Annotated in this window: 41 protein-coding genes (1 of these 41 running past the window's edge); 26 read left to right on the top strand and 15 right to left on the bottom strand. The window is 71.3% G+C overall.

Annotation, left to right across the window (positions count from 1 at the left end):
- The 4 genes from ACFVNO_RS21485 to ACFVNO_RS21470 form a co-directional block, all read left to right on the top strand.
- A protein-coding gene (locus ACFVNO_RS21485) for a hypothetical protein (protein WP_378895147.1) crosses the window boundary here: on the top strand, nucleotides 1–146 show its end. It extends 217 nt beyond the left edge of the window; the window shows 146 of its 363 coding nt (coding positions 218–363); the start codon falls outside the window, past its left edge; its stop codon occupies nucleotides 144–146.
- 363 nt (nucleotides 147–509) lie between these two features.
- The gene (locus tag ACFVNO_RS21480) at nucleotides 510–1,589 is read left to right on the top strand and encodes a protein kinase family protein (protein WP_378895144.1); all 1,080 of its coding nucleotides are present in this window, start codon (nucleotides 510–512) and stop codon (nucleotides 1,587–1,589) included.
- 101 nt (nucleotides 1,590–1,690) lie between these two features.
- On the top strand, nucleotides 1,691–2,485 hold the full coding sequence (locus ACFVNO_RS21475; protein ID WP_378895141.1) for an SAM-dependent methyltransferase: 795 nt from the start codon (nucleotides 1,691–1,693) through the stop codon (nucleotides 2,483–2,485).
- A gap of 482 nt (nucleotides 2,486–2,967) precedes the next feature.
- On the top strand, nucleotides 2,968–5,991 hold the full coding sequence (locus ACFVNO_RS21470) for a tetratricopeptide repeat protein (RefSeq protein WP_378895138.1): 3,024 nt from the start codon (nucleotides 2,968–2,970) through the stop codon (nucleotides 5,989–5,991).
- 30 nt (nucleotides 5,992–6,021) lie between these two features.
- On the opposite strand, the gene ACFVNO_RS21465 is transcribed toward ACFVNO_RS21470, so the two are convergent.
- Nucleotides 6,022–6,675 (bottom strand): TetR/AcrR family transcriptional regulator, encoded by a 654-nt coding sequence (locus tag ACFVNO_RS21465; protein ID WP_220561727.1) that lies wholly within the window; start codon nucleotides 6,673–6,675, stop codon nucleotides 6,022–6,024.
- Nucleotides 6,676–7,287: 612 nt separating this feature from the next.
- Between ACFVNO_RS21465 and ACFVNO_RS21460 the strand changes: the two genes are divergently transcribed.
- The gene (locus tag ACFVNO_RS21460) at nucleotides 7,288–9,078 is read left to right on the top strand and encodes a flavin-containing monooxygenase (RefSeq protein WP_378895134.1); all 1,791 of its coding nucleotides are present in this window, start codon (nucleotides 7,288–7,290) and stop codon (nucleotides 9,076–9,078) included.
- A 182-nt stretch (nucleotides 9,079–9,260) separates the two neighbouring features.
- Nucleotides 9,261–10,316 (top strand): SMP-30/gluconolactonase/LRE family protein, encoded by a 1,056-nt coding sequence (locus ACFVNO_RS21455; protein ID WP_378895131.1) that lies wholly within the window; start codon nucleotides 9,261–9,263, stop codon nucleotides 10,314–10,316.
- A gap of 252 nt (nucleotides 10,317–10,568) precedes the next feature.
- On the opposite strand, the gene ACFVNO_RS21450 is transcribed toward ACFVNO_RS21455, so the two are convergent.
- Nucleotides 10,569–11,477, bottom strand: coding sequence for a LysR family transcriptional regulator (locus tag ACFVNO_RS21450; protein WP_378895128.1), 909 nt, complete (start codon nucleotides 11,475–11,477; stop codon nucleotides 10,569–10,571).
- Nucleotides 11,478–11,752: 275 nt separating this feature from the next.
- Between ACFVNO_RS21450 and ACFVNO_RS21445 the strand changes: the two genes are divergently transcribed.
- The 8 genes from ACFVNO_RS21445 (at nucleotide 11,753) to ACFVNO_RS21410 (ending at nucleotide 28,646) form a co-directional block, all read left to right on the top strand.
- On the top strand, nucleotides 11,753–13,069 hold the full coding sequence (locus tag ACFVNO_RS21445; RefSeq protein WP_378895125.1) for an MFS transporter: 1,317 nt from the start codon (nucleotides 11,753–11,755) through the stop codon (nucleotides 13,067–13,069).
- 139 nt (nucleotides 13,070–13,208) lie between these two features.
- Nucleotides 13,209–14,558, top strand: a complete 1,350-nt coding sequence (locus ACFVNO_RS21440; protein WP_378895122.1) for a flavin-containing monooxygenase — start codon at nucleotides 13,209–13,211, stop codon at nucleotides 14,556–14,558.
- Between the two features lie 7 nt (nucleotides 14,559–14,565).
- Nucleotides 14,566–14,988 (top strand): RidA family protein, encoded by a 423-nt coding sequence (locus ACFVNO_RS21435; RefSeq protein ID WP_378895115.1) that lies wholly within the window; start codon nucleotides 14,566–14,568, stop codon nucleotides 14,986–14,988.
- Complete coding sequence (locus ACFVNO_RS21430; RefSeq protein WP_378895112.1) at nucleotides 14,985–15,653, top strand: DUF1028 domain-containing protein; 669 nt, start codon at nucleotides 14,985–14,987, stop codon at nucleotides 15,651–15,653. Before ACFVNO_RS21435 ends, ACFVNO_RS21430 begins: the two co-directional genes overlap by 4 nt.
- 199 nt (nucleotides 15,654–15,852) lie before the next feature.
- Complete coding sequence (locus tag ACFVNO_RS21425; protein ID WP_378895431.1) at nucleotides 15,853–17,025, top strand: M20 family metallopeptidase; 1,173 nt, start codon at nucleotides 15,853–15,855, stop codon at nucleotides 17,023–17,025.
- Between the two features lie 493 nt (nucleotides 17,026–17,518).
- A complete protein-coding gene (locus ACFVNO_RS21420) occupies nucleotides 17,519–21,112 on the top strand; it encodes a LamG-like jellyroll fold domain-containing protein (RefSeq protein WP_378895109.1) in 3,594 nt (1,197 codons plus the stop codon).
- 99 nt (nucleotides 21,113–21,211) lie between these two features.
- Nucleotides 21,212–27,991, top strand: a complete 6,780-nt coding sequence (locus tag ACFVNO_RS21415) for an RHS repeat-associated core domain-containing protein (RefSeq protein WP_378895106.1) — start codon at nucleotides 21,212–21,214, stop codon at nucleotides 27,989–27,991.
- Nucleotides 27,992–28,127: 136 nt separating this feature from the next.
- A complete protein-coding gene (locus ACFVNO_RS21410; protein WP_378895103.1) occupies nucleotides 28,128–28,646 on the top strand; it encodes a hypothetical protein in 519 nt (172 codons plus the stop codon).
- 1,867 nt (nucleotides 28,647–30,513) lie between these two features.
- On the opposite strand, the gene ACFVNO_RS21405 is transcribed toward ACFVNO_RS21410, so the two are convergent.
- Both ACFVNO_RS21405 and ACFVNO_RS21400 read right to left on the bottom strand, forming a co-directional pair.
- The gene (locus ACFVNO_RS21405) at nucleotides 30,514–32,184 is read right to left on the bottom strand and encodes an SLC13 family permease (protein ID WP_378895100.1); all 1,671 of its coding nucleotides are present in this window, start codon (nucleotides 32,182–32,184) and stop codon (nucleotides 30,514–30,516) included.
- 271 nt (nucleotides 32,185–32,455) lie between these two features.
- Nucleotides 32,456–33,622: a mandelate racemase/muconate lactonizing enzyme family protein gene (locus ACFVNO_RS21400; RefSeq protein WP_378895097.1), complete on the bottom strand. Its 1,167-nt coding sequence runs from the start codon at nucleotides 33,620–33,622 to the stop codon at nucleotides 32,456–32,458.
- A 115-nt stretch (nucleotides 33,623–33,737) separates the two neighbouring features.
- On the opposite strand from ACFVNO_RS21400, the gene ACFVNO_RS21395 reads away from it, so the two are divergent.
- Nucleotides 33,738–34,436 carry a GntR family transcriptional regulator gene (locus ACFVNO_RS21395; protein WP_220561716.1) on the top strand — a complete coding sequence of 233 codons (699 nt, stop codon included), beginning with the start codon at nucleotides 33,738–33,740 and terminating at the stop codon, nucleotides 34,434–34,436.
- A 51-nt stretch (nucleotides 34,437–34,487) separates the two neighbouring features.
- On the opposite strand, the gene ACFVNO_RS21390 is transcribed toward ACFVNO_RS21395, so the two are convergent.
- Together ACFVNO_RS21390 and ACFVNO_RS21385 are read right to left on the bottom strand one after the other, a co-directional pair.
- A complete protein-coding gene (locus ACFVNO_RS21390) occupies nucleotides 34,488–34,964 on the bottom strand; it encodes a hypothetical protein (RefSeq protein ID WP_378895093.1) in 477 nt (158 codons plus the stop codon).
- Between the two features lie 57 nt (nucleotides 34,965–35,021).
- Nucleotides 35,022–35,705, bottom strand: coding sequence for an HAD-IA family hydrolase (locus tag ACFVNO_RS21385; RefSeq protein WP_378895090.1), 684 nt, complete (start codon nucleotides 35,703–35,705; stop codon nucleotides 35,022–35,024).
- Nucleotides 35,706–35,771: 66 nt separating this feature from the next.
- On the opposite strand from ACFVNO_RS21385, the gene ACFVNO_RS21380 reads away from it, so the two are divergent.
- Entirely contained in the window at nucleotides 35,772–36,965 is a 1,194-nt protein-coding gene (locus ACFVNO_RS21380) for an ROK family protein (protein WP_378895087.1), read from the top strand.
- 298 nt (nucleotides 36,966–37,263) lie between these two features.
- Here ACFVNO_RS21380 and ACFVNO_RS21375 read toward each other — a convergent pair whose 3' ends face one another.
- From ACFVNO_RS21375 to ACFVNO_RS21340, 8 genes are all read right to left on the bottom strand, one after another.
- Nucleotides 37,264–38,481: a glycosyltransferase gene (locus ACFVNO_RS21375; RefSeq protein ID WP_378895084.1), complete on the bottom strand. Its 1,218-nt coding sequence runs from the start codon at nucleotides 38,479–38,481 to the stop codon at nucleotides 37,264–37,266.
- Entirely contained in the window at nucleotides 38,478–38,948 is a 471-nt protein-coding gene (locus tag ACFVNO_RS21370; RefSeq protein WP_355259058.1) for a MarR family transcriptional regulator, read from the bottom strand. Before ACFVNO_RS21370 ends, ACFVNO_RS21375 begins: the two co-directional genes overlap by 4 nt.
- A 156-nt stretch (nucleotides 38,949–39,104) precedes the next feature.
- The gene (locus ACFVNO_RS21365) at nucleotides 39,105–40,607 is read right to left on the bottom strand and encodes a hypothetical protein (protein ID WP_378895081.1); all 1,503 of its coding nucleotides are present in this window, start codon (nucleotides 40,605–40,607) and stop codon (nucleotides 39,105–39,107) included.
- Nucleotides 40,604–41,458, bottom strand: a complete 855-nt coding sequence (locus ACFVNO_RS21360; RefSeq protein WP_378895078.1) for an ABC transporter ATP-binding protein — start codon at nucleotides 41,456–41,458, stop codon at nucleotides 40,604–40,606. Before ACFVNO_RS21360 ends, ACFVNO_RS21365 begins: the two co-directional genes overlap by 4 nt.
- On the bottom strand, nucleotides 41,455–42,045 hold the full coding sequence (locus ACFVNO_RS21355; protein ID WP_378895075.1) for a TetR/AcrR family transcriptional regulator: 591 nt from the start codon (nucleotides 42,043–42,045) through the stop codon (nucleotides 41,455–41,457). Before ACFVNO_RS21355 ends, ACFVNO_RS21360 begins: the two co-directional genes overlap by 4 nt.
- Nucleotides 42,046–42,130: 85 nt before the next feature.
- On the bottom strand, nucleotides 42,131–43,750 hold the full coding sequence (locus ACFVNO_RS21350; RefSeq protein ID WP_378895072.1) for an antibiotic ABC transporter: 1,620 nt from the start codon (nucleotides 43,748–43,750) through the stop codon (nucleotides 42,131–42,133).
- On the bottom strand, nucleotides 43,747–44,652 hold the full coding sequence (locus ACFVNO_RS21345; RefSeq protein ID WP_220561707.1) for an ABC transporter ATP-binding protein: 906 nt from the start codon (nucleotides 44,650–44,652) through the stop codon (nucleotides 43,747–43,749). The genes ACFVNO_RS21350 and ACFVNO_RS21345 overlap by 4 nt, the downstream gene beginning before the upstream one ends.
- Nucleotides 44,649–45,314 carry a TetR/AcrR family transcriptional regulator gene (locus ACFVNO_RS21340; protein ID WP_220561706.1) on the bottom strand — a complete coding sequence of 222 codons (666 nt, stop codon included), beginning with the start codon at nucleotides 45,312–45,314 and terminating at the stop codon, nucleotides 44,649–44,651. Before ACFVNO_RS21340 ends, ACFVNO_RS21345 begins: the two co-directional genes overlap by 4 nt.
- Nucleotides 45,315–45,453: 139 nt before the next feature.
- On the opposite strand from ACFVNO_RS21340, the gene ACFVNO_RS21335 reads away from it, so the two are divergent.
- From ACFVNO_RS21335 to ACFVNO_RS21325, 3 genes are read left to right on the top strand one after another with little or no spacing between them, the layout of a single operon-like run.
- Nucleotides 45,454–46,008, top strand: coding sequence for a hypothetical protein (locus ACFVNO_RS21335; RefSeq protein WP_378895067.1), 555 nt, complete (start codon nucleotides 45,454–45,456; stop codon nucleotides 46,006–46,008).
- A 32-nt stretch (nucleotides 46,009–46,040) separates the two neighbouring features.
- Nucleotides 46,041–46,655, top strand: a complete 615-nt coding sequence (locus ACFVNO_RS21330) for a TetR/AcrR family transcriptional regulator (RefSeq protein ID WP_220561704.1) — start codon at nucleotides 46,041–46,043, stop codon at nucleotides 46,653–46,655.
- Nucleotides 46,656–46,657: 2 nt separating this feature from the next.
- Nucleotides 46,658–47,926 (top strand): glycosyltransferase, encoded by a 1,269-nt coding sequence (locus ACFVNO_RS21325; protein WP_378895064.1) that lies wholly within the window; start codon nucleotides 46,658–46,660, stop codon nucleotides 47,924–47,926.
- Here ACFVNO_RS21325 and ACFVNO_RS21320 read toward each other — a convergent pair.
- On the bottom strand, nucleotides 47,923–50,517 hold the full coding sequence (locus ACFVNO_RS21320) for an ATP-binding protein (RefSeq protein WP_378895061.1): 2,595 nt from the start codon (nucleotides 50,515–50,517) through the stop codon (nucleotides 47,923–47,925). The two genes, ACFVNO_RS21325 and ACFVNO_RS21320, sit on opposite strands and share 4 nt — an antisense overlap.
- Nucleotides 50,518–50,738: 221 nt before the next feature.
- On the opposite strand from ACFVNO_RS21320, the gene ACFVNO_RS21315 reads away from it, so the two are divergent.
- From ACFVNO_RS21315 to ACFVNO_RS21285, 7 genes are all read left to right on the top strand, one after another.
- Nucleotides 50,739–50,903, top strand: coding sequence for a hypothetical protein (locus tag ACFVNO_RS21315; protein WP_355259086.1), 165 nt, complete (start codon nucleotides 50,739–50,741; stop codon nucleotides 50,901–50,903).
- Entirely contained in the window at nucleotides 50,900–50,989 is a 90-nt protein-coding gene (locus ACFVNO_RS21310; RefSeq protein WP_355259089.1) for a potassium-transporting ATPase subunit F, read from the top strand. The genes ACFVNO_RS21315 and ACFVNO_RS21310 overlap by 4 nt, the downstream gene beginning before the upstream one ends.
- Nucleotides 50,989–52,689 carry a potassium-transporting ATPase subunit KdpA gene (gene kdpA, locus ACFVNO_RS21305; RefSeq protein ID WP_355259092.1) on the top strand — a complete coding sequence of 567 codons (1,701 nt, stop codon included), beginning with the start codon at nucleotides 50,989–50,991 and terminating at the stop codon, nucleotides 52,687–52,689. Before ACFVNO_RS21310 ends, kdpA begins: the two co-directional genes overlap by 1 nt.
- 8 nt (nucleotides 52,690–52,697) lie before the next feature.
- Entirely contained in the window at nucleotides 52,698–54,845 is a 2,148-nt protein-coding gene (kdpB, locus tag ACFVNO_RS21300) for a potassium-transporting ATPase subunit KdpB (RefSeq protein ID WP_355259095.1), read from the top strand.
- A 1-nt stretch (nucleotide 54,846) separates the two neighbouring features.
- The gene (gene kdpC, locus ACFVNO_RS21295) at nucleotides 54,847–55,416 is read left to right on the top strand and encodes a K(+)-transporting ATPase subunit C (RefSeq protein WP_355259098.1); all 570 of its coding nucleotides are present in this window, start codon (nucleotides 54,847–54,849) and stop codon (nucleotides 55,414–55,416) included.
- Nucleotides 55,417–55,517: 101 nt separating this feature from the next.
- On the top strand, nucleotides 55,518–56,237 hold the full coding sequence (locus tag ACFVNO_RS21290; RefSeq protein ID WP_220561697.1) for a response regulator: 720 nt from the start codon (nucleotides 55,518–55,520) through the stop codon (nucleotides 56,235–56,237).
- 92 nt (nucleotides 56,238–56,329) lie between these two features.
- Nucleotides 56,330–57,631, top strand: coding sequence for a TrkH family potassium uptake protein (locus ACFVNO_RS21285; RefSeq protein WP_378895429.1), 1,302 nt, complete (start codon nucleotides 56,330–56,332; stop codon nucleotides 57,629–57,631).
- Nucleotides 57,632–57,671: the final 40 nt, after the last annotated feature.

Below are 57,671 nucleotides of genomic sequence, written 5' to 3'. Positions count from 1 at the left end.
GTCAGGCGGCGCGGGTGGAGTTGTCGTATTTCCCCGAGGGGTGCGACGGGCGCCAGGAGGACGAGGTGCTCCGGCTGGCGCGGCGGATGGGGACGCCCGCCGACTGGGAGGGGGCGCTGTTCGTGACCGAGAAGCGGTTCGGATAGGTGGCCTACCGGGTGGTGTCGATCCCTCGGGCGATGGGGGAGAGGGAGGGCCCGACCGGCTGGTGAGGGAACAGAGGAAGGTGTGCTCTGGGCCGTGTACGGTCCGGGGCGTTCCGGTTCCGGGGCACTCGGGCGAGGATCATCGGGAAACCGCTGAGGGGAGGGATGGCCGCCGACGGTGGGCCGATGCCGCCCGGTCGGCGGCGGGCAGAGGCCGCGGGTTCCCTCGTGGGCTCTCACGGGAGCCGCTCCGGGGCGCCTTCGGCGGCATACCGCCGCCCGGGAGGCCGAACGGTCACCGCGGGTAGAGTCGGCGGCGTTCGAGGGATCACCGATGCCGAGGGTTCGGGAGATGAGGATTCGTTGTCGGAGCACCCGGACCCGCGGTACGCCGCACGCATGGCCGCCTACGGGACCGTGTCCACACACCTGGCGCTGCTGAGCGACCGCAGGCTCGGTGAAGCCGTGGCCGCGGCCGCGCCCCTCGGGTCCGGGATCGGGGGCAGGTCGGCGGAGCTGGAGGTCGCCGGGTCCCGCGTCTTCGTCAAGCGCGTCCCCCTGACGGACCTGGAGCTGCGGCCGGAGAACGCGCGGTCCACGGCGAACCTCTTCGGGCTGCCACTGTTCTACCAGTACGGAGTGGGCTCGGCCGGATTCGGGGCCTGGCGCGAGCTGGCCGTCCACACGATGACCACCGGCTGGGTCCTGGGGAACGAGTACGGAGGCTTCCCGCTGATGTACCACTGGCGGGTCCTGCCGGACTCCCCGCCGCAGGGGTTCGCCGACGAGTTCGGGGGCATCGACGGGGCGGTCGCGCACTGGGAGGGCTCGCCGGCCGTGCGCGGGCGCCTGGAGGCCGTCGGCCGGTCCTCCTCCAGCCTGGTGCTGTTCCTGGAACACGTGCCGCGAACACTCGCCGCGTGGCTGGGCGAGCGCCGCCAGGACGCGCCGGAGGGCGGGGACGGCTCGCCGTACGCGTGGGCGGAGGAGGAGCTGGCCCGCGGAGCGGACTTCATGGGCTCCCGCGGACTCGTCCACTTCGACGCCCACTTCGACAACCTCCTGACCGACGGCCGGGCGGTCTACTTCGCGGACTTCGGCCTCGCCCTGAGCTCAGGGTTCGAGCTCTCGCGGGAGGAGGCCGGGTTCCTCGCCGACCACCTCTCCTACGACCGCTGCTACACGGTGGGCCACCTGCTCCGCCATCACCTGCCCGACGGTGTGCGCGGCGGCGCGGAGCACGGGGCGTTCCTGCGCGACTGGATCGCGGGGGCGAGGCCCGAGGGGGTCCCGCCCGCGATCGCCGGGGTCATCGACCGGAACGCCCGGGCCGCCCTCGTGCTCGACGGGTTCCACCGCAGGCTGCTCACGGTGAGCAAGCGGACGCCCTATCCGGCCGCCGACATCGAGCGGGTCAGGCCGGGTCCCCGTCCGGCGGGGTAGGGCCGGGCGCGCGCCCGGGAGCCGTGGCGGCCGCCGGAGGGAACGCCCCGAAATCCCCTAGGCTGGGCGGCGCCCCCGCCCCCTTTGCGAAACACGGTGCCATGAACACCCCGCCCCCCATCGACACCTCACAGGCCCACTCCGCCAGGATCTGGAACTACTGGCTGGGCGGCAAGGACAACTACCCGGCCGACCGCGAGGCCGGGGACCGGATCGTCGCGGTCCTGCCCGAGATCGTCGACATCGCCGTCGCCACCCGTGCCGTCCTGGTCCGCATGGTCACCCACCTGGTCCGGGAGGCGGGCATCGGCCAGTTCCTGGACATCGGGACCGGGCTGCCCACCGCGAACAACACCCACGAGGTCGCCCAGCGGGAGGACCCGGCCGCCCGGGTCGTCTACGTCGACAACGACCCCCTGGTCCTGACCCACGCGCGCGCCCTGCTCACCGGCACCCCCGAGGGGGCCACCGACTACATCCACGCCGACCTGCGCGACCCGGACACGATCCTGGACCGGGCGGCCCGCACCCTGGACCTGAAGCGCCCGGTCGCGATCACCCTGTTCGGGGTGCTGCCGTTCGTGGGGGACGACGCCGAGGCGAAGCGGATCATCGACCACCTGATGGGGGAGCTGCCCGCGGGCAGCCACCTGGCGATCGTGCACAGCACCAGCGCGGTGACCGGCGAGGCGATGGAGGAGGCGGTGCGCCGGTGGAACGAGGCGGGCTCGGCCGTCTACCACCTGCGCACCCCGGAGCGGATCCGCGCCCTGTTCGACGGACTGGAGCCGGTGGAGCCCGGGGTGGTCTCGTGCCCGCTGTGGCGGCCCGACCCCGTCGAGGTGGGCCGGGCCCGGGAGATGGACGAGTTCTGCGGGATGGCCCGCAAGGGGTGACCCGGGGCCGGGGCCGCCGGTGCCGGGCGCACCGGACCCGGGTCGGCGTTCGGAATCCCCGGATTCCGGGAACCGGAGGCGCCCCGGGGACGACGTACAGGGCGGGCACGGCGAATGTGCACCCCACGGGTCCCGCGGTCCCGTGGTGGGGACGGGGGAGGAGCGGAACGCGGGTCCCGCTCCGGCCCCCGGTCCCGTCGCCGTCCCGTCGGTCGGGCGGCCCACCGGTCGTCCCCGGTCGTGCCGCGGCGGTCACTCCGGTCACCGCCCGGTGCCACCGGGGAGGGACTCCCGGTCCGGTGCGGTCCCCCGGCAGGGGGTGTTCGGGCGGCGCGGCCTCCGAGCACCCCCTTCTCCCGTGCCCGGCCTCCCGGGACGGATACCTGTGGCCGGAGCGGGACGGAGCCCCCCGGACGGCAGGGTGTTTTGGCATCATCGACGCTGACGACCGGACGAACACCCCCTCACCCGGAAGCGGTGCCATGCCCGACCCCCTGTACGACGGCGATCCCGCCCGGATCGGCCCCTACACGCTGCGGGCGCGCCTGGGCGGCGGCGGGATGGGCCGGGTGTTCCTGGGGACCTCGCCCGGCGGGTACCCGGTGGCGGTCAAGGTGGTCCGCCCCGAGCTGGCCGAGGACGCCGGCTTCCGGCGCCGGTTCGCCGCCGAGGTGGCCGCCGCCCGCAAGGTCGGCGGACTCTACACCGCCCCCGTCGTGGACGCCGCCACCGACGCCGACCCGCCGTGGATGGCCACCGCCTACATCCCCGGCCCCTCCCTGGACCGGGCCGTGCACGAGCAGGGGCCGCTGCCGCCGGAGGCGGTCGCCGCGCTGGGCGCCGGCCTGGCCGAGGGCCTGTCGGCGGTGCACGCCCAGGGGGTGGTGCACCGCGACCTCAAACCGGGCAACGTGCTGCTGGCCGAGGACGGTCCGCGGCTGATCGACTTCGGGATCGCCCGAGCCTTGGACTCCACCTCCCACACCCACTCCTCCGCCGTGTTGGGGACCGCGGCGTTCATGTCGCCCGAGCAGGCGCGTGCCCAGGAGGTCGGCCCGGCCTCGGACGTGTTCTCCCTGGGGTGCGTGCTCGCCTTCGCGGCCACCGGCGCCAGCCCGTTCGGGGACGGCCCGGTGCACGCGGTCGTCTTCCGCATCGTGTACGAGGAACCGGACCTGTCCGCCCTGCCCGGGCCCCTGGCCGCTCTGGTCGCCGACTGCCTGGCCAAGGACCCCGCCGCCCGCCCCGGCCTGGACCGCGTACTGTCCGCCCTGGCCCCGCGGGCACCGGACGCGGGGCCGCGCGCTGCGGGCCGGTGGCCGGACGGGGACCTGACCGAGGCCATCACCCGGCACCGGACCCGGCTGGTGACCGTGGCCCGGACGAGGGCGGACCCGGACGGGTCCGCGGAGGACGCCCTCCTGGCCCTGATCGCCCTGCCCGAGGACCGGGTGCGGATGTTCGTGCTGCTGGGCTCGGCCCCCGGCCCCGACATCTCCACCGGGGCGGCCGCGGCCCTGGCCGGGTTCCCGGCCGACGAGCTCTCGCGGGCGGAGGAGGTGCTGCGGGACCTGGCCGCGGCGCACCTGCTCACCGAGCGGACCGGCGGCCGCTGGTCCATGGACCCCGCGTTCGCCGACCGCGCCCGCACCCTTGCCCTCCGGCCCGGAACCGACGCGGAGGAAGGGGAGGGGGACGCCCGGGAGCGGGCCCTGGACCGGCTCCTGGACTTCTACACCACACGGGCCTATGCCGCGGACGCGCACGTCCGCGCCACGGACGGCGGCGCTCCGGCCGAGGTGTTCGCGGACCGCGAGGCGGCGGTGGCGTGGCTGGACGCCGAGCGGGAGAACATGGCCGCCGCCGTGCGCACCGCCCACGACACCGGACGCGCCTCCACCGCCGTCGACCTGTCCGGCGCCCTGGCCGCATACCTGTACGTGCAGGAGCGGTTCGAAGAGGCCGTCACCGTGTACACCCTGGCCCGGGAGGCCGCGCACCGGGCCGACGATGGCCACGGCGAGGCGTGGGCGTGCAACAGCCTCGGCATGACGTTGGGCGAGGTGCGCCGGTTCGATGAGGCGGTGGACGCCTACACCCGCGCACGCGACCTCTACCGACAGCTCGACGACACCTACAACGAGGGCCGGGCGTGCCTCCGGCTCGGCTCGGCGCTGCGCGAGGTGCGCCGGTTCGAGGAGGCCGTGGACGCCTGCACCCGTGCGTGCGACCTCTGCCGACGGTCCGGCGACACCGACGGGGAGGCCGTCGCGTGGAACAACCTCGGCAAAGCCCTGAGGGGGGTCTTCCGGTTCGATGAGGCGGTCGACGCCCACACCCGTGCCCGCGACCTCTACCAACAGCTCGGTGACACCTACAACGAGGCCGTGGCCTGGAACGACCTGGGCCTGGCGCTGTACGACGCGCACCGGTTCGACGAGGCGGGCGGCGCCCACACCCGGGCGCGCGACCTCTACCGGTGGATCGGCGATACCGTCGGCGAAGCCGACGGATGGGACTTCCTCGGTTCGGCGCTGCGCATGGTGCGCCGGTTCGGGGAGGCGGTCGAGGCGCACACGCGTGCCCGTGACCTCTGCGAACGGCTCGGCGATACGCGGGGCGAGGCCAGGGCTTGGAACAACCTCGGCAACGTCCTTCAGGACACCTTCGCGGCGGGGGAGGCGGTCGACGCCCACACGCGCGCCCGCGATCTTTACCAGGGGCTCGGTAACACACAGGGCGAGGCTCTGGCGTGGAACAACCTCGGTTCGTCGTTGCGCGAGGCACGCCGGTTCAAGGAGTCGATCGACGCCCATACCCGGGCACGCGACCTCTACCGGCAGGTCGGGGATGAAGCGGGTGAGGCCCTGGCCTGGACGAACCTCGGTTCGTCCTTGGACGAGATGTACCGGTTCAAGGAGGCGATCGACGCTCACACTCAGGCCCGTGAGCTCTCCGAGCGGCTCGGCGACGGCCGGGGGGAGATCCTGGCGTGGAACCGACTCGGCCTCGCACTGCGCGAGGCGCGCCGGTTCGATGAGGCCCTGGACGCTCACACCCGGGCCCGTGAGCTCTCCGAGCGGCTCGGCGACACCAAGCAAGAGGCCGACGCGCGGAACAACCTCGGCAACGTCCTGTTCAGCATGCGACGGTTACCGGAGGCCGCCGACGCCTACACCGGGGCGCGCGACCTCTACCAGCGGCTCGGGCACACCCACGGCGAGGCCCTGGCCTGGAACAACCTCGGCCTGGTGCTGCGCAGATCGGACCGGCTCGACGAGGCGGAGGACGCCTACACCCGCGCACGCGACCTCTCCCGACGGTCGGGCGACATCCACAGCGAAGCCCAGGCCTGGGAGGGCCTCGGTGACACCTGGCGGGTGACCCGGCGCAGGGACGAGGCCCGCCACGCCTACGCGCAGGCGGTCCGGGGCTACCAGGCCACGGGGGACGCCCGGCGGCTCCGCGGGCTCAAACTGTTCCTGTTCCTGCGCGGGCCGCGGTAGGGGCACCGGCCGGGCAGGGGCGGCCGGTGCTCACGGGCGGGGCAGGGCCACCGGGGCGGTCCACAGGCCGGCGAGGGCGTCGGCCAGCCCGGACGCCGCCCGCTGCCAGGAGTCGTGCGCCGTGTGCGCCCCCTCGGCCAGGGCGCGCTCCCGCTCGGCGATCATGTGGACCATGAGGATGCGGACCATCTCCTGGCGCTCCTCGCGGACCTCCTCGGGCAGGTCGGGCAGGCACCGGAGCAGCTCCCGGCCCGCGCGGGCCAGGGAGGCGGAGTCCAGGGCCTCCAGCGCCATGATGTCGCGGTAGGCGGGATCGGCCATGACCTGGGCGCTGAACCGCCCGAACCAGGAGGGGACGCCCAGGTCCGCCAGGTGCTGGGCGAAGGGCGCCACCATGCAGGCGATCCAGTCCCGGACGTCGTCGGAGCCCTCGGCCCGCAGCACCATGTGGCGGCGGATCTCCTCGATCCGGTCGGTGTGCCTGCGCACGATGGCGCGCACCAGGCCCTCCCGGGAGCCGAAGTGGTAGGTGACCGCCGTGTTGTTCCCCTGCCCGGCCTCCTGGCCGATCTGGCGGTTGGAGACGCCGGAGATCCCGTGCTCGGCGAAGAGCCGCTCCGCCGCCGCCAGGATCGCCTCGCGTGTCGTGACGACACGTTCCGACCTCGTCCGCCTCTCGCTCATGGGGACCACCGTACCGATCCCGTCCGGCAGGCCCGTTCCAGCGGTCGGCGGCGCGGTCCGGGGCCCGGAACGGGGCGCGGTCGGCCCGGACGGTGACGCTGACCACACCGCGATCGCTCCGGCCCAGCTGACGGCACTACCACGGCCCCTCCCCTCCTCCGTGTCCGGTCGAAAGGGGATCCGGTCCGGTACACACTGTTATCTTAAGTCAGGCGACTGACTTAAAAGTCGGTATCGGTGCACGTCAGGAGACGAGGGTCCCCTCATGGGCGGTGTCCGCGCCCGGGCGCCCGCCGGGCCGCCGCGCGTACGGCCCGGACCGGTCGTCCCGGTCCCGTCCGTCGGCGGGGCCGGTGGTCCGCTCACGCGGGCCCGGGCATCCAGCCCGTCCCCCTGCCGACCGAGCCACAGGGGGCCGCCGTCGCCGACACCGCCAGGGCGGTCGCCGCCACCCTGTCCGTCCGCCCCTACCGCCCCCGCTGCCCGTACCGCCGAGGACCGCTGAGCCCGGCCCCGGCGCATCCCCCTCCCGCCCGCCCCGGACCCGAGCCGGGGCGCGACCCCTGGGCGCCGCACCCGACCGGCGCCACAGAGAGACCGAGAGGAAACCGCATGCCGGCCACGGACCACACCCCGGAGATCGACCTCGACGCGCTACGGGCCAGGTACGCCCGCGAGCGGGACCGCCGACTGCGCCCCGACGGCGCGGTCCGGTACCGCTCCGCCGCCGGAGAGTTCGGCTACTACGCCACCGACCCCTACACCCCGCGGAGGGAGCGCGAGCCCCTGACCGACACCGTGGAGGTGCTGGTCGTCGGCGGCGGGTTCGGCGGCCTCGTCACCGGCGCCCGGCTGCGCCAGGCGGGCGTGGAGTCGATCCGGATGACGGACGAGGCCGGAGACTTCGGCGGTACCTGGTACTGGAACCGCTACCCGGGCATCCACTGCGACATCGAGTCCTACTCCTACATGCCGCTCCTGGAGGAGGTCGGCTACGTACCGAAGTGGCGCTACGCCCCCGGCGAGGAGATCCGCCGCCACGCCGTGGCGATCGCCGAGACCTTCGACCTGTACCGCGACGCGCTGTTCCACACCCGGATCACCTCCCTGGACTGGGACGACCGGACACGGGAGTGGACGGTGGGGACCGACCGCGGGGACCGGATGCGCGCCCGGTTCGTCATCACCTCCTCCGGCACGCTGACCCGGCCCAAACTGCCGGGCATCCCCGGGATCGAGGACTTCGCGGGCCACACCTTCCACACCAGCCGCTGGGACTACGGCTACACCGGCGGCGACCAGGACGGCGACCTGGTCGGCCTGGCCGACAAGAGGGTCGCGGTCGTGGGCACCGGGGCCACCGGCGTGCAGGTCATCCCGCACCTCGCCCGCGACGCGGAGCACCTGTACGTGTTCCAGCGCACCCCCTCCACGGTGGACGTCCGCGACAACCGCCCCACCGACCCGGAGTGGGCGGCCTCCCTGCGGCCCGGCTGGCAGCGCGAGCGCATGGAGAACTTCCTCGCCGTCGTCTCCGGCGAGCCCGTGGAGACCGACCTGACCCGGGACGGCTGGACCGCCACCGCCCGGCTCCAGCGCAAGGTGGTCTCCGGAGCGCTGGACACGAGCGTCCCCCCGCAGGAGCGCGAGCGCCTCGACGAACTCGCCGACGCGCGCACGATGGACCGGATCCGGGCCCGTGTGGACGACATCGTCGACGACCCGGCTACCGCCGAGCTGCTCAAGCCCTGGTACCGGTACATGTGCAAGCGGCCCTGCTTCAGCGACCACTACCTCCAGACCTTCAACCGGCCCGACGTCACCCTGGTCGACACCGCCGACCACGGCGGCATCACCCGCATGACCCGGGACGCGGTCGTCGGCGACGCCGAGTACCCGGTCGACTGCGTCGTCTTCGCCACCGGGTTCGACGTGGGCGTCTCGGGGGTGCTGTCCGGCGCGCTCCCCGTGCGCGGCCGCGACGGCCGGGAGCTCCTCACCTCCTGGAGCCGCGGACCCGTGACCCTGCACGGCTTCTACAGCCCGGGCTTCCCCAACCTCTTCCACCTGGGGGCGCTGCAGAACGCCAACTCCGTGAACTTCGCCCACATCCTGCTGGAGCAGGCCGAGCACATTGCCGCCGTCGTCGCCGCGGCCCGCAAGGCCGGTGATGTGGTGGTCGAACCCTCCCCGGAGGCGGCCGAGGCGTGGGGGCGTGAGGTGCGCGAGACCGCCCACGACAACTCCGCGTTCCAGGCCGAGTGCACGCCCGGCTACTACAACCGCGAGGGCGCCGGCGTCCACGGCGGCACCTCCTACAGCCCCGGACCCGTGGCCTTCCACCGGCTGCTCGGACGGTGGCGTGAGGAGCGCCTCCACGAGGTCCTCAAGCCCGGGGACTGATCACCGGACGGGCCAGGGGTGCGGGGCCGTGCGCCGGCCCCGTGCCCCTGGCCCGCACCCCCGCACCTGTGGTCCGCACCTCGCGACGACCCTGACGAGCGTCACCGCCGTCGCCGCCCCCGCACGAGTGGTCCGCACTCGCGCCACCGAACGCACAGAGCAAGAAGAGGAAGAGAGCCCCCATGCAACAGCCCCCCTCCGCCGGGCGGCGCGCGGCGGCCGCCCGAGCGCTCGCGGCGCCCGTCCTGGCGGTCGTGGTGACGGCCTGCTCGGTCCCCGAGCCCCCGGACCCGGATCCCGCCCGGGCCCCGGCACCCGGGGCGGCGGCGCAGGTGACGGCCGAGCTCCTCACCCGGGTGACCTCCGTCCACGAGGAGACCGGGATGACCCTGCTGGAGGGGCCCGTCCTCGCCCCCGACGGAGGGCTGCTGGTCGTCGACGTCACCGCCCCCGAGGGGGAGCCGAAGGTGCTGCGGGTGGACACCGGCTCCGGCGAGGTGGAAACCGTCTTCACCGAGGGGGACGGCGCGTACACCTCCGCCCAGTTCAGCCCCTCCGACGGGCGGCTGTACCTGACCGACTTCGCGGGCGGGAGGATCGACAGCCTCACCGCCGACGGGAAGGACCACACGACCTTCTTCTCCGGCCAGGTCGACGGGGCGGTCATGCGGCCGGACGACCTCGCCTTCGACGAGGACGGGAACCTGTACGTCAGCGACTCCACCGGGTTCGACGGGCCGGTCTGGGAGGCCCGGGGCCGGGTGGTCCGGATCGACGGGGAGACGGCGGAGGCGACCGTCCTGGCCGGGGACCTGCCCGCGCCGAACGGCATCTCCTTCACCGAGGACTTCACCGGGCTGTGGGTGAGCCAGTACGCGGCGAACCGCGTCGACCACCTGGCGCTCGACGGGGACGGCACCGCCGTGGAGACGTCCCACACCGCCCTCCACTTCAATGGCGGTACGAGCCGGGTGGACTCCAACGCGGTCGACGCCGCCGGGAACCTCTACCAGGCCGTCCACGGCCGGCCGGGGATCCTCGTGTACAGCCCGCTCGGCGAGCACCTGGCGACGGTCGAGGTGCCCGCCGACGACGCCGAGGGCCTGGACTCGGCGACCAACATCGCCATCGCACCGGGGGAGACCGACGCCTACATAACGGTCAGCGGCCGGGACGGCGGGTTCGTCTACACCTTCGAGGCGCTCGCCGAGGGCATCCGCCAGTCCAACGGCGGCTGACCCCCGCCGCGGACGCGGGGGCGGGCCGGGCCCCTTCCGGTGGTCGGGGGCCAACCGCGGGTGGGCGGGGCGGCAGGTCCGCTCTCGCGACGCAGTGAGGGCGGAGACGGCGGTGCCCGGAGCGGCGGGAGCACAGCGCGCCCACCGCCCCGGGAGCCCTACCGGTGTCGCGCGACAGCGACGGCACCGGGCCGGACCCCGCCGCCCCGGGCGAACCGGAAGCCGTTCCGGACCGTGGTCCCGGCCCCGGGGTCAGGCGACGGCCTCGCGGCAGACGTCGATGAAGGCCTGGACCCGGCGCACCGGCTTGCGCCCCGCGAGCCGCATGATCTCGATCCCCAGCCCCTCCGAGCGGATGTCCAGCTCCCGGGTGGCGTACGGCAGGTTCTCGTAGCTGCGCTCCAGCACGGTGCGCTGGGTGAGCAGGGCGTTGCCCAGGCCGCGGGCGACCAGGGCGCGCACCATCTCGAAGCTGCCGGTGCGGAAGCGCACGTTGGGGGTGAGCCCGGCCCGGTCGAACAGGCCGAGGAAGTAGTCGCCGCCGGGCGGCAGGTCGAAGAGGATCAGCGGCTCCGTGGCCAGGTCGGCCAGGGTCAGCTCCTCCTTCGCGCTCAGGGCCCCGTCCACCGGCACGAGCGCGTACGGCGGGTCGGACCGCAGCCACTGCGTGGCCACCCCGGTCGGGGGACGGACGGAGGCCAGCTCGTAGTGGTAGGTGACGGCCAGGTCGATGCGCGAGCCGAGCAGGTCGTCCAGCAGGGCGCCGTGGGCCGCCTCCACGAACGAGAGCCGCACCCGCGGGTACCTGCGCGAGAACTCCGCGATGACCTTGGGCAGCAGGATCGGCGCGATGGTCGCGTAGCAGCCGACCGTGAGGTCCCCCTCCACCTCCTCCCGCTCCCGGTGCGCCGACTCCCGCAGCTGTTCGAGGCTGGCCCGCACGTCGTCCGCCACCGCCAGGGCGTGCCGGCCCGACTCCGTGAGCCGCATCCCCCGGGGCGTGCGGACGAAGAGGGCGACCCCCAGCGCCGCCTCCAGGTCGGTGAGCGCCGTCGACACCGTCGACTGCGAGACGAACAGCTCCCGGGCCGCCGCCGTCACCGACCCCAGCCGCGCGATGGCCCTCAGGTACTCCAGCTGCCGCAGGCTCACGTCGCTCATCAGGGGGTTCCGTTCTCCGGGTATCGGTTTTTCCGAAGGGGAGCTTCGGATCTATGTGTTTTACAGATCGTACAGAGCGCCCCGATAGTGGTGACCCATGACACAGGCGGGTCGGACCCCGCGGCCCCCGGGCGCTCCCGGCGCCCCCGCGGACCTCGACCGCACACCCCGTGTGCGAGCGGCCTCCTGGTCATCGAAGGAACCTCCCGCGGCGGCGGGGCCGCCACGGCCCCCGGGCCCGGGGGAGGGCCAGGACCGCACCCCCAGGAGGACGGATGACGAGTGAGCTCTCGGAGCGGGTGGACCGCAAGGACCTGCGGAGGAGCGTGTTCGCCGGAGCGGTGGGCGTCTTCGTCCACTGGTTCGACTGGGCCGTCTACGCGTACCTGGCGACCACCATGGCGCAGGTGTTCTTCCCCGAACAGGACGGCACCACCGCGCTCCTCTCGGTCTTCGCCGTCTTCGCGGTGGCGTTCTTCGTGCGCCCGCTCGGATCGGTGCTCTTCGGCCACCTCGGCGACCGCTTCGGCCGCAAGGCCACCCTGTCGATCGTCATCATCTCGATGGCGGCGGGCACGCTCATGCTCGGCCTGCTGCCCGGCTACGACTCCGTCGGCATCCTCGCGCCGATCCTGCTCGTGGTCGCCCGCATCATCCAGGGGCTGGCCGCCGGCGGCGAGTTCGGCTCGGCCGCGGCCTTCCTCGCCGAGTTCTCCCCGCCCAAGCGCCGCGGGTTCGGCTGCTCCTGGATCGAGTTCGGATCGGTCGCCGGGTTCCTGTGCGCGTCGTTCGTGGTCTGGGCGCTGCACGCGGCCTTCCCCGCCGAGACCGTCCTGGACTGGGCGTGGCGGATCCCCTTCCTGCTCACGGTGCCCCTGGCCGCGGTCGGCCTCTACATCCGCCTGCGCATCGAGGACACCCCCGAGTACCGCGCCCTGGAGGACATGAACAACGTCCCCAGCCAGCCGGTCGTCGAGGTGTTCCGCTCCAACCGCAGGCAGTTCCTCCAGACGGTCGGCATCGAGACCTTCATGAACTCGACCTTCTACATCGTCCTCGTGTACCTGATCACCTACCAGGAGGAGATCGTCGGCATCCCCGCCGACCGGGCGGCCCTGCTCTCGGCCGCGGCGTCGGTGGTGGCCATGGGGGTCATCCCGCTCTCGGGCATCGTCTCCGACCGCGTGGGCCGCAAGCCCGTGCTCTACACCGCCGCCGCCCTGCTGGTCGTCGCCGCCGTCCCGCTGTTCCTGCTCATGCAGGCAGACGCCTCGTGGGCGGCGTTCGCCGCGACCTTCGGCCTGGCCGTGATCCTGGCGATCATCCTGGGCACGCACGCCTCCGCGGTGGCCGAGCTGTTCCCGACCCGGACCCGGCAGAGCGGCCTGTCGATGGCCTACAGCGTCGCCGGGGCGTTCTTCGCCGGCACGCTCCCGTACCTGATGACCTGGCTGATCTCGCTCACCGGCAGCTCCATGGTCCCCGCCTTCACCATGATCGTCATCGGCGTCATCGGCGCGGTCACGCTGCGCACCATGCCCGAGACCGCGGGCTCCAGCCTGCTGCACGAGAGCGACCGGGCCCCGCGCTGAACCGGCCACGGCCCGGACACCGGCAGGCCCCGCCCCGCGGACCCCCCTCGCGGACGGCCGCCGGACGGTCCGGAGAGAACACGCGGGGCGCGCCCGCCCCGCGACACCACACGCGTTGATCGAACCCCGGAGGTTCCGCATGTCAGTCGAAGAGATCGAGGTCGTCGTCGTGGGAGGGGGGCAGGCCGGGATCGCGATGAGCGAGCACCTCGGCGACCGCGCGGTGCCGCACGTGGTCCTGGAACGGCACCGCGTCGCCGAGCGCTGGCGCTCGGAGCGCTGGGACTCGCTGGTCACCAACGGCCCCGTCTGGCACGACCGCTTCCCCGGCCTCGAATTCCCCGGCCTGGCTCCCGAGGACTTCGCCACCAAGGACCAGGTGGCGGACTACCTGGCCGACTACGCCGAGAAGATCGGCGCGCCGATCCGGTGCGGGGTCGAGGTGACCTCCGTGCGCAGGCGCCCCGGCGGCCGGGGGTTCCGGGTCCGGACCTCGGACGGCGACATCCACGCCCGCTACGTCGTGGCCGCCACCGGCCCGTTCCAGCGGCCGGTCATCCCCCCGATCATCCCGGAGGGGGCCATCCCGCACCAGCTCCACTCCAGCGCCTACCGCAACCCCGACCAGCTGCCCGAGGGCGCCGTGCTCGTGGTCGGATCCGGCTCCTCGGGGGTGCAGATCGCCGACGAGCTCCGGGCCGCCGGCCGGCGGGTGTACCTCTCCGTCGGCCCGCACGACCGCCCGCCGCGCAGGTACCGCGGACACGACTTCGTCTGGTGGCTCGGCGTCCTCGGCAAGTGGGAGGCGGCGACCCCTCCCCAGGGCGCCGAACACGTCACCATCGCGGTCAGCGGCGCGCACGGCGGCCACACCGTGGACTTCCGCACCCTGGCCGCGCGCGGCATCACCCTGGTCGGCCGGACGGAGTCCTTCGACGCCGGGACCGTCCGCTTCGCCCCCGACCTGCGGGACAACATCGCCCGGGGCGACGAGAACCACCTGGCCCTGCTGGACGAGGCCGACGCCTACATCGAGCGCAACGGCCTCGACCTGCCCGAGGAGCCGCAGGCCCGGGAGCTGGGGGAGTACCCGGAGTCGGTGACCGACCCCGTCCTCGAACTCGACCTCGCCGCCGCCGGGATCACCACCGTCCTGTGGGCCACCGGCTTCACCGCCGACTACTCCTGGCTCCAGGTGGACGCCCTCGACGCCGACGGCAGGCCCCGGCACCAGCGCGGGGTCTCCTCCGAGCCCGGCGTCTACTTCATGGGGCTGCCGTGGCAGTCCCGCCGCGGTTCGAGCTTCATCTGGGGGGCCTGGCACGACGCGAGGTACGTGGCCGACCAGATCTCGATCCAGCGCGGCTACATGCGGCACCACGACGCGCGGCCGGACCCGCGACGGCGGCCGCAGTCGCAGTCGCAGCCGCCATCGGGTTCGCACACGAATCCGCGCCCGTTCCCGTCTCCGTCCCACGCCCAGGGGTGATCACACCATGACCACGCACACGCGCATCCGCAAGTTCAACACCAGGGACACCTACCCCGAGCAGAACCTGGACAACGACCTGTGCCAGGCGGTGGTGGCCGGAGGGGTCGTGTACCTGCGCGGCCAGATCGGCCAGGACCTGGACACCGGGGAGTCCGTCGGCGTCGGCGACGTCCGCGCGCAGACCGAGAGGGCCATGGCCAACATCGACCTCCTGCTCAGGGAGGCGGGCAGCGGACTCCAGGACATCGTCAAGGTGACGGTCTACCTCGTCGACCCGCGCTACCGCGAGGAGGTCTACCGCGAGATGGGGCGCTGGCTGAAGGGCGTCCACCCGGTCTCCACCGGCATCGTCGTCCAGGCCCTGGCCCGGCCCGAGTGGCTGGTGGAGATCGACGCGACCGCCGTGATCTCGGGAGGCGGGGCATGACCTTCTCCATCGCGGCCCACCAGGACGGCAGGTTCGGCATCGCCGTGTCCTCGTCCTCCCCGGCCGTCGCCGCGCGCGTCGTCCACCTGCGCGACCGCGTCGGCGCGGTCGCCTCCCAGAACATCACCGACCCGAGGCTGGGGACAGCACTGCTGGACCGGCTCGCCGCGGGGGAGGGGGCGCGGGAGGCGCTCGACTCCGTGGTCGGCGGCGAACCGAACGCCGCGTACCGGCAGCTCACCGTGGTGGACGCCTCCGGTGCGGCGGCCGCGTTCAGCGGCGGGCACACCCTCGGCGTCCACGGCGAGGCCATCGGGCCGCACTGCGCCGCCGCCGGGAACATGCTCGCCGACCCCGGCGTCCCCGCGGCCATGTGCGCCGCCTTCGGCGAGGCCGGGGGAGAGCTGGAGGAGCGCCTGCTCGCCGCCCTCGCCGCGGGCCTGGCCGCCGGCGGCGAGGCGGGACCGGTGTACTCGGCGGGGCTGTCCACCGTGTCGGCGAACGGCTGGCGGGACACCGACCTGCGCGTGGACTGGCAGGAGGACCCGGTGGGGGCGCTGGGCGGGCTGCTCGGCGTCTGGCTGCCGCAGCGCGACGACTACGTCCGGCGCGGCCTGGACCCGGCCGCCGCACCGGGATACGGGGTGCCCGGCGATGACCGCTGAACCGGGGGCTGTGGGTGGGGGCGGGGGTGCCTCCGGTGGGTCCGAAGCCACCGGCGTTTCCGGCGAGACCGGTGTCCCGACCGTCTCACGTGTACCGGGCATCGCAGACGGCTCCGGAGCCCCTGGCGTCCCCGGCGGGACCGGTGTTCCAGGTGCCCCGGATATCTCAGGCAGCGCCGGTGACTCCGGCGCCTCTGATATCCCCGGTGCCGCCGACCACTCCGGTCCCCCACCGGACGCGACCGGACACCTCGACCGGCTGATCGCCTACTCCGAGACGTTGCACGCCCACCCCGAGACCGCCTGGGAGGAGCACCGCGCCGCGCGGTGGACGGCGGAGCTGCTGGAGGAGTTCGGCTTCGCCGTCCGGACCTCCTACCTCGGCTTCCCCACGGCGCTGCACGCCTCCTACGGCTCCGGGCGGCGCCGGGTCGGCTTCATCGTCGAGTACGACGCGCTGCCCAGCCTGGGCCACGCCTGCGGACACAACCTGATCGCCGCCATGTCGGCGGGTGCGGCGATCGCGCTGCGGCCGTGGGTCGAACGGCTCGACCTGCGCGTGGACGTCATCGCCACGCCGGCCGAGGAGGGTGGCGGCGGCAAGATCGAGATGCTCGACGCCGGCGCCTTCCGGGACCTGGACCTGGCGCTGATGGCCCACCCCGCGCCGGTCGACGCCCCGCGGGCCGAGCCCTACGCGGTCGCCCACGACCACGTCCGCTTCACGGGCCGGGCGGCGCACGCCGCCGCCTACCCGCACGAGGGCCGCAACGCCAACGACGCGTTCGTCGTCGCCCAGGTCGCCCTGGGCCTGCTGCGCCAGCAGCTCCCGCCGGGCACCCGCGTCCACGGGATCCAGACGGTGGGAGGCCAGGCGCCCAACGCCATCCCCGAGGTGACCGAGGGGCGCTGGTACACCCGCGCCGAGACCCTGGCCGAACTGGAGCCGTTGCGCGGCCGGGTGCGGCGCTGCTTCGAGGCGGGGGCGCTGGCGACGGACACGGCGCTGGAGTTCACCCCGGAGTCGCAGCCCTACTCCGAGTTCCGCACGGACGAGCGCGCGCTGGAGATCTACACGCGCCACGCCCGCGCGCTCGGGCGGCGGCTGGACGCCCCGGCGGAGCAGCAGACGATGAACCGGGCCTCGACCGACATGGGCAACGTGTCCCGGCACGTGCCGGCCATCCACCCCTACATCGGCCTGGGGTGCTTCCCGGTGAGCAACCACCAGCCCGGGTTCGCCGCCGCCTGCGTGGGGGAGGCCGCGAACCGGGTCATCGCGGACGGCGCCACCCTGCTCGCCCGCACGGCCCACGAGTACTTCGGCCCGCCGACCGACCCCCCGCCCGGCCGCGTTCCCGCCCCGGCCTGAGCCCCGCGAGCGCGCTGTGCCCGCCCCGCCCCGGGGCGGGCACAGCGCCACCGGCCGGGGTCACGGCGGTTCCCAGAAGCAGGTGAGAGGCATGTGACCTGCTCCAATTCGTCAACCGGGGATGTGGGGCGACCGAGTACGGTGCCGTCGTCCTGGGCGCATCCAAGCCACAGACCGGGCTCTCCTCCAGGGCTCATCTGACGCCTTGCATCGAGTGCTTGTTCGTAAGCCTTGTTCGCTGGCTGTGGGTCGGGCTTGAGGTTGCGGACGTGCCTTATTGAAATTTAAGAGTGCCTGGCTTGGAAGGTTGGTAGCAGCGTTGTTCGAGGTCGCTGCGCCAGGTGGCTGCTCGGTTCTCGAGTTGCTTGGGGATCTCTGAAGAGGGCTTGTGCGAACCGAGTGGGACTGAGTACTCTGATGTCCGTTTTGAGGCGTCTATTGCACTCTGTGCATGAACCGTCTCTCGGCACAATCGAAGACAGGCACATCCCCCATGCGTCGTTCCCTGACCTGCGCGACAGCTGTCATCACTGCCGCGACCCTGGCGTTGTCCCTGCTCACAGCCCCCCAAGCGCTAGCAGACGAGGACGATGCGCCGCTCACCTCCGAGGCCCGCGCTGAGCAGGAGGCCTCGGAGTTGGCGGTGGAGACAGGAGAGCCCGTCCTCGTCGAGGAACTGCTGCAAGAGCGCCGGGACGTGGTCGCCAACCCCGATGGCACCTTCACCGCCACCGAATACGTGCAACCCGTCCGTGTCCACCAGGGCGGTGACTGGGTGGATACCGATCCCACCCTCGGCGAGCGCTCCGATGGCCGGTTGAGCCCGGAAGCCTCCACCATCGGACTGTCGCTGTCCAATGGCGGTGACGGCCCCCTGGCCACTTTGACCCGTGCCGGCAGGGAACTGGAGCTCGATTGGCCCACCGCTTTGCCCGAACCCACCGTGGACGGAGCCACCGCCACCTACCCACAGGTCCTTCCCGGGGTCGACCTGGTCGTCAGGGCGAGCGTGGACGGGTTCTCCCAGGTGCTCGTGGTCCAGGACGCCGAAGCGGCCGCTCAACCCGAGATCACCGAATTGCAAATGGGTCTGGCCGCCGATGGCCTGCAGGTCCAGACCACGGACCATGGCGGACTCGAAGCGACAGACACAACTGCCGGGGGCGCGGTCTTCGAAGCCCCCACCCCGCTGATGTGGGACTCGGGAAACACCGGAGAGGACGGTACTCCCACCGCCCGGTCGGCCCAGCCGACGGAGACCGCTCTGGACCTCACCGAAGGCCCCCTGGAGTCTTCCAGGATCGCCGAGATCGAGGTCACCACGGATGCTGACACCCTGACCTTGATTCCTGACGCGGACCTGCTGCGGGCCGAGGACACCAACTACCCGGTCTACATCGACCCGGTCTGGAAGACCTCCACCACGTCGGCGTGGGCCATGATCTCCAGTGGTTACGGTTCGCGTTCCTACTGGAAGTTCTCAGGCGCGGATAATGAGGGTGTGGGGCGTTGCCCTCAACTTGCCGGTGACCCCTACTACTGCAACAACACAGGGATCAAACGCCTCTTCTACCGCATCCCCACCAGTGCCTACGCTGACAAACAGATCCTGTCCGCAGAATTCGCCGTCACCCTGCGCCACATCTACGACTCCACCGCCCGAGACGTCCGCCTGTACCGGACCGGCGGGATCACCTCCTCCACCAACTGGTCCAACCAGCCCTCGTGGACTCAGTCCCTGGACACGAAGAGCCCCACCACCCCGGCCGGGAGTTGTACCCGTACCAACCAGAACGTGCGGTTCGACGCTAAAGCCGCGGTCGAATGGGCGGCTTCCGGGAGCCACTCAACCACCACGTTCGGCCTTCGCGCCGTCAACGAGGACAGCTACACGCACTGGAAGCGCTTCTGCGACAACGCCCAACTAGAGGTCAACTACAACACCCTGCCCAACCAACCCCGGCAGAGCGAGCTCCAATTGGAGCCGGGCGGCGCGTGCGTCTATGGCACTCAGCGTCCCTACGTCGACGAGCCTCCGCGGGTCTCGGCTTACCTGCGCGACCCAGACCACAGCACCAGCGCGGCCGAACAGGTCCGTGCCCAGTTCCGTCTCTTCTGGACCGACTCAGCCGGCCAGGCCCAGGAACGCACCTACACGACTTCCTACAAGGCCGCGAACTCGCGCTTCTACTACCAGGTCCCCGACGACATTCCACAGAACACCACGTTGGGATGGATCGTCCGGGCCCATGACGGGCACGCCTGGAGTCCTTGGAGCTGGGACGGAGATCAGACCCGTTGCGAGTTCGTTTACGACTCAACAGTTCCTGACGAGCCGACGGTCTCATCAACCGAGTATCCGAACGATGACCAATGGCATGCTGGTGTCGGCGATACGGGGTATTTTAACCTCAAATCCTTCTCTGAGGATGTGGCTTACTTTCGGTGGGGGATGAATGAATATCCCTCGCCTGAGAACCAGGTGAGTGCCACAAGGAATACTTCTGGTGGCGATACTTGGATGTCCGGAAGGATCACCTGGCTTCCTGAGAGGGAAGGTCCTCACAGTCTTTACGTGGAGTCGGTGGATTCTGCGGGAAATGTCTCGTCCAGGTCGTCATACCTGTTCCTGGTGGATTCAGGGCGTCCTGAAGTGTCTCATTGGCCTCTCGGAGGTGAGAGTTCATCGGGTCTGACGGAAGACATCTCTGGCGGGCATCACTCGGTAATTGGAGATTCGGTTTCTTTTGAGTCAGGCGGGCCGAGTGGTTCAAACGTCCACACGGCTCTGCTGGGTGGAGATGCTGATTCCTATATAGAGCCTCCTGCTTCTTTGAAGCCAACTTTCAGCTCTTTCCATTCTTTCTCTGGGTGGGTTCGTCTAGACGATGTCGGGCGAGATCAGGTCGTTCTTTCCAGCTTCGGTGATGCCGAGAGCCCGGAGGGTGATCCTCTTTATCGAGAATTTCGCCTTTACTACTCTGCGAGCAGTAAAAAATGGATTCTCAGTTACGATTATAGGGAGCGGAGGGTCTGTAAATCCTGCCCTGAAAAATATGTCCTCGAAGACAAAAATTTCTCTGTCTCGGGGGGCAGTGCCCAAGAGGGGCAGTGGGTCCACTTGGCTTACGTTGCCCTGCCTGGAGTGAACTTGTGGAAGCCGGCGTCCGGGTTTTCCGGTATGAGGCTTTATGTTAACGGCCAGATGGTCGGCGAGGAAATTTTTTCTTCACCGAAGCCTCCGCAGGTGGTCGGTAGTTTTCAATTCGGTCGCCAGTATCAGAGATCGAATGGCGGCAGGGAATACGGTTCATATTTCAGTGGCTCTATGTATGATTTCAGGGTTTTTGATCGCCTTCTGTCTTCAGGTGAGGTTGAAGGGCTTGTCGGGCTCCCAGTGAATCGGCAGGCATATTGGAACTTCACGGATTCTGAGGAAGGCATTTCTCCTGAGAATTCTGGTGGTCCTCCCATGTCTCTGAAGCAAGGGGCTCAAATTTTCACGGGTGATCCGTTCTTTGAGCCTGCCTTGGTTGGTGAGGGTCATATCCAGCTGGCTGATGGTGGATACGCCGAAAGTCTGGGAGGTGTTGCCGCGACGGATGCCAGTTTCACTCTGAGTATGCGTGCACGTTTGGCCTCGGCCGCACCTGAGCAGGACATGTCGGTCCTATCCCAATCCGGTCAGACGCAGAGTGCTTTTGACGTCCGCTATTCGGCCCAGGCTGATCGATGGCAACTGGTGTTGCCTCATTCCGATGAGAGCGATTCTGTTGAAACCCGGGTGATCAACGAACTGTTCACTCCCAGTTCTGAACAGAGTGGTGACCATCTGGCGGTCGTTTACGACGCCTTCCGGCAGGAGGCCCGTTTCTACGTCAACGGCCAGTTGTCGCAGACCTCCACGGTTAGACACTCTGCAACGTGGGCTTCTAGCGGCCCTCTCAGCGTTGGGCGCTCTCTCACTGACGGCCAGTGGGGTTCGGCGTTCTCTGGAGCCATCGACGACGTCCGGGTTTACCGCGGAGCCGCCGATGCGTCGCTCATCGCCCGATTGGCGTCGCTGACCGAGCAGCCCGACCTGTGAGCCACCACGGTGGGGCGTCCCGTACATGGGACGCCCCACCGGGCCCTTAACAACCTGCCGACTCGCCCCCGCTTCGTGTCCCCCGCCGAGGAGTCCTCCATGTCCAGCCGCCAATGGTCCTGGCGCAAGTTCAAATGGGCGCTTCTGACCGTCACTTCCACCGTGTTGGTCTTCGCCCTCATCGCCTCCCTGCTGGGCATCATCCCCGGACTCCCCTCCTGGTGGCGGGACAAGGCCCCTGAACTCCAAGACCTGGGCGACCCCGTCGAAGGCGTCGCCCAAGAGGTCCTGCCCACTGAGCCCGGACAGGAACAGGACGCTGCGGTCACCGAACCCGGGCAGGTCGACTGGCCCACCGCTGACAGCGGCGTCGTTCCCATCACTGCCCACGGCCAGGACACCGATCCCGTCGAAATCGGAGGCCTGACCCTGTGGGCGACCTCACCCTCTGAGGAAACCGGGCAGCTCCGGGTCGACCTGCTGGACGAGCAGGCCGCCCAGGACAACAGCGTGCACGGACTCATGCTGAAGGTCACCACCGTTGACGGACAGACCGACCCGGGCCAGGTCGAGCTGACCGTTGACTACAGCGGTATCGAGAACGCCTACGGTGGCAACTACGGCGCTCGCCTGCGACTGGTCGACCTTGGCGACGACGCTGTGCGGGCACAGTCGACCAACGACATCTCCGCGCGCACACTGACCGCCATGATCGCCCCCGGAGCGGCCACCTCGGCCGATGACCGCAAGACCCCCGAAACCGGAGCCCCGAGAGAGCCGGCAGGGCCGTCGGCCGTGTTCCTGGCCTTGGAAGCCGATCCCTTCTCCTGGGAGGGCGACTACACCGCTACCGAACTGTCCCCGTCATCCGAGTGGAACGTGGCCCTGTCATCCGGAGCCTTCACCTGGAACTACGGGCTGGAGCTGCCCCCGGTTCCCGGTGGCCTGTCCCCGAAGATCGCCCTGGGCTACTCCTCGCAGACCGTGGACGGCCGTACCTCGGCCACCAACAACCAGGGCTCGTGGATCGGTGAGGGTTTCACCTACGAGGGCGGCTACATCGAACGCCGCTACGCCACCTGCGACGACGATGGTGAAAGCGACAAGTTCGACCAGTGCTGGGCTACCGACAACGCCACGCTGGTCCTCAACGGACAGTCCACCGAACTGGTTCGCGATGACGACACCGGCGAGTGGAAGCCCCGCATCGACGACGGATCGCGCATCGAGCGTCTAACAGGAGCCACCAACGGCGACAACAACGGCGAGTACTGGCGGGTCACCAACGTCGACGGTGTCCAGTACACCTTCGGCCTCAGCCGCCTTCCCGGTTGGGCGTCCGGGGACCCGGTCACCGACTCGGTGTGGACCGTCCCGGTCTTCGGAAACGACAGTGGCGAACCCTGCCACAAGACCGACCTCTCCGAAGCATGGTGTCAGCAGGGGTGGCGGTGGAACCTAGACCACGTCGAGGACCCGCACGGCAACATCCTCACTTACCACTACGCCAAGGAGACAAATCACTACGCGCTCGACGGCGATCTGGATACGGCCGGAACCGAGTACGTGCGTGGCGGCTATCTTGAGCGCATCGACTACGGCCAGCGCCAAGGCGAAGCCTACGACACCCAGGCTCCGGCCCAGGTTGTTTTCACCACTGCCGAACGCTGCCTGAAGACCGACGATTTCGCCTGCGACCCCGCCGACCTGGACGCGGATACCGCCAAGCACTGGCCCGACATCCCCTACGACCTGCACTGCGCTGAAGGCGACGAGTGCGACCGCACCCAGACCTCACCTTCCTTCTGGACGCAGAAGCGCCTCAGCGGTATCCACACCCAGATCCTCACCGACGACGGCTACTCCAAGGTCGACTCCTGGGATCTCGAGCACCTGTTCACCGACAACGGTGACGGCTCCAGAACCCTCTGGCTCTCGGAACTGACCCGCACCGGCCACGTCGGTGGTACCCAGGCCCTGCCTCCGATCCGGTTCACCGGTATCCAACTGCCCAACCGTATCCGGGAAACCGGGGACCAGATCTCCGCCCTGGTCCGGTTCCGCATGTCCAACATCTACACCGAGACCGGCGGACAGATCACTGTTAACTACTCCGGCAGCCAGTGCACCCCTGACCAGCTGCCGAGGGAAGGAGAGAGCACCGACCGGTGCTACCCGGTGATCTGGAATCCACCCGGCTTCGAGGACCCGGTCACCGACTGGTTCCACAAGTACGTCGTCAGCGAACTCATCCTCACTGACCGCACGGGTGGAGCCGAGGAGCAAGTCACCCGCTACGACTACCAGGGCGATGCCGCTTGGCGTCACGCCGAACCGGACGGCATCACCCCCGAGGAGTACCTGACCTGGAGCCAGTGGCGAGGCTATGAGACTGTGCGGGTCAGCCGCGGCAACGGCCAAGAGATGCCGGTGGTAACCGAGCACACCTTCCTGCGCGGCATGCACGGCGACGAACACCCCGACGGGGGGACTCGCACGGTTTCGGTCACCGACTCCACTGGAGGTGAGCACACCGATCGCGATGAATTCTCCGGCAGTGAGCTGGAGACCACTACCTACAACGGCGAGGAGATCGTCAATCGGACGATCTACGAGCCCTGGTACCGGCATACCGCTACTCAGACCGAGGACTGGGGCACCCTCCACGCCAGTCTCGTCAGGACCGAAACCCAGCGGACCCTGGTGGAACTCGCCTCCGGAGGCGCTCGGGAAAGTCGCACCACCACGACCTACGATGCCCTCGGACGCCCCTCTACGATCGAGGAGAGCGGAGATGTCGCGCTCGATGGCGACGAACGGTGCACTTCCCAAACCTATGCTGACAACACCGCCAAGCACCTTCTCAACTTTCCCGTCAGGGAACTCATGGTCGCCGGAGCATGCGAATCGACCACACTCACTGCTGACACGGCTCTGACGGACACGCGCACCTTCTATGACGGTCAGGGCTTTGGACAGGCCCCGACCAAGGGCGACATCACCCGGACTGAAAACCTCACCGGGTTCGAAAACGGATCCCCGGTCTATTCGCTGATCGAGGCAACCGAGCACGATGATTACGGCCGTATCATCAAGGTGACCCACCCTGGCGGTATCGTGGCGCGACGCGTCACCCGTACCGATGTCAACGGATTGCCCTCGCACTATCAGGTGGAAAACGCCCTGGGCCACACCATCGATGTGCACTACGACCCGCACCGCGGCAATCACCTCTGGGAACAGGATGCCAACGGCCGCAAAGTCGAGGCTGCTTATGATCCCTTGGGTAGGCGGACCGAGATCTGGCATCCCGATCGGGATCGGTCCCGCGGGCAGTCACCCAGTCTGCGCTTCGAATACCTGTTCACCGAGAATTCCCCGGTTGCGATCAAGGGGGAAGAGCTCCAAAACGACGGAGGCTACGAAGTCTCCTACACCCTCATGGACGGGTTCCTGAGGCAACGCCAGATCCAGAAAACCGGCACCGACGGCGGACGCCTGGTCACCGACGCGTTCTACAACAGCCTTGGCGAAAAGCGCCTGGAAAACGACACCTACTACGCGCTCGGAGCCCCGTCTCCAGAGGTGCTCTCTGTCCGCAACGGCGACGTCAACGGCCAGAACCTCTACCTTTACGACGGTGCCGGCCGTGTCAGCGACGAGATCCGCAGAGTCGCAGGCGAAGAGGTCTGGCGAACCACCTACGCCTACGGCGGTGACCGTACCCTGGTCACACCCCCAGACGGGGGCACCCCGTCCACCACGATCGTCGATGTCCGCGACAACCCGGTCGAGAAGATCCAGCACCCGGGTGGAGGTGAAGAAGACCTCACCACCCGCTACACCTACACCCTGCGCAACGAACTGGCCACGGTCACCGCCCCCAACGGAGCCCGGTGGACCAACGAATACGACTACCGCGGCAACATCACCGCCCAAAGCGATCCCGACTCCGGCGAAATCGCTATGGAGTACGACGAACGTGGCCTGCTCACCAGTACTGTGGATGCTCGCGGAGTGCGTCTGACCCACCTCTATGACGAACTAGAACGCCAGACCTCCCTCATCGAAGGCGACGCCGAAACCGGCACCCCTCTGGTCACCTGGCAGTACGACACCCGCCTCAAGGGCCACCTGTTCATGGAGACACGCCACCACGACGGGCGCGAATACCGCATGGCCGTCACAGAGCAGGACAAGATGTACCGGCCGACCAAGACCGTCATCGGTATCCCCAACGGTCACGGCGCACTCTCGGGCAACTACACCTTCACCACGTCCTACAACCAGGACGGCACCGTCCGCGACATCGGCTATCCAGCAATCGGTGACCTGCCAGCCGAAGCGGTCACGGTCGGCTACGACGAACTCCAGCGCCCCATCACCTTGACCGGGCTCGACACCTACATCACCCGCACCGACTACGCCCAGACCGGTGAACTCCTCCAAGTAGAGCTCACCACCGGCCAGGGGCCGACATCGTGGATCACCTACGAACACGAAAAGGGCACCCAACGCCTCCTCGGTAGCCGGATCGACCGCCAGGGCCAGAACCCGATCACTGACCACCGGTACACCTACAACGATGCTGGCAACATCCTCAGCCTTGCCAACGCTCCCACTGGCAGTACTCCTGAGGTGCAGTGCTTCGACTATGACGGCCTGAGCCGCCTTATCCAGGCATGGACCACCCCCGGCACCGGTCATGCCTCCTGCGAAGGCGAACCCTCGTCCACCACGGTGGGCGGGCCCGCACCGTACTGGACCTCCTACACCTACGACCAAGCGGGCAATCGCCTCCAAGAGATCGGACACCCGATCGGCCAAACCGCTGGAACACTGCGCGAGTACACCTACCCCACGGTGGAAAAAGGGCAGCCGCACACCCTGACCTCGGTCACCGAGACCGCTTCCACCGGGCAGACTCTTTTCGCCTACGACTATGACGAAGCGGGCAACACCACACAACGCATCGAAGCCGCGGACGAGTACACCTTCACCTGGAACGCCGAAGGACGCCTGGCAGCCGCGCAAAGCCCCTCAGGGGAAACCTCGTTCATCTACTCCTCCCAGAACGAGAAGCTGATCAAGAACTCCCCCGGGGAGAGCACCCTCTACCTGCCGGGTACAGAAGTCCGTCTGGACACCCTGACCGGACAGGTATCAGCCACCCGCTACTACGACCAAGGCGGAACCCGGGTCGCCATGCGCGACACCGATGGCGTCACCTTCCTCGGCAACGACCACCACGGCACAGCGAACACTGCCATCACCGCGGCCACCGACCAGAACCGCACCCGCCGATTCACCCCCTTCGGCTCCCAACGCGGAGACGAAGAGCCCTGGCCCGACGACAAGGGCTTCCTTGGCAAAACCGTCGACGAGGCACTCGGGATCATCCATGTCGGAGCCCGAGAATACGATCCCGTGACCGGGCGCTTCCTCTCCGACGATCCAGTTCTGGATTTCGAGGACTCACAGCAGATCAATGGATACGCCTACGCCAACAACACCCCGGTTGTTGCCTCCGACCCCAGTGGTCTGATGCTCGCCGGATGCCACTGCTCTTCGGGGACGGTTCCACACGGCGGCGGAACCTCATCCAATCAGGGCGGCAGTGGATCTGGCGGATCTGGTCCGGTCAGTCCTCCTACGTGGATCTACGGAAATTACGGTGGTGCTTATATCAGTACAGTTGCTGACTATCAAATAACGCACAATCAGTTCACTCTGTTCATGTCGGCTTTCACGGAGACAGACTCGGGCATTGTTTTGACTGGTGGTGGTTTTGCCACCCAAACGGATGATCCCTATCGAGCGGGTTTCCTTCTTGCGCAGATGCATGGATATGATTCAGGGAGAATTCCCCCTGAAGAGCGTATCGACACCATCATTCTAACTGAACTTCTCATGGTGGCGCATGGAATCGACATCAATTCTGAGGATTTCAAGGCTGGGTATGAAGCGCACTTTCTTATATCGGAAGTTTCCGATATTGGATACCTGCCTCACGGTGGTTTGACTGCTGGTTCCGGGGCTATGGGTATGGCGGCCCGTAGCCTGACGAACAGGGCCGGATGCGGAAACAGTTTTGTCGAGGGTACTCACGTTCTTTTGGCGGATGGAACATATAAGCCGATCGAAGCCCTCGGCCTTGGCGATGAAGTTATTGCGGCGGACCCGCTCACTGGAGAGCAAGGCGCCAAGCCTGTAGTCGCCACGATCATTGGTGAGGGCGTTAAGACTCTGGTTGAGATCACTGTGGACACCACCACGCAGGTCGACACCGACACCCTGGATGAGGGTGATCTGCCCGATGTGCCATTCCGTCCTGGGCCAACGGTACTGGGCGATGCGATCGTCGCAACTGATGGCCACCCCTTCTGGGTTCCCTTGCTGGGTGAGTGGGTCTACGCCGATGACCTGGTTCCGGGGATGTGGTTCCTGTCCTCTGAGGACAGTCTGGTCCAAGTCACAGGAACCCGAATCTGGACAGAGCCAGAACGAGTTTATAACCTCACTGTCCAGGGACTCCACACATACTATGTCAGTGTAGGTGGAGTTGCTGTTCTCGTTCATAACGACAACAGCCCTATTGATCTGAGTGGGAAAAGCTACACCGCTTGGAGTAGTGGCCCTTATAGAATTGATATTGAAGGGTCGCCCAGTGGAGTTCAGATGCATTTTCAGGTAAAGCTTCCCGGGGTTAAGTCTAGCGAAGCTCCGAAATACCACTATAATCCTGACACTGGGGAGTTTGAAGGTATGCCAAATAGTGTAAAAAGAGATCTCAGGAGGAATCATTCAAGCTATCAGAGGGGTTTTGTTAAAAGTGTTTCGGCATTTGATAGGGCAGTCCTGGGTACGCCCCGTTGCTAGGAGGTACAATGAAGAGATCTCGTTGCTGAGGAGATAATTGCGCTTCCCTCGGGAAGTATTAAAAATTCGACTTTAGCATTTCTCGCTTGGATTGTCGAATTTGAATGCCTTTCTGGGGTGGCAGGGGGAGTGTGCTTTGTTTTCGATCAGTCCCGGTGTTGAGTCTCTTCTGGGGGGAGGATTTATAAGTGATCTGCGGAGTGGGGACTTTCCAGAAGATTTTTCCGACGTCGTAGTCGATGGCTGGGTCCTGGAAGATGGTTCTGCCCTGCTCTCGAAGTTTAAAAGATTCTACTTTGGATCTAGGTCCTCGTTTCCTGGTCCAGGTGAGTATGAGTTGGCTGTTAATGGTAGGGGTATCCCAGATGAGGACATAGACACGAGCGGTATAGAAGGAGTCGCGGAACTCCTTAAGAGAGGGGCTGCTTTTGCTTGGGAGGTTCTTTATCGGGCCAATCTTCAAATTCCAGAGCGCAGGGTCGTTTCTAGAGTGTCTGTGGCTCCGATAATTGGGGATCCGGGCATGTTTTCCGGATATGTGACTTTCTTTTCTTTTGATTACATGGAGAATTTGGGAATGAATTTTCGAGAAAATCGCGACGATTGGCGGATTTATATTTCCTCGGAGGAATGCTCTTTTCCTTTGTCTGATTAGTTTTCAGCTTTGACTGGTGATTCCTGGAAGTTGGTGGCACGCTCTGTGGCCACTAGATATCGAGGTCTCTCGAGGTGTGCGCAAGGAGAAAGAGGCGGGCCTGTACGCCGATGGCAAGAATGATGTGAACGGCTGAGGGTGCACGGGGCCGAGCGCGCTGTCGGCAAGGCTGGGTCATTCTCGGTGATCGGTGGCCGGTGCTCTGTTCACTGCGATTGACCACGTTCGGCAGACAGGTGGGTGCCCCATAGGGTTATTGGATCGTGTAGGGCGCAGGGCTCTGTCCTGGCAGGCCCAGGAACACTGAGGCTTTTTCGTCCTAAAAGTGCAGGTTATGGGCCCGTGCCGGTTTGCCCGAGCCTTCGGGGTAGCAAGAAGTCCTTGGTAGCTGGGTTAACAGCCACGAAAATCTGCTGCCCCAAGGGCTCTGCATGCTGTTCTACCGCTCCGCGTTACCGTTATCACGCCGCCCCCTGAGCCTGGTCGCACGTGCCATCCGCACCCACCGTGCCAGGACCGGGCCCTGGTGGCGCTTCCTGGATCTGGCTGTCCAGGTCCTGCCCGTGCTGGTCCACCTTTACAAGGGCCAACCATTCACCTACCTCGCAGACGGCTTCGGAGTCGGCACCACAACTGCGGAGGTACGTGCGCGGGACCATCCGCCTGCTCGCCGAATAGGCTCCCGCTCTGGAGCAGGGATTGCACCGCGTCTGCCGCAAGGGTTGGGGGTACGTGGTCGTCGACGGCACGCTGGTCGCCTGCGACCGCGTCGCGGCTGGCTGGCCCTTCTGTTCCGGCGAATACTGGCAGTGCGGCATGAGTATCTAGGTCGTGGCCGCACCCGATAGCGAACCGCTGTGAGCATCCTGGTCGCTGTCCGGTACGGGGCATGACACCACGGCCACTCAGGTATGGAAGATCGCCGAGCGCCTCGAGGCCGCCAGGCCGATCGGGCTGGCGGCAAGGGATACAGTCGGGCTCTCTGACGGGGTGTTCTGCCGTTCAAGGAGCACGGCAAGCCACAGTGGAAGAAGGACGCCAACTCCGCCCACACCAAGCTTTGCTTGCTGGGCGAGCGCCCGACCCGAACAGTGAAAGACCCTGCGCCGCCTACCCTGCTGCCGACAACGTCCAGGGGGATATCACTTGCGTGGTGCTGGTCCTTCATCTCCGAGCAGCAAGATGAAAAGGGCTCGGCGTTTCCGGTCTGTGAGGTTCAAGGCCGGAGACGAGGCGGGGCTGGTGAGGTTGTGCTCCGCGCTGCGCTGGTTCGCCGGTGACGCCTATGCGGAGCAGCCGGAGTGAACCCCGCTCCGTCGGCGGTGGATCACCGGAATTCCCTGAGTGCGGTCATACAGGTGTGTTGGAAGCAGACGACCGGCGGCGCCGGTCGCGGTGCGCGACCGGCCTGGTGAGTACGCAGGCCCTCAACGGGGGGACCTGCCAGGGACCGAACCTGTCGACCAGGGCGGGAAGGACCCGAAGGTTCACCTGATCGCCGGCCGGCCCGCCCCGTTCACGGCGACCCCGGGGACCGTACCCGCGACGATCAGGTCCTGCGATCCCTGGCGGTGGAGACCCCGACGATCCGTTTCCGTCGTGGTCCCGCGGGCACGGACCGGCCGAACTGCATGATGACAGGGGCTGCGACCGCGCGAGCGGGGTGTCGCGCCGCCCGCTCCCGGCCTTCGCCGGCGTCGCGCGCGCTCTGGTCTGCCAGCGCCCGCCCACCGGAGGGGATGAGCCCTGGGGTGTGCGTTCGGGATCGGGAACCGGTCGCGGGGTTCCCGGCGGGTGGCCCGGTGGAGAGGTGCTCCACCGGGTTCGGTCGACAGGAGCCGGTGGGCTTCGCCTCCCGGCGTCGCGGCTAGCGGAACCCGGCGGGGAGGGTCATGAGGTCGATCCCCCACAGCAACGGCAGCATGAACAGCACCCCGGCGACGATGAGGGCGAGGGCGATGACGTTCAGCCAGAACCCGGACCTGACCATCTCCATGATCTTCACCCTGCCGGTGCCGAACATGATCGCGTTCGGAGGGGTGCCCACCGGGAGCATGAACGCGCAGTTCGCGGCCATCGCGCAGGGGACCATCAACGCGTACGGGTGGATGCCCAGGGAGACCGCGAGGGCCGCCATGACCGGGAGGATCATCGTCGCCGTCGCGGCGTTCGAGGTGATCTCCGTCAGGAACAGCACGAGCGCGGTGGCGATGACGATGGTCAGGATCACGTCGACCCCGTCGAGCACGCGCAGCTGCTCGCCGATCCACGCGGAGAGGCCGGTGTCGACGAACCCCGCGGCGATGGCCAGCCCGCCGCCGAACAGCAGGAGGATCCCCCAGGGGATCTTCTTGGAGTCCTCCCACCGGAGGATCCTCTTCTCCCCGGCGCTGCGGGTCGGCAGGGTGAACAGGACCACCGTGGCGATGATCGCGATCACCCCGTCGCTGATCCCGGGAAGGAGGTCCTCCCAGAGGAACGACCGGGTCACCCACATGAACGCCGTTCCGAGGAAGACGCAGAGCACGACCTTCTCCTCGGTGGACATCCGGCCGAGGGACCTGCGCTCCTCCCGGATGATCTCCCTGCCGCCGGGAAGCTGCTTGAACCGGACCCTGAGCTTGACGCCCGTCAGGTAGAACCACGCCAGGGCCAGTAGGAGGACGGCGGTCGGGACCCCGAACACCATCCACCCGCCGAACGAGATGCTCTCGCCGAAGAGCTCCCCGACGGTCGCCGAGAGAACGGCGAGCGGCGGGGTCCCGATCAGCGTTCCGAGGCCGCCGATGGTGGCCGCGTATCCGATGCCGAAGACGATGGACTTCTCGAACCTGGGCAGGTCGTCGGCGAACTCCCCTCCCCGCAGCGAACGGGCGGCCTGGTACACGACCGCCAGTCCGACGGGGATCATCATCATGGTGGCGGCCGTGTTGGAGACCCACATCGACAGGAAGCCCGTCGCGACCATGAAGCCGAGGACGATGCGGCGTGGACTCGTCCCGATCGCCGCGACGATCGAGAGGGCGATGCGCTGGTGGAGGTTCCATTTCTCCATAGCGATCGCGAGCGAGAACCCTCCGAGGAAGAGGAAGATGATGTCGTTGCCGTACGCCGCGACCACGGTATCGCCGTCCAGCGCGCCGGTCAGCGGCAGGAGTACGACCGGAAGCAGGGACGTGACCGGGATGGGGATCGCCTCGGTGATCCACCAGGTCGCGACCCACAGGGTGGTGGCGAGGACCGCCAGCCCCGCCGGTGAGAGCCCTTCGGGTTCGAAGAACAGGAGTGTCACCACGAACAGCAGCGGGCCGAGCACCAGCCCGGTGACGCGTGCGGGCGTGTAGCCGGGGCCGGGGCCGCCGGGCTCCGCGACCGGCCCCGTGGTCTCGGAGCCCTCATGTGCGGCGGATCCGCCGCCGGAGGCCGCCGACTCCGCCCGTGGCGGTTTCCCGCGCTCGGAGAACATCAGGAGCCCTTTGATCTCCCGGTGGGACGCCCACAGGCTCTCCCACAGGGGGTACGGGTACGAGGTTGCCATTGCTGCACCTTCTCTGCTCTTCGGCCCGGCGCGGACCGCGGCGAAGAGACGGGTTCGGGGGGTGAGCGGATCGTCCCCGGCCGTGTTCGGGAACAGGGCCGAGGGGGCTCCGCGGGGAGGTAGGGGACCGTCGCCGGTCGTGGCACCGGCTCCGTCGGCGGCGCCCGTGGTCCGGGCGGTCGTTCGCGCCGCCTCGGAGGCGCGGTGCGCGGTGTCGGAGACGGCGGCTCCCGTGTGCGCGACCGTCGCGGGAGCCGCCGGTCCCGGACGGTCAGCCGTGCAGGTCGCGGAGGACCTTGTAGAACTCCGCCTTGCCCTCGAGGCCGATGCCCGGGAGGTCGCCCGGCGCCACGCGGCCACGGGTGACCACCGCGTCGTCGGTGAAGCCGCCCGTGGGCTGGAACTCTCCGGGGTAGGACTCGTTGCCGCCGAGCTTGAGGGCCGCGGCGATGTGCAGTGAGAACTGGTGCCCGCCGTGCGGGATGCACCGGCGGGAGGACCAGCCGTGCAGGGCGAGCATGTCCAGGATCCGGCGGTACTCCGTCAGGCCGTAGCTCAGCGCCGGGTCGACCTGGATGAAGTCGCGGTCGGGGCGCATCCCGCCGTAGCGGATCAGGTTCCGGGCGTCCTGGAGGGAGAACAGGTTCTCTCCGGTCGCGATGGGGTTGCGGTAGTTCTCCGACAGCGTCGCGTTCAGCGCGTAGTCCAGCGGGTCGCCGACCTCCTCGTACCAGAAGAGGCCGTACCGGTCGATGGCCCGGCCGTACTCCAGGGCGGTCCGCAGGTCGAACTTGCCGTTGACGTCCACCATCAGCCGGGACCCGTCGCCGTCCAGGACGTCGATGACCGCCTCGATGCGCCTGAGGTCCTCGGCCAGGTCGGCGCCGCCGACCTTCATCTTGACGATCTCGTACCCGGCGTCGAGGAAGCCCCGCATCTCGTCCCGGAGGTCCTCCAGGGTCTTGCCGGGCGCGTAGTAGCCGCCGGCGGCGTAGACGAAGACGTCCTCGTCCGGGGCGCCGTCGCCGTAGTGGTCGGAGATCCACCGGTACAGCGGCACTCCGGCGGCCTTGGCGGCGAGGTCGTGCAGCGCCATGTCCACCACACCGACGGCGACGGAGCGTTCGCCGTGGCCGCCGGGCTTCTCGTTGCGCATCATGACGTCCCACGCCTTGGCGGGGGAGAGGTCGCCGTTCGCGTCCAGCAGCTCTTCCGGCGCGGCGTTCCGCAGCCGCGGCAGCATCCGCTCGCTCAGGATGGCGGTGGCGTTGTACCGGCCGTTGGAGTTGAAGCCGTAGCCCACCAGGGGCCTGCCGTCGACCACCACGTCGCTGACCAGGGCCAGGATCGTGCAGTCCATCTTGCTGAAGTCGATGTACGCGTTGCGCATCGACGAACTGATCGGGATGGTTCCCACGTGGGCGGAAACGATTCGCATGGGTCTCTTCCTGCGGAAAGGGATCTTATAAGTCTCTTATAAGTTATGCGGGACCCTATACTGGCCGGGGTGGGGCCACAAGCCCATGAGGGAAAATCTTGTGAGAGAGGTCACGATGACCGGCGCGAACGTCTTCTCCAGCAAGGGCGGGCTGGCCTATACCGAGCTGCGCCGCCGCATCACCTCGGGCGAGCTCGCCCCGGGGTCACGCCTGTCGCAGTACGAGCTGGCGGAGGAGATGGGGATGAGCATCACCCCCCTGCGCGAGGCGATCAGGCGACTGGCCAGCGAGGACTGGGTCGTGATGGACACCCACCGGGACGTGCGCGTGGCGGCCATGAGCGCCTCCGAGGCGCGCGAGCTGCTGGAGGCCCGCTTCTCGCTGGAACCCTCCGCCACCGAGCTCGCCGCGCTGCGCCGGACGGAACGGGAGATCGCCGCGATGAGGGCGGCGGCCGACGCGCTCCTGCCGGTCACCCGCACCTGGGGCGAGGAGGCCATCGCGGCGCACAGGGCCTTCCACCGGGCGATCTACACCGCCTCCCACAACAACGTGATGATCCGGCTCCTGGACGACCTGTGGGACAAGGCCGACCGGTACCGGCGGATCGGCCTGGAACTGCCCGCGGGGGCCGAACCGCGCACCATCGACCTGAACCAGCACCACGAGATCCTGGAGCTCGTCGTCATCGGCGACGGCGCCGCCGCGGCCGGACTGGTGCGCTCCCACATCCTCAACAGCCTCGGCGCCATGGTCACGGACACCCTCGAAGGCAGGGAGCACGCCGCGTACCACCCGATCGCCGGGCACTAGGCCGAGCGCACCACGGCCCGGGCGGCCGGGGGGCGGGGCCGCCCGTCGTGGTCAGGGCGGGGTCGGAAGCCAGGCGTCCGTGCGGCGGTGGCGGCCGAGCCCGGCCGCGTCGAACTCGTCGAAGTGGTCGCCCCTGGCGACGCCGAGCCTCCGGAGCGCCTGGGAGATCGGGCTGCCGGCCGGTGGGGCCGGTTCGCCCTCGGCGGTGTGCAGGGGGCCGAGGACCACCTCGCCGCGGTCCCACACCTGCGCGGACTGCGTTCCGGTCCCGCCGAAGAAGTCCGCCTCGACGTAGGCCACCGGGCCGTGCGCCGAGCACGCCGCCGACCTGTCGCCGAGCCCGGCGGGCGCCTTCCAGAACCCGTCGAGGCCCGGGGCCCCGGCGACGGTGAGCGCGTCGAACAGCGCGTCGGTCATCGGCAGCAGCGACAGGCCCTGGCCGAGGGGCACGATGGGCGCCTGTCGGACGGGGCCGGTCAGCTCACGGAGCACCGCCCGGTCGGCGATGACTGCTTCCAGCTGATACACGCCCCCCATTGTCGTCCGGCCCAGAGGGGTGGGGGAGGGCGGGGCACCCGTTCGGGGTCAGGGGGTGGGGTGGTGGGGCCAGTGGAGGCGGGCGCCGCCGTGGGCGGCGGGGGCGGCGCCGACCGGGCGCAGGTCCGGGACGCGGTCCAGGTGGCGGGTGGCGGGGGAGAGGTGGGAGCCGACCACCAGCGTGTGCGCGCCCGAGGCCAGGCCGGCGAGGATGCCCGCCTCCGCGTCCTCCAGCACCAGGCAGCGGTCCGGGGCGACGCCCAGGCGCGCGGCCGCGGCCACGTAGCCGGACGGGTCGGGCTTGCCCGCGGCCACGTCCTCGGCGGCCACGAGCACCTCGGACACGGGGAGGCCCGCGGCGAGCAGGCGCGCCTCGGCCAGCGGCCGGGAGGCGGAGGTCACGACGGCCGTACGGACGCCGCGCAGCAGTTCCAGCAGGCGGCGCGCCCCGGGGATTTCCGTGATGCCGTCGGTGCGCGTGGTCTCCTCCCGCTCGATCTCCTCGGCCACCGCGTCCACGTCGTGCTCCGGCGGCAGGAAGCGGAGCAGCGTGTCCTTGGTCTGGCGGCCGTGCGAGTACGCGAGCACGTCGGCGAGCACGACGCCGTGGCGGGCGGCGAAGCGGGCCCACACGTCCTCCACCACCGCGGTGGAGTCCACGAGGGTGCCGTCCATGTCGAACAGCACCGCCTCGACCTCGACCGTGGTGCGGCCGGCCTGGTCCGTGCTCATCGGGCCTCCTCGCGGTAGTTTTACTCGGAGCCCGAGTATATTTCCCGAGCGGAAGGACCACCAGTCGTGACCGGAGACCGGATGTCCCGTTCGGCGCGCCTGCGGTGGTCCACCGCCTCGGAGCTGCTGCGGCTGGTGTACGCCGAACCCGGGATCACCCGCACCGCGGCCTGCGAGCGGCTGGCCCTGGCCAGCGGCGCGGCCGCCGAGCTGATCGAACGGCTGCGCGCCGCCCGCCTGCTGGCCGAGCACCGCGCCGGGCGGGGCGGGCCCGGCCGCCCGACCACCGTGTTGGGCGCCCACCCGCGGGGTCCGCTCGCGGCCGTCGTGGACCTGCGCGCCGCCGGGTGGCGGGTGCTCCTGGGCGACCTCGCCGGCACCGTGACCGAGGCCGCCGCGGGCACCTACGGCGACCGGGAGCCCGCGGACTTCCTTCCGGAGGTCGCCGGGGCGGTGGGCGCCGCGGCGCGCCGCGAGCACGGCCGGGTCGGGGCGGTCGTCGCCGCGGTCGCGGGCGCCGTGAGCGGGACCCGGCTGCTGCAGTTCTCCACCCGCGGCTGGCACGAGGCCGACCTGGGCGTCCTGGAGGGCGGCACCGGCGTACCGCTGCTGGTGGGCAACGACGCGACGCTCGGCGGCATCGCGGAGGCGCGCGGGGGCGCCGCCCGCGGCGCGCGCGCCGCGCTGCACCTCCTGGTCGCGGTCGGCGTCGGGGGCGCGCTGCTGGTGGACGGCCGCCCGGTGACGGGGGCGCGCGGGGCGGGCGGCGAGTACGGGCACCTGCCGCTGGGCGATCCCGACCTGGCCTGCCCCTGCGGGGCGCGGGGCTGCTGGGACCTCATGGTCGACGGCCGCGCCCTGGCCCGCCACCGGGGCGACCCGGCCCCCGGGGACCCGTTCGCCTACGGGCGGGAGGTACTGGAGGCCGTCCGCTCGGGGAGGGCGACGGACCGGGACCGACGGGCGGTCGAGCGCACCGCGCGGGCGCTCGGGGCGGGGATCGCGGGCCTGGTCAACCTGCACGACCCCGACGCGGTCACCCTCGCGGGCCTGGCGCCCGGCCTGCGGGCCGCGGCCCCGGACGCCTTCGCCGACGCCTACCGCGGCGGCCTCATGGCGCTCCACCGCGCCGCCCCGCCGCCCGTGGCCGACGCGGTCCACGGCTCCGACGGTCCGGTGCGGGGCGCCCTCGCCCTGGGCTTCGACGAGATCACCGGACCGGCGGCGCTGGCCCGCTGGAGTGCGCACAGAGCCCCTTGACCGCCCCTTCGGTGCGGTGCGGGATGAAGCGCGGATCATCGCCTTTGGCGGTGGCGCCGGCGCCGCTGTCGGCGGTCGCCTTCCGCCTGCCGGCCGGCTGCGCAACGGGCTGGACCCGCGGTTCACGCTGCCCCGGATGTCCGACCTCAGGGGTGTCCAGAGCCGGGGAGAGCCCGACGGACCGGCTCGGCGTCCGCCGGTCCGGCCGCGTCCCTGGCCGGACGCGACGGGGGACTGGCCGTCCGCGCTCCGGTGCCCCCGCCACCGCCCGGTGGTACGGGGCACCGCGTGCTCCGGCTCAGGCCGCCGTCGCGAGCACGCGTTCGGCGATGCGGTCCGCCGCCGCGCCCTCTTCCTCCGCGACCGCCCCGGCCAGTTCCCGGGCCCGGCCGGAGCACGCCGCGGCCCCGTCGATCGCGGCGGCCAGCCTCTCCGGGGTGAGCCTCCCGGTCAGCGGGGCGGGACCCGCCCCGACCCGGTGGACCCGGTCGCCCCAGAACCACTGGTCCCCGGCGAACGGCCGCACGGCCTGAGGGACCCCGGCGCGCATCGCCGCGGCGACGGTTCCCGCCCCGCCGTGGTGCACCGCCGCCGCCACGCGCGGCAGCAGCAGGTCGTGCGGGACCTCGTCCACCACCAGGACATCGCCGGAGGGCGCGGCACCGGGGGAGAGGGCGCCCCAGCCGGAGGCCAGCACCGCGCGGCGCCCGCTGAGCCGCACCCCCTCGACGACCGTGCGGGTCAGCCCGGCCGGGTCCCGGTGCACCGTGCTCCCGAAGCCGACGTACACCGGCGGCTCCCCCTCCTCCAGGAAGCGCGCCAGCGCCCCGGGCAGGGTGCGGCCCCGCTCGGGCGGCAGGTGCAGGGCGCCCAGGGGAGCGGCGGAGGGCGGCCAGTCGGCCGGCGCCGGCAGCAGGTGGCGGCTCCAGGCGTGCACGGCCCCGCCCGCGGCGACGCGCTCCGGCAGGTCCGGGCCCGGGCCCAGGTCCAGCCTCTCCGCGCGCCAGCGGCGCAGCATCCGCCGGTAGGGCGCCTCCACCGCCGAGGCCAGCCGCCAGCTCGGCCGGTTGAGCGCGGCGGGCGGGCGGAAGGGCAGCAGCGGGGAGGCGAACCCTCGGGTCGGCGTGTACAGCGGGATCGCCAGGAGCGGGACCGCGGGCACCCCCAGCCGGTCCGCGAGGTCGGCCGCCCCCAGCGCCTTGGGCGCGAAGACGACGGCGTCGCACGCCGTCCCGGCCAGCCCGGCCACGCTGTCCAGCCAGGCCCGCAGAGCGGGGGCGACCCGGCGCGCCGAGGTGAGCGCGGCCATCGTCCCGCGGCCGGCGAGCTCGTCCTGGAGCGCGAGCGTCCCCTCGTCCAGGGCGGCGAAGTCCACCCCGTGCCGGGAGACGAGCGTGGAGAACCGGCCGGGCGCCGCGAGCACGGCGTCGTGGCCCCGCCGCCGCAGGGCGAGGGCCAGGGCCGCGAACGGCTGGACGTCGCCCCTGCTCCCGGTGGTGACGAGCAGCGCCCTCATTCTCCGCGCCCCTTCCTGACCCGGTCCCATTCGTCCAGCAGGTCCGGGAACCGGTCGGCCATGAACCCGTACATGTCCCGCATCAGCTCCAGCCGCTCGCGGCGCCGGGGATCGTCCCCCACCGCGGCCAGCCCGCGTTCGGCCAGGGCCCGGAAGCGGTCGAACTCGGCCATCTTCGCCCGGAACGCGCGCTGGAAGACATCCTCGGCGAGCCGGTACCGGTCCCGCCGCTCCCCGGGTCGCCGGAACCGCTCCACCAGGCCCGCCTGCTCCAGCCTGCGCAGGGAGACGCTCATGCTGCTCTTGGCCACGCCCAGCGCCTCGCACAGGGCGGGGGCGTCGGCGTCGTCCTCGGGGGCGCTCAGCAGCCGGCCCATGACGCGGCCCTCGGTCCGGCTCAGCCCCAGGCGCTCGTAGAACAGCCCGGCCTCTTCGACGAAGGCCGCCACGGCCTCTTGCTCGCTCATGCCCACCACTTCCATCGCTTTGTTCGGATCATTCCGAACAAACGGGAAATGGTCAAGGCCGCACGGTCCGCCTTCCCGGACTCGGGGATGGAGTGACCGCCACCGGTTCCGGGGAAGCGGGCCGCCTCCCCCGAACCGGGGACGGGGGCCGTGGGCTCAGGCGTTCTCCAGGCGCCGGCGGGCGCGCCGGACCAGCGGCCACCCGGCCGCCGCCGTCCAGGCGATCCCGAGGGGCAGGCACCACCACGGGGTCAGCGGGCCGGCGTCGTAGCCGGGCAGGGCGAGCGCCGCCCAGACCGGGGGCAGGACGGCCGCGGCCAGGTTCCACGGGGAGGGGGCGGCCCAGGCCAGGACGGGGCTCAGGACCAGGACGGCGCCGACGGCCTTGGCGGCGACCAGCGCCTCCACCGTGTTCGCCGCGAACGCCGCCATGAGCGCCACCAGCAGCGGGGCCTGGAGGGACGCCAGCAGCACGGCCGCCACGGGCAGGGGCCCGCCCCCGCCCAGGGACGGACCGCTCAGAGGCAGTGCCACGGCCAGCCCGGCCAGCGACGCCGCGCCAGCCAGCGCCATCCGGTAGGCCAGGTAGGCGGGGACCGACACCGGGGAGACGCGCAGGACGAGCAGGACCCCGCCGTCGAGCTCCTCGGCCGCCCGCAGCCCCTGGACGAGCCCGAACATCATCGGCACGTGCAGCAGCACCAGCGCCGCGACGAGCGCCGGGGCGTGGGGCCGCAGGTCGAACCCGAAGGCGTCCATCACGAACCCGGACACGGGCGGGAACAGCAGCCGCAGGCCGACCGCCAACAGGGCCGGGGAGCACAGCAACAGCAGGAGGAGGGGGTCGCGGCCGGTGCCGAACAGGTCGGTGCGGGCGAACCGCACGATCGCCGGCGTCCGCCCCCGGCCGACGGCCCGGACCCCGGGGCGGGGCCGGACACGGGCGGGCCGTGTCCGCTCCGGCGGCGCCTCCGCCCCCGGGCGGACCAGGAGGGGGCCGAGCACCGCCCACCCCAGCGCGTACACCACGGCGGCCGGAGGCGGGGAGCCGGCGCCCCCGGCCAGGCCGGAGCGGATGAGCTCCGCGCCCGCCGTGGTGGGGACCGCGTACAGGAGCGGGTGCCCGGACGGCCCGAACACGTGCACCAGCGGGACCAGGACGAGCGGCGCGACCACCGGCGGCAGCACCAGCAGGAAGCGCGGCAGGTCCGGGCTGCGCGCCCCCGCCGCCAGGCACGCCGCGGTCAGCAGCGCGGACGTGAGCGCCACGCCGCCCAGGACGGGCGGGAGCGCCGCGACCAGGTCCGCGGGCCGGTCCCGCAGCGCCGCCACCGCCATGGGCAGGGCGATGAGCAGGGCCAGGGCGGTCAGCGTCGCGATCCGGGCCGCCGCACCCTCCGCGGGCCGCAGCGGGCTCGCCTCCAGGGCCCGCCGCGAGCCCTCGACCCGCTCGAAGAGGAGCAGGAAGGCGCCGAAGAGCGCGCCGAAGCCCGCGGTGTCGAGGAACAGCAGGTGGGCCGCCACCTCGTCGGCCGCCCCGGCGGGCAGGGCGACCAGGGTGAGCGTCCACACCGCGCCCAGCGCGGCGGCGACGGCCGCGATGCCGTACCCCGCCTGGAGCCGGGCCTCCAGCGCGGCGGCGGCGAGCAGCCGGTTCACAGCCGCTCCCGGGTGACCTCGGTGAAGACGTCGGCCAGCGACGCCTCCCGGGTGTGCAGGGTCTCCACGGCGCCCTCCCGGAGCAGCCCCAGGAGTTCGGCGTCGTCGGCCAGGGCCCGGGCCGCGACCTCCCGGACGCCGCCCCCGCGCAGCTCGGCGACGATCCCCGGGCGCCCGTGGCGGAGCCTGAACCCGCGCGGGGAGTCGACGGCGGCGATCCGCCCCCGGACCACGAAGGCCACCCGGTCGCACAGCAGGTCGGCGGTGGCCATGTCGTGGGTGGTCAGGAAGACCGCGCACCCCCGGTCGGCGGCCGCCCGGACGACGTCGCGCACCAGGGCGGCGCGCACCGGGTCCTGGCCGGAGGTGGGCTCGTCCAGGAAGAGGACGTCGGGCCGGTTGACCAGGGCCCGGGCCAGGTTGAGGCGCATGCGCATCCCCTTGGACAGCTCCGACAGGCGCAGGTCGGCCGCCCCGGCCAGGTCCACCCGCTCCAGCAGCTCCGCGGGGTCCTCGACCGGGCCCCGGTACAGGGAGGCGAACGCGGCGAGGTTCTCCCGGGCGGTGAGCCGCCCGAACCCGGCCGGGAGCTCGAACCCCACCCCCACCCGCTCGAAGTAGTCCCGCCCCCACTCCTCCAGGCGCCGGCCCAGGACGCCCACCTCGCCCCGGTAGCGGCGGAGGAGCCGGGTCAGCACCTTCTGCGCGGTCGACTTGCCCGCGCCGCTGGGCCCCAGGAACCCGAACACCTCGCCGCGGCCGACGGTGAAGTCCATGCCGTCGACCGCCGGGGACGCGGCGCCCGGGTAGCGGACCGAGAGGCCCTCGACGGTGATGACGGGGGCGCTCACGGGCGCGCCCCCCGCTCCGGGGCGGGCAGTCCGCGCAGTGCGTGGAACACCCGGTCGATCACGTCGGGCAGTTCGACCCGCTCGTGGGCCTCGCTCCAGGCGATGACGGCCTCGGCCAGGGCCGACGCGCACGCCGCGGCCACCGCCCGGGTCTCCATGTCGGGCTCCCGCCCCTCGGGGGTCAGCCCGCGCTCGAAGGCGGTGCGGGCCGAGGCGAGGTTCTCGCCGATCCGGGCGCGCAGCCCCGGGATCGACAGCAGGAGTCCGACCCGGCCCAGCAGGGCCTCCCGGTTGTGCTCGTAGACCTGCCCGAGTCCGGCCATGGTGGCCCGGTGGACGCGCTCCACGGGGGGTTCGGCGGCGGGGCGGGCCCGGACCAGCTCCTCCAGCATGGGGTCGTAGTCGTCGTCCAGGACGACGTCCTCCTTGGTCGGGAAGCACCGGAAGAACGTCATGTGCGAGACCCCGGCCTCGCGGGCGATCTGCGCGACCGTGGTCGCCTCGTAGCCCTGCTCGGCGAAGAGCCGCAGGGCCGCCTCCTGGATGGCGGCCCTGTTCCGCCGCCGCGTGTGCGCCCTGCCGTCCATGCCGCCGCCCGTTCCCGCCGCAGAAAGTGTTAGTCACTAACATAATGCGGGTCGGGGCGCCGCGCCACCCCCGGCCGGGCGTCCTTCAGGCGGGCATGTCCCGGCGGTGCAGGGCCCACGCCCCGGCGGCGGCCAGCGCCCCCGCCAGGACGGCCAGCACCAGGGGAGCGGCGCCCGGCGGACCGTAGTAGGGGTTGACGTGGGCGAACGGCGAGGTGAGCAGGAACAGGACCTCCGGCACCGCCCCGGTCTTCACCGCGATCTCGACCAGGATCCCCGTGCCGAGCGCCGCCCACCCCAGCGCCGCGCACAGGCGCGGCAGCGCCCCGTACGCCAGGAAGGCCACCGCCGCCACCACCCACACGGACGGGACCAGCGAGAGGGTGAGCCCGGTGAACCGGACGAGGTCGGCCGCCGACCCCGGACCGCCCAGGAACACCCCGGCCCCGACTGCGGCGCCCAGCACCGCGAGCAGGACCGCGGGGCCCAGGAAGGCCACCGCCAGGTGCGCCAGCGCCCAGCGGACCCGCCCCACCGGCCCCGACAGCAGCAGCTCGGCGGTCCCGGCCGCCTCCTCACGGCGGAGCCGCAGCACCGCCAGGACCGCCTGGGCGGCGATCGGGAAGACGAGGACGAAGACCACGTACACGAAGAAGGCGTCTTGGGGCGCAACCCCCAGCGCGTCGGCCATCGCGCGCACCCAGGGCGCGCCCGCGTACTCGGCCATGGCGCCCGCCCCCACGGCCCCCATCGCCAGGCCGACGCCCGCGACCGCCCCCGCCCACAGGGCCAGGGAGGTCCGCTCCGAGCGCAGCGCCAGGGCCAGGGGGGACCGCAGCGAGCGGGCCGCCCGGGCCGGGCCCCGGCCGCGGGGGAGCAGTCCCTCGCCCGGGTCGCGCCGGTCGGCCAGGGCGAAGGCGGCCGCCGCCAGGGCGGCCGTGCACAGCAGCACGGGCACCAGCGCCCACCAGCGTTCGCCGGCGAAGGGCCGCACGTTCTCCAGCCACCCGGAGGGCACCGCCCAGGTGACCCACAGGGCCGGCCCGCCCGCCATCGCCCCCAGCCCGCGGACCAGGTGCAGGGCGTAGAAGGCCCCGAACGCCAGCCCCACCGCAGTCCCGGTGCGCGCGGTGAACTGGGCGGCGACGGCGGCCAGGCCCGCGCCCACCCACGCCGCCGCGCCGACGACCAGCCCGAAGGCCGCCGATCCCGCGGCGGGCGCGCCGGTCGCGACCAGGCCCGCGGCGACGGCGGCCGCGATCGCCGCCCCCGCGCCCAGGGCCACGGCCAGGGCCGCCGCCAGGTCCGCGTGCCGCCCCAGCGGAAGCCCGGCGAGCAGCTCGCGCCGCCCGGAGCCCTCCTCCCCGCGGGTGGCCCGCACCACCAGCAGCACGGCGCCCAGAGCGGCGCACATCGTCCCGGCGCCGAACGCCTGCTGGACGGCGAGCGCCTCGGCGGAGTCGTCGAACGCCCGGCTCTGGAAGAGCACGAACATGGGGATCTGCCGGAGCTGCTCCCAGCGCGCCGCGCGGTCCTCGGCGGTCGGGTAGGTGGTCCCGGCCGCGGCCACGCCGCCCAGGGCGATGCCGACGGTGCACAGGGACCACACGGCGAGCAGGACGCGCTCCCGGCGCAGGACCGCCCGGGCCAGCGGGGCGGCCCCGGCCGCCGTCCCCCCGGCGGGGCGGGCGCCGACGGCGGTCATCGCGCCCCCTCGGCGGCCGTGTCGTAGTGGCGCAGGAACAGCTCCTCCAGCGTGGGCGGATGCGCACCGAGGTCGCGCACCCCCAGTTCCCCCAGGCGCGCGCACAGCCCGGCCAGCGCCGCCGGGTCGGCGTGCAGCCGCAGCCGGTCGCCCTCGACCTCCAGATCGTGGACGCCGGGCAGGGCGGCCAGTCCGTCCGGGGGAGCGGACAGGACGGCGGTGACGGTGATCCGGGACAGGTGGCGCAGGTCGTCGAGGGTGCCGCTCTCCACGGTGCGGCCCGCGCGCACGATGGAGACCCGGTCGCAGAGGGCCTCGACCTCGGACAGGATGTGGCTGGACAGCAGGACGGTGCGGCCCCGGTCGCGCTCCTCGGCGACGGTCCGGCGGAACACCTCCTCCATGAGCGGGTCCAGCCCGGAGGTGGGCTCGTCCAGGACGAGCAGCTCGGTGTCGGCGGCCAGCGCGGCCACCAGGGCGACCTTCTGCCGGTTGCCCTTGGAGTAGGCGCGGCCCCGGACGCGGGTGTCCAGCGCGAAGCGGTCCACGAGTTCGGCGAGCCGCCGTCCGTCGGTGCCGCCGCGCATGCGCCCGAGCAGGTCGAGGGTCTCCCCGCCGGACAGGCCGGGCCACAGGGCGACGTCGCCGGGGACGTAGGCCAGCCGCCGGTGCAGGGCGGCGGCGTCGTGCCAGGGGTCGCCGCCGAGCACGGACGCGGTCCCGGCGTCGGCGCGGGTGAGCCCGAGCAGGATGCGCAGGGCGGTGCTCTTGCCCGCGCCGTTGGGGCCGAGCAGGCCGTGGACCTCCCCGGTGCGAACGGTCAGGTCCAGGCCGTCCAGCGCGGTGGTGCGGCCGAAGCGCTTGGCGAGCCCGCTGACGCGGATCGCCTCGGTGGTCGTCATGGCTCTTCCTCCCGGGGGGTGGGGGGTGCGTCGCCGGTGAGGGCGTCGGAGATCGGCCGGCCCTGCTCGCCGGACAGGAACGCGACCGTGGTCGTGTACACCCCGACCATGGCCGCGGCCAGCCGCGGGGTGTGGGCGGGGTCGAGCGGGTCGACGCCCATCCTGCGGCGCAGGTGGGTGTGCAGGGTGAGGGTGGACAGCTGCATGGCGCCCATGACCGCGGCGGCGTCCCGTGTGGCCTCGGCGCCGGGTGGAAAGCGTTCGGGGTCCTGTTCGGTGAGGAAGCGCTCGGCGAGCGCCGCCCCGGTGTCGAAGAGCTCGGCGGCCGCGGGGGAGTCCTCCACCAGGGCGCGGGCCAGGTAGCGGGTGCTCGCCCCGCTCGCGCGGTGCATCGAGTCCATGAACCCCGGGGCCGCGGTGTCCTCCTCCAGGGCGCGCCGGGCCTGCTCCAGCAGGGTGCCGACGGCGTACTCGTCGCAGGCCCGCCGCAGGCCGTCCTTGGAGCCGAAGTGGTGGCGGATGAGCCCGGTGGAGACGCCCGCGGCGGCGGCGATGAGCTGCACGGTGGCGCCCTTGGTCCCGCGTTCGGCGAAGACCTCCAGTGCGGCGTCGCGTATGCGCGCCCGGCCGGTGAGGTCCTCCGCGGGTCGTTCCGTGTCCATGTCCCGATGCTACACGTTCGTGTAGTCGACTACACGAACGTGTAGCGCTAAGAGAGCGCTAAATCCGTTGAAAACAAAAATTCAATCTGTTCATATGTTTCCAAGGGGTCCGCAGGGCCCCGCGACGAAAGGCACCCCCATGGAACAGTTCCACGACTTCCTCGCCTGGGCCTGGCCGCGCCACCTCAACCCGCTGAGCTGGTACATCCGGCCGCTCTTCTTCCTGCCCATCGCCTACTTCTGCTGGACCAGGCGCCCGGCGGCCCTGGCCCTGACCATCGCCGCCCTGCTGACGAGCTTCTTCTGGTTCCCCGAACCCGAGGAGATCGACCCGGCCATGGCCGGGGTCCTGGAGATGGAGGAGCGGCTGTTCGCCGACCCCACCTGGGTCACCTGGGTCAGCCTCGCGATGATCCCGGTGCTGCTCGGCTCCCTGTGCGCCGCCTTCTGGTACCGCTCCCTGGGCTGGGGACTGGTCGTCATCAACGGCGGGCTCGCGCTCAAGATCGGCTGGACCGTCGCCAACTCGGGCACCGACGGCCTGGCCACCCTGCTCCCCCTGGGATCGGGCATGGTGATCATGACCGCCGCCGTCGTCTGGACCGCCCGCCGCCGCGGCCTGCCCCTGTCCCTCACGGGCGGGCGCCCGGGCGGGCACGGGAGCGGCCCGCGAGCCGAGACGGCCGCCCGATGACCGGGCGCACCACCCTGGAGGAGAGGACACACATGCCACCGGCGTTCACCGGGCAGGAGAAGGCCCGCATCACCGGACTGCTGATGGAGGCGGGGGCCGACCTGTTCACCGCGCGCGGCCTGCGCAAGACCTCCCTGGAGGACCTGGTCGCACCCGCCGGCATCGCCAAGAGCAGCTTCTACGCGTTCTTCCGCTCCAAGGAGGACCTCTACCTGGAGCTGATGCTGGCCCGGATGGCCGACGTCAAACGGCGGGTCGTCGACGAGGCCCTGGAGTCCACCGACGACACCGAGGAGGCGCTGCGCCGCTTCCTGCGCGCCACCCTGGAGGTCCTGGACACCGACCCCCTGTACCGGCGGCTCGTGACCCACCCCGAGGAGATGGACGCGGTCCTGCGCAGGGCCGACCCCGAGCGGCTGACCGCCTCCCCCGACAACCCGGCCAACGGGCTGGCCGCCTTCGTCACCGCCGCGCTGGAGCGCGGGGACCTGGTGCCCGCCACCCCGGCCGCCGTGGTCGGGGTCCTGCAGACCGTCATGCTCGTGCCCGTGAACGCCGGCCGGCTGGCCGACCCCGCGGCCTACGACCAGACCGTCGACCTGCTCGTCGACGTCATCGCGCGCGGCCTCACCGCGCGGAAGGAGTGAACGTGCACGCCCTACTGCTCACCCACGGCACCCGCGGCGACGTCCAGCCGTTCCTGGCCCTGGCACTGGCCCTGGAGGCCGCCGGTCACACGGCGACGGTCGCCGGACCGGAGTCCTACGCGCCGCTGGCCGCCGCGCACGGCGTGGCCTACCGCCCGGTCGACGACGGACCCAACGCCCTCATGGAGGACCCCGGCCTGTCCGGAGTGCGCGAGACCGGCCTGCGGGGCCTGCGCGGCGCCGTCCACACCGTCTCCCTGCTGCGCGCGATCACCCCGCTCATGCGCCGGGTGTACACCGACATGGCCGCGACCGCCGACTCCGGCGCCGACATCGTCGTGCACATCCCCGGCATGCCGGGCGGGCACATCGCCGAACGCCTGGGCGTGCCCGCCGTGCCGGTGGGGCTACAGCCCTCCTGGGTGCCCACCGGCGCCTTCCCCGCCCCCGGTGTGCCCTGGCCCGGCTGGGTCCCCGCCCGGTTCCACCGGCTGAGCTACCGGCTGGCCGGGGCGGCCCTGCGCGGCCAGCGCAAGATCGCCGAGGACCTGCGCCGCGACCTGGGGCTCGCGCCGCGCCCCGGCGCCCACGACCCGCTGCGGAGACCGGACGGGACGCCCGCCACCATGGTCCACGCCTTCAGCGGGCACCTGGTGCCCGCCGACGCGGGCTACCCCTCATGGGTGCGCACCACCGGGTTCTGGTTCGTGCCCCAGGACGCGGAGGGCGGCCTGCCCGACCGCGTGGAGGAGTTCCTGGCCGCGGGGGAGCCGCCGGTGTTCGTCGGCTTCAGCAGCCTGCCCACCGCCGACCCCGCGGCCACCGGCCGCCTGGTCGCCGCGGCGGTCCGGCGGGCGGGGGCCCGCGCGATCGTCGCCTCCGGCGGCGGGGGAGCCGTGGCGGTGGACGGCGGGGACGTGCTGGCCGTCGACCGGGTCCCCCACCTCGCCCTCTTCCCGCGCTGCGCCGCAGTGGTCCACCACGCCGGCGCCGGGACCACCGGCGCCGCCCTGGCCTCCGGGCGCCCCCAGGTCGTGTGCCCCTTCTGGGGCGACCAGCCGTTCTGGGCGGGACGCGTCCACGCCGCCGGGGCCGCGCCCGCCCCGCTGAACGGCCGCCGCCTCACCGAGGACGCCCTGGTCGCCGCACTGGACACGGCCCTCACGGACGCGGGGACCGCCGCCGGCGCCGCCGCCCTGGGCGAACGGGTCCGCGCCGAGGGCGGGGCCGCCGGGGCGGTCCGCCTACTGGAGGAGGCCCTGAAGCCCTAAGTTCTGCTGTCGGCGCGGCCTTCCGCGCCGGGGGGCGGGGCGGCGCCCGCCGCGTCCGGGGCGGCCGCGCGCAGCACCAGCCGCATGGTCAGGCCGCCCCCGGGGGTGGAGTCGGGGACGAGCGAGCCGCCCATCGCCTCGGCGAACCCCTGGGAGAGCGCCAGGCCCAGCCCCAGGCCGGTCCCCGTGTCGGTGTCCCCCAGGCGCTGGAAGGGCACGAACATCCGCTCGCGGTCCTCCTCCGGGATCCCCGGACCGTGGTCGATCACCAGCACCTCCACGGTGTCCCCCACCCACGACGCCGACACGGCGGGCGGCGCCCCGGCGGGGCTGAACCGCAGCGCGTTGCCGACCACGTTGGCCAGGACCCGGTCCAGCAGGCCCGGATCGGCCCGCACGTCGGGCAGCTCCTCCGGCACGTCCACCCGGACCGCGGCCGCCTCCCCGCCGAACTGCTCCAGCGCCGCGAACACCGATTCGCGCAGGGGCAGCGACTCCAGCCCCACGCCCAGCACCCCCGCCTGGAGGCGGCTCATGTCCAGCAGGTCGGTCACCAGCCGGGTGAGCTGGTCCAGGGACTCGTCGGCCATCGCGAGCAGGCCCTCCCGGTCCTCCTCGCTGAAGCTCACCTCCCGGCTGCGCAGGCTGGTGACGGACGCCTTGGCGGAGGCGAGCGGCGCGCGCAGGTCGTGGCTGACCGCCGACAGCAGGGCCGTGCGCATCCGGTCCGCCTCGGCCAGGGGCTTGACCGTCGCGGCCTCCCGGGCCAGCCGCTCCTGGCGCAGGGCGACCGCCGCCTGCGCGGCGAACGCCTCGATGACCCGGCGGTCCCCCGCCTCGGGCTCGCGGCCGCGCACGACCAGGGTGAGCCGTTCGTCCACCGGGACGTCGATGTCCCCCTGGGCCGGCGCCCGGCACGACTCCTCGCCCTCGCGCACCGCGGAGGCGACCACCGACCAGTCCCGGGGGTCGCGCCGGTGCTCCGGCCCGCCGACCGCTCCGGCGCGCCGCTCCAGCAGCGAGACCGACGTGAACGAGAAGGTCTCCAGCAGCCGCTCCATGAGCGCCTCCAGCGGGCGCGAGCCGCGCAGCACGTTCCCGGCCACGGTGGCCAGGAGCTGCGCCTCGGCCCCGGCCCGGGCGGCCTCCCGGGTGCGCCGGGCCGCCTGGTCCACCACCAGGCTCACCGACACGGCCACGACCACGAACCCCGCCAGGGCCAGCAGGCTCTGCGGATGGGCCACCGTCAGGGTGAAGTAGGGCTCGGTGTACAGGAGGTTGAGCAGGGCCGAGCCGCACACCGACGCCAGCAGCGCGGGCCACAGGCCGCCCACCAGGGCCACCACGGTGACCGTCGCGAAGACCAGGACGACCCCGCTGGCGAGGTTCGCCTCGTCCGTGGAGAACCCCAGGCCGAAGCCCACCGACAGCAGGGCCATGAACGCCAGGGCGCAGGCGGCCAGGCGCCTGCGGCGCGACACCGGGCTCACCGCCCGGGCGCGGGTCCGCAGCCCCACCTGCTCGTGCGTGACCAGGTGGACGTCGATCGCCCCGGACAGGGCCGTGGTGGTGGCCCCGATCCCGGGGGAGAACATGCGGGCGATCCGCCCCCGCCGGCTGGCCCCCAGGACGAGCTGGGTGGCGTTGACCCCGCGGGCGAACGCGATCAGGGCGCGGGGCACGTCCTCGCCCAGGACCTGGTGGTAGGTGCCGCCCAGGCTCTCCACCAGCAGGCGCTGGCGGGCCAGCAGGGCGGGGTCGGCCCCGGTGAGGCCGTCGCTGCGGGCCACGTGCACCGCCAGCAGGTCGGCGCCCTTGCCGCGCTGGGCGATCCGGGCGGCCCTGCGGACGAGCGTCTCGCCCTCGGGGCCGCCGGTGAGGGCGACCACGACCCGCTCCCGGGCCTCCCAGGTGTCGGTGACCCCGTGCTCGGACCGGTACTGCTCCAGTTCGGCGTCCACCCGCCCGGCCAGCCACAGCAGGGCCAGCTCGCGCAGCGCCGACAGGTTGCCCGCCCGGAAGTAGTTGCTCAGGGAGGCGTCGATCTTCTCCGGGGCGTAGACGTTGCCGTGCGCCAGGCGGCGGCGCAGCGCCTCGGGGGTCATGTCGACCAGCTCGATCTGGTCGGCGCCGCGCACCCAGGCGTCCGGGACGGTCTCGCGCTGGCGGACGCCGGTGATCTGCTCGACCACGTCGTTGAGCGACTCCAGGTGCTGGATGTTGAGGGTGGACAGCACCGTGATGCCCGCCTCCAGCAGGACCTCGATGTCCTCCCAGCGCTTGGCGCTGCCGCTGCCCGGGACGTTGGTGTGGGCGAGCTCGTCGACCAGGACGACCTGGGGGCGGCGCTGGAGCACGGCCTCCAGGTCCATCTCCTCGAAGGAGGACCCGCGGTAGGCGACCCGCCGCCGGGGGACGGTCTCCAGGTCGTCGACCATGGCCTCGGTCAGGACCCGGCCGTGGCACTCCACGAACCCGATGACCACGTCCGCGCCGCGGTCGCGGCGCCGGTGCGCCTCGTCCAGCATCCGGTAGGTCTTGCCCACCCCGGGGGCAGCGCCCAGGTACACCCGCAGCTCACCACGTGTCACCACATCGCCTCCTCCGGGTTCATTCTCACCGGTCAAAGGGCGTTCTGATGTCGTATGGCGCTAATTGTCCGCTAAATCCGCCGGTCCAGGCGCTAAGGGAGCGCTATCCCGATGGCCCCGCCCCCGGCTCCGGCCCCACAGTCGTTCGGGCGGGTGCCGCATCGGCGGAGCCCGCCGGCGGGACCGCCCGGCCCCGCCGCGACCACGACAAGGAAAAGGACATGGCGGACACACTGCTCGTCCTGGCGACCATCGGCTTCTTCGGCCTGTGCGTCGCCTACGTCCGCGGCTGCGAACGCGTCATCGGGGACGACCCGGCGCTCGGGGACCCCGGGGACGGCACCGGCGCCCCGGCTTCCGAAGCGGAAACGGCGGTACCCCGATGACCTGGGAAGAGATCACCGCGCTGGCGATCGCGATCCCCCTGGCCGCCTACCTGACGGCCGCCCTGCTGTTCCCGGAGAAACTCTGATGACCGTCACCGGATGGGCCCAGTTCCTCGCGCTCATCGCGCTCCTGGGCCTCACCGCCCCCGTGCTCGGCCGCTACATCGCCGCCGTCTACGGCTACACCGACGGGGACAAGGCCCCCGGCGACCGCCTGTTCCTGCCGGCCGAGCGCCTGGTCTACCGGCTCTGCCGGGTGGACCCCGAACGCGAGCAGCACTGGACGCGCTACGCGTTCTCCCTGCTCGCCTTCAGCCTCATGTCCTTCCTGTTCCTGTACGCGCTGCTGCGTGCCCAGAGCGTGCTGCCCCTCAACCCCGACGGCCTGCCCGGCCTCGACCCCCACGTCGCCTTCAACGCCGCGGTCAGCTTCATGACCAACACGAACTGGCAGGCGTACGCGGGCGAGACCACGATGAGCCACCTCTCCCAGATGAGCGGGCTCACCGTCCAGAACTTCGTCTCGGCGAGCGCGGGCATGGCCGTGATGGCGGCGTTCATCCGCGGCATCGCCCGCCGGGGCGCCACCACGCTGGGCAACTTCTGGGTGGACCTCACCCGCGGCGTGGTGCGCGTCCTGCTCCCCCTGTCGTTCCTGGTCGCCCTGGTCCTGGTGACCCAGGGCGTCGTCCAGAACCTCAACGGGCAGACCGTCGTCACCACCGTCGAGGGGGCCGCCCAGGCGGTCCCCGGCGGCCCGGCCGCCAGCCAGGTGGCCATCAAGCAGCTCGGCACCAACGGCGGCGGGTTCTTCGACACCAACTCCGCCCACCCCTTCGAGAACCCCACCGCGCTGAGCAACCTCGTCCAGACCTGGGCGATCCTCATCATCCCCTTCTCCATGGCCTTCGCCTTCGGGCACCTGTGCGGCGACCGCCGCCAGGGCCGCGCGGTCTTCGGGATCATGTTCGCGGTGTGGGCGTTCATGTCCGTCGCCGTCATGCTCCTGGAGAGCGCGGGCAACCCGTTGCTGGGCGGCATGGGCGTGGACCAGTCCGCCGGGTACCTGGAGGGCAAGGAGACCCGCTTCGGCGCCGCCGCCTCCGGACTGTGGGCCGCGGCCACCACGGGCACCTCCAACGGCTCGGTCAACGCCATGCACGACAGCTTCACCCCGCTCGGCGGCGGCCTGTCGATGCTGCACATGATGTTCGGCGAGCTCAGCCCCGGCGGCGCGGGCGTCGGCCTCAACGGCCTGCTGGTCATGGTGATCCTGACGGTGTTCATCGCCGGGCTCATGATCGGCCGCACCCCCGAGTACCTGGGCAAGAAGGTCACCGCGCCCGAGATCAAGCTCGTGATGCTCTACCTCCTGGCGATGCCGGTGGTCCTGCTCGGCTTCGCCGCCGCCTCGGCCGTCAACGACGCCGCGCTGGCCTCGCTGAACAACACCGGGCCGCACGGGCTGTCGGAGATCCTCTACGGCTACGCCTCCACCGCCAACAACAACGGGTCGGCCTTCGCCGGGCTCAACGCCGCCACCTGGTGGTACACGACCACGATGGGGGTCGCGATGCTGGTCGGCCGCTTCCTGCTCATCCTCCCGGTCCTGGCCATCGCCGGGTCCCTGGCCCGCAAGCGGCCGGTGCCCGCCACCGTCTCCACCCTGCCCACCCACACCCCGATGTTCGGCGGGCTGGTCGTCGCGGTCGTCGTCATCGTCGCCGGACTGACCTTCCTGCCCGCCCTGACCCTCGGCCCCGTCGCCGAGTACTTCTCACTGTGAGCCGCACCATGCACGACGACACGTCCGAACCCGCGCCCCGGGACGTCATCACCGCACCCGAGCGCGAACCCGTCTTCATCCACCCGCCGGACGAGGAGGCGTTCCCCGAGCCGAAGGGGAGCCTGGTCAGCGGGCCCATCCTGCGCCAGGCGCTGATCGGCTCGGTCCGCAAGCTCGACCCGCGCGTCCAGTTCCGCAACCCCGTCATGTTCGTGGTGCTGGTCGGCAGCGCGCTGGCCACCGTCCTGTTCACGGCCTCCCTCGTCCAGGGCGACACCGCGCGGGCCGGCTTCGGGGCCCTGCTCACCGTCTTCCTCTGGGCGACCCTGCTGTTCGCCGACTTCGCCGAGGCGCTGGCCGAGGGCCGGGGCAAGGCCCAGGCCGCGGCCCTGCGGGCCACCCGCAGGGACACCGAGGCCCGGGTGCGCACCCCCGGCGGGGAGCTCGTGACCGTCGCGGGCACCGACCTCAAGGTCGGCGACGAGTGCGTGGTCGCCGCCGGGCAGGTCATCCCCGGCGACGGCGACGTCGTCGAGGGCATCGCCACCGTCGACGAGTCCGCCATCACCGGCGAGTCCGCGCCCGTCATCCGCGAGTCCGGCGGCGACCGCTCGGCGGTCACCGGCGGGACCACGGTGCTGTCCGACGAGATCGTCGTGCGCATCACCACCCCGCCGGGCGAGACCTTCCTGGACCGGATGATCGCGCTGGTCGAGGGGGCCGAACGCAAGAAGACCCCCAACGAGATCGCCCTGAACATCCTCCTGGGCGGGCTGACGATCGTGTTCCTGGTGGCCGTGGTCACCCTCCAGCCCCTGGCGGTCTACTCGCAGGCGCGCCAGGACACCATCGTCCTCATCGCCCTGCTGGTGTGCCTCATCCCCACCACCATCGGCGCCCTGCTGTCCGCGATCGGCATCGCGGGCATGGACCGGCTGGTGCGCCGCAACGTCATGGCCACCTCCGGGCGGGCGGTGGAGGCCTCCGGCGACGTCACCACCCTGCTCCTGGACAAGACCGGCACCATCACCCACGGCAACCGGCAGGCGTCCGGGTTCCTGACCCTGCCGGGCGTCTCCGACGGGGAGCTCGCCGAGGCCGCCCACCGCTCCAGCCTGTCCGACGGCACCCCCGAGGGGCGCTCCATCGTGGACTTCGCCATGGCCGGGCGCCCGTACCTGAACGGACGCACCGCCGACCGGGGCGTGATGGTGCCCTTCACCGCCGAGAGCCGGATGAGCGGCCTGGACGACGGCGCCCACCTCATCCGCAAGGGGGCCGTGGACGCCGTCGCCCGCTGGGTGCGCGAGAACGGCGGAGAGGCCCCCGACCGGCTGTTCTCGCTGGCGGAGAAGATCTCCGACCAGGGCGGCACTCCGCTGGCCGTCGCCGAGGTGCCCGAGGGGGGCGGCCCCGCCCGCGCCCTGGGGCTGGTCCACCTCAAGGACACCGTCAAGCCCGGCATGCGCGAACGCTTCGAGCAGCTGCGCACCATGGGCATCCGCACCGTCATGGTCACCGGCGACAACCCCAGGACCGCCGCGGTGATCGCGAAGGAGGCCGGCGTCGACGACTTCCTCGCCCAGGCCGCCCCCGAGGACAAGCTCGCCCTGATCCGCCGCGAGCAGGCGGGCGGCGCCCTGGTCGCCATGACCGGCGACGGCACCAACGACGCGCCCGCCCTGGCCCAGGCCGACGTGGGCGTGGCCATGAACACCGGGACGCAGGCGGCCCGCGAGGCCGGGAACATGGTCGACCTGGACTCCGACCCGACCAAGCTCATCGAGATCGTCCACATCGGCAAGCAGCTGCTCATCACCCGCGGCGCGCTGACCACGTTCTCCATCGCCAACGACGTCGCGAAGTACTTCGCGATCCTGCCCGCGATGTTCGCCGCCTCCCTGCCGGGGCTGGACCGGATGAACATCATGGGCCTGGCCTCGGCCGAGTCGGCGATCCTGTCGGCGGTGGTCTTCAACGCCCTGGTCATCGTGGCCCTGGTCCCGCTGGCCCTGCGCGGCGTCGCCTTCCGGGCCCGGTCGGCCTCGGCCATGCTGCGCCGCAACCTCCTCGTCTACGGCGTGGGCGGCCTGATCGCCCCGTTCGTCGGCATCAAGCTCATCGACATGCTCATCAGCGCGCTGGGAGTGCTCTGACATGCTGCGCCAGCTCATCGCCGGGTTCACCATGATGGCGATCGCCACCGTCGTCCTCGGCCTCGCCTACCCCCTGGCCGTCACCGGGATCGCCCAGGCGGCCTTCCCGCACCGGGCGGACGGGTCCTTCGTCGAACACGACGGCCGGACCGTCGGGTCGGAGTGGATCTCCCAGGAGTTCACCGGGCCGGAGTACTTCCACCCGCGCCCCTCGGCCGTCGGCCACGACCCCCGGGACAGCGGCGGGGCCAATCTCGGCCCCACCGACGCCGGACTGCTGGACGAGGTGGCCGCCCGCACCGAGGCCTACCGCGACCTCAACGGCCTGGAGCCGGACGCCGGGGTCCCGGTGGACGCGGTGACCGCCTCCGCCTCCGGCCTGGACCCGCACATCTCCGTGGAGAACGCCCGGCTGCAGGCCGACCGGGTCGCCCGGGCCCGCGGCCTGGACGCCGCGCGGGTCGAGGCCCTCATCGGGGAGCACACCACGCGGCGGACCCTGGGCGTGCTGGGGGAGCCGGGCGTCAACGTCCTGGAGCTCAACCTCGCCCTGGACCGGGCCCCGGCCTGACACCCGGCGGCCGCCTGGGACGCAAGGGGGCCGCCCTTCCCTACCATCGGTGCGGTGGGACGCCGTTCCCACCGCACCGGACACACGAGAACGGACCGACCATGAGCGACGGGAACGAGGCGCCTCCCACGGTGCTCGTCGTCGACGACGACCCCCGCCTGCGCAAGACCCTGGAGCTGAACCTGCGGGCCCGCGGCTACACGCCCTACCTCTCCGACAGCGGCGAGCACGCGCTCAAGCTCATCGCGCACCACCACCCCGGGCTGGTCCTGCTCGACCTGGGCCTGCCCGGGATGAGCGGGCTGGACGTCCTGCGCGGGCTGCGCGGCTGGACGCAGGTCCCGGTCGTGGTGCTGTCCGGGCGCGACACCGAGCAGATGAAGGTGCAGGCCCTGGACCTGGGCGCCGACGACTACGTGGTCAAGCCGTTCGGCATGGACGAGCTGTTCGCCCGGGTGCGGGCCGCCATGCGCCGCACCGCGGCGTCGGCCGAGCCGGAGGCGTCGGTGGTCACCGACCACTTCACCGTGGACCTGGCCGCCAAGCAGGTCACCCGGGGCGGGGAGCAGGTCCGCCTGACCCCCCGGCAGTGGCACATCGTCGAGGTCCTGGTGCGCAACCGCGGCCGCCTGGTGACCCACCGCGAGCTGCTGCACGAGGTGTGGGGGCCCGAGTACGAACGGGAGACCAACTACCTGCGCGTGTTCATGACCAAGATCCGCCAGCGCCTGGAGCCCGACCCCCCGCGCCCGCGCTACTTCCTCACCGACCCGGGGCTGGGCTACCGGTTCCTGGCCGGCGGGGAGGAGGGGGAGCGGTGAGAAGCCCGCGCGCGTACCCGAGCCGCCCGTTCCCGCAGGTCGGGGGACTCCGGTTCGGTCCGGGGTTCTGGAAGCGGCCCCCGCTGGTGACGGTGGCGGCCTTCGGCGCGCTCATCCTGATCGGCACCCTGCTCCTGTCCCTGCCCGCCGCCGACCACGGTCAGGCGACCCCCTTCATGACGGCGCTCTTCACGGCGACCTCGGCGGCCAGTGTGACCGGCCTGGCGGTCGTCGACACCTCCGGGCACTGGTCCGGCTTCGGCGAGACCGTGATCCTCGTGCTGATCCAGATCGGCGGATTCGGGATCATGGCCCTGGCCACCGTGCTGTCGCTGCTGGTGAGCCGGCGCATGGGCCTGCGCATGGCCGTCACCACCGGGGCCGAGACCAAGTCGGTGTCCCTGGGGGAGGTGCGGCAGCTGGTGCTGGGGGTGCTGTGGGTCACCCTGGTCTTCGAGGCGCTGCTGGCGTCCGCGCTCACGCTGCGCTGGTGGACCGCCTACGACCTGACCTTCACGGCGGCGCTGCACACCGGTGTGTTCCACGCGGTCTCGTCGTTCAACAACGCCGGGTTCTCGCTGTACTCCGACAACCTGATGGGCTACGCCACCGACCCGTGGATCACGCTGCCGGTGGCGTTCGGCGTGATCGCCGGAGGGCTGGGCTTCCCGGTGTGGGTGGAGCTGTGGCGGTTCTCCCGGAAGCACAAGGAGAAGCGCCACTGGACGCTGCACGCCAAGTTCACGCTGGGGATGACGGCGGCCCTGCTGGCCGTCGGCTTCATCGCGTTCCTGGCGCTGGAGTGGACCAACCCGGCGACCATGGGGCCCCTGGACACGGGGGACAAGGTCCTCACCGCCTTCTTCCAGGCGGTGATGCCGCGCACGGCCGGGTTCAACAGCCTGGACTTCGGCGCGATGCAGACGCAGACGCTGCTGGTCACCGACATGCTGATGTTCGTCGGGGGCGGGAGCGCGGGCACCGCGGGCGGCATCAAGGTGACCACGTTCGCCGTGCTGATCCTGGTCGCCTACGCGAACGTGCGCGGCGAGCCGACGGTCCACGCGGGCGGGCGGCGGCTGTCCGCGGGCACCGCCTCCCAGGCGACCACGGTCGCCATGCTGGCGCTGGGGCTGGTGCTGGCGGGAACCCTGGTCCTGATGATCGTGACCCCCTTCACCCTGGACCAGATCCTCTTCGAGACCACGTCGGCCTTCGCGACGGTGGGGCTGTCCACCGGCATCACCGCCGACGTGCCCCCCGTGGGGCAGGCGGTGCTGATCTTCCTCATGTTCGTCGGCCGCATCGGCCCCATCACCCTGGCGTCGGCGCTGGCGCTGCGCCGGCACAGCCGGCTGTACGAGCTGCCGGAAGAGCGCCCGATCGTCGGCTGACCCCGCTCGCGCGGCGGCCCGGGGCGGATCCGCCCCCCCC

This window comes from Nocardiopsis sp. NPDC057823 (assembly GCF_042797335.1).
Taxonomy (GTDB): Bacteria; Actinomycetota; Actinomycetes; order Streptosporangiales; family Streptosporangiaceae; genus Nocardiopsis; species Nocardiopsis changdeensis.
This window is presented reverse-complemented; position numbering and strand designations above follow the sequence as displayed.

Coding starts and splice junctions, on each gene's coding strand:
- ACFVNO_RS21475 (WP_378895141.1), top strand. CDS start 1,691: ATGAACACCCCGCCCCCCATCGACACCTCACAGGCCCACTCCGCCAGG.
- ACFVNO_RS21470 (WP_378895138.1), top strand. CDS start 2,968: ATGCCCGACCCCCTGTACGACGGCGATCCCGCCCGGATCGGCCCCTAC.
- ACFVNO_RS21465 (WP_220561727.1), bottom strand. CDS start 6,675: ATGAGCGAGAGGCGGACGAGGTCGGAACGTGTCGTCACGACACGCGAG.
- ACFVNO_RS21460 (WP_378895134.1), top strand. CDS start 7,288: ATGCCGGCCACGGACCACACCCCGGAGATCGACCTCGACGCGCTACGG.
- ACFVNO_RS21455 (WP_378895131.1), top strand. CDS start 9,261: ATGCAACAGCCCCCCTCCGCCGGGCGGCGCGCGGCGGCCGCCCGAGCG.
- ACFVNO_RS21450 (WP_378895128.1), bottom strand. CDS start 11,477: ATGAGCGACGTGAGCCTGCGGCAGCTGGAGTACCTGAGGGCCATCGCG.
- ACFVNO_RS21445 (WP_378895125.1), top strand. CDS start 11,753: ATGACGAGTGAGCTCTCGGAGCGGGTGGACCGCAAGGACCTGCGGAGG.
- ACFVNO_RS21440 (WP_378895122.1), top strand. CDS start 13,209: ATGTCAGTCGAAGAGATCGAGGTCGTCGTCGTGGGAGGGGGGCAGGCC.
- ACFVNO_RS21435 (WP_378895115.1), top strand. CDS start 14,566: ATGACCACGCACACGCGCATCCGCAAGTTCAACACCAGGGACACCTAC.
- ACFVNO_RS21430 (WP_378895112.1), top strand. CDS start 14,985: ATGACCTTCTCCATCGCGGCCCACCAGGACGGCAGGTTCGGCATCGCC.
- ACFVNO_RS21420 (WP_378895109.1), top strand. CDS start 17,519: ATGCGTCGTTCCCTGACCTGCGCGACAGCTGTCATCACTGCCGCGACC.
- ACFVNO_RS21415 (WP_378895106.1), top strand. CDS start 21,212: ATGTCCAGCCGCCAATGGTCCTGGCGCAAGTTCAAATGGGCGCTTCTG.
- ACFVNO_RS21405 (WP_378895100.1), bottom strand. CDS start 32,184: ATGGCAACCTCGTACCCGTACCCCCTGTGGGAGAGCCTGTGGGCGTCC.
- ACFVNO_RS21400 (WP_378895097.1), bottom strand. CDS start 33,622: ATGCGAATCGTTTCCGCCCACGTGGGAACCATCCCGATCAGTTCGTCG.
- ACFVNO_RS21395 (WP_220561716.1), top strand. CDS start 33,738: ATGACCGGCGCGAACGTCTTCTCCAGCAAGGGCGGGCTGGCCTATACC.
- ACFVNO_RS21385 (WP_378895090.1), bottom strand. CDS start 35,705: ATGAGCACGGACCAGGCCGGCCGCACCACGGTCGAGGTCGAGGCGGTG.
- ACFVNO_RS21375 (WP_378895084.1), bottom strand. CDS start 38,481: ATGAGGGCGCTGCTCGTCACCACCGGGAGCAGGGGCGACGTCCAGCCG.
- ACFVNO_RS21370 (WP_355259058.1), bottom strand. CDS start 38,948: ATGAGCGAGCAAGAGGCCGTGGCGGCCTTCGTCGAAGAGGCCGGGCTG.
- ACFVNO_RS21355 (WP_378895075.1), bottom strand. CDS start 42,045: ATGGACGGCAGGGCGCACACGCGGCGGCGGAACAGGGCCGCCATCCAG.
- ACFVNO_RS21350 (WP_378895072.1), bottom strand. CDS start 43,750: ATGACCGCCGTCGGCGCCCGCCCCGCCGGGGGGACGGCGGCCGGGGCC.
- ACFVNO_RS21345 (WP_220561707.1), bottom strand. CDS start 44,652: ATGACGACCACCGAGGCGATCCGCGTCAGCGGGCTCGCCAAGCGCTTC.
- ACFVNO_RS21340 (WP_220561706.1), bottom strand. CDS start 45,314: ATGGACACGGAACGACCCGCGGAGGACCTCACCGGCCGGGCGCGCATA.
- ACFVNO_RS21335 (WP_378895067.1), top strand. CDS start 45,454: ATGGAACAGTTCCACGACTTCCTCGCCTGGGCCTGGCCGCGCCACCTC.
- ACFVNO_RS21330 (WP_220561704.1), top strand. CDS start 46,041: ATGCCACCGGCGTTCACCGGGCAGGAGAAGGCCCGCATCACCGGACTG.
- ACFVNO_RS21315 (WP_355259086.1), top strand. CDS start 50,739: ATGGCGGACACACTGCTCGTCCTGGCGACCATCGGCTTCTTCGGCCTG.
- ACFVNO_RS21310 (WP_355259089.1), top strand. CDS start 50,900: ATGACCTGGGAAGAGATCACCGCGCTGGCGATCGCGATCCCCCTGGCC.
- kdpA (WP_355259092.1), top strand. CDS start 50,989: ATGACCGTCACCGGATGGGCCCAGTTCCTCGCGCTCATCGCGCTCCTG.
- kdpB (WP_355259095.1), top strand. CDS start 52,698: ATGCACGACGACACGTCCGAACCCGCGCCCCGGGACGTCATCACCGCA.
- kdpC (WP_355259098.1), top strand. CDS start 54,847: ATGCTGCGCCAGCTCATCGCCGGGTTCACCATGATGGCGATCGCCACC.
- ACFVNO_RS21290 (WP_220561697.1), top strand. CDS start 55,518: ATGAGCGACGGGAACGAGGCGCCTCCCACGGTGCTCGTCGTCGACGAC.